The sequence below is a fragment of the Veillonella sp. 3891 genome (genome assembly GCF_003992315.1).
GTDB lineage: Bacteria > Bacillota > Negativicutes > Veillonellales > Veillonellaceae > F0422.
In genome coordinates this window covers 1-55,336 of record NZ_RQVE01000012.1, presented here as the reverse complement: position 1 = coordinate 55,336, position 55,336 = coordinate 1, and the positions used below count along the sequence as shown (strand labels likewise).

Sequence of the window (55,336 nt, the reverse complement as noted above, 5' to 3'; positions counted from 1 at the left end):
TTTAGATGTCTTTGCAAACACTATTTTATCAGAAAGCTATGAATCTTTTTTAGTTGCACTTAGATCATAAATTCAAGCTATAAAAATCTAGCTTAGAAGATTTTGCTGTCCGTCAATATAGTACCGATCTAATGATGGGAGTGAGTTTATAATCGTTCGCTACTATTAGGCTCTTTACCATATCGAACTACTAAGACTAAACTGATGACTAATGCTAGAATAGCGGATGACCATAAAAATAGATCTATAGAAGACTCATGAGATACAATTATCAATCGGATAATAGCAGTTATACCAATATAGATAAAATAGCGAAGAGGGAAGTGGAAATTATTTTTAAAATATTTCACTACTAAAGATAAGAACTCGAAAAATAAGAAAAAATTAATGATTTCTTCTAAAAATGTAGTGTATACTACATCAGTTGTAAATAAACCTGGTATGAGCGCCACAATATAAAATGCAGTATTTAAAACAGCCACGGTTAAAACGATACCGATAGAAAATAAAGTGAAGTTTAACACCCACTGAAAAAATGTAGACACTTGTTGTAAAAAATAATTCATATGGACCTTTCCAATAAAAAAGGGTGGAGTGATGAATCACTGCACCCTTATATACTTTGTAAGTAAAGATTATACTAACGCTTTAGTAGCTGCTTCAGCTGCCTCAAAGTTAACAGCAGAAGTTACTTCTGGTACGTATTCTACATAACGAACTACGTCGTCTTTGTCGATGACAACAATACCACGAGATAATAAGCGTAAACCTTCAAGAATAAAACCATAATTTTCACCGAAAGAAAGGTCACGGTGGTCAGATAAAGTTTCCACTTGGTCGATACCAGCAGCACCACACCAACGTTTTTGAGCAAATGGTAAGTCTACGGATACAGTCAATACAACAACATTTTCACCTAATTTAGAAACGTTTTGATTAAACCAACGAGTTTGCGCATCACATACGCCAGTATCCAAAGATGGTACTACGGAGATCACTTTTACTTTACCCGCATAATCAGCTAATGTTTTTTCGCCTAAACCATTGTCTAATAGTGTGAACGCAGGAGCTTTATCTCCCACTTTTACTTCTTTACCCAATAAAGCGATTGGGTTACCTGCAAATGTTACTACACCTGTACGTTTTTCCATTGTATGTTCCTCCTTAAAATACGGAATAATATCTTTTGTATAATGACATTATAACATGGTACAATAAAATTAGTAAATAAACTTTATCGAAAAAAATCGAAATCATAATAGAATGGGGGTACCTATGAAAGGTTTTCACTTATTCCGATACTTTTTTAAAGAACATTCCTATAAATATATCATAGGAATCCTTCTACTTCTTACAATTAATGGATTATTCTTATTGGTTCCTACTTGGATGGGGGACGCCATCAATACATTGTATGTGGGAAAAGATGGAATCTGGTATTATGTGGGTCTGTTCATACTGCTAGGTATTGTGATTACCGTATTAAAATTTATTTCTCGTCATATGCTCTTGGGATCTATTCGTAATTTTGAATTCTATTTACGTCGAGAGCTATTCCGTCATGCTTTGCGTATTCCTACGTCTTATTACGATGAACATGGTCCAGGGAAGGTTATGGCGCTGATGACAAATGATGTCACTTCTTTACGCGTGTCTCTAGGTTTAGGCGTTATGTTATTTGTAGATGCCTTATTCTTTGGGGTTATTGCATTTTGTATCCTCGTTCAAAAAATGTCTCTATGGTTAGCGGTGGTGACTATTTTACCAATGCCTTTTATTGTGTATGGTATGTTGAAACTTTCAAAACATCTACGAGGACGTCAAAAGAAAGCACAAAGTTCTTATAGTGATGTAACAGAATATGCCCAAGAATTATTCTTAGGGATGGCAGTGATTCGGGCATTCAATAAAGAATATACAAGCTGGAAGCGTTTTACGAAAGTAAATGAAACAAACTATGAAAATAATTTAGATGTGGTGCGCATCGATTCCTTATTAACTCCATTGACATATATGGCCCCCTTTGTTTGTTATGCTCTCAATATGTATGTGTGCGGTCAAGCTATTATCAATGGTGAACTAACAGTAGGGGAATTTGTGGCACTTAATGGATATGTCATGCTTGTAATAGGCCCTATTATGGCAATTGGATCCTTAACATCTGTGTTGCAAAAAGGTTTTGCTTCCTTAGAACGAATGGAAGAGTTCTTTGAACTTCCTCAAGAACAAATCCAAGAACAGGTAGGATATTTACCGCTAGAAGACATACACATTCAAAGGTTAAGTTTTGCCTATGCTACTAGTAAGGAACCAATTTTAAAAGATATATCTATGCATATTCCAAAAGGATCTTTTATTGGTATCGTTGGTGGGCCAGGATCGGGAAAATCAACTTTATTTAAATTATTATTGGATATTCAGCATACTCCTAAAAACAGTATTTATTTTGGTTCTACTGATATTCAAGATATTCCACTTAGTACATTGCGTAATAGTATTGCTTATGCACCGTCTACTCCTTCATTACTAAGTGTATCCATCCGAGATAATATTCAATTTGGTTATGCAAAGGACGAAGGCTCAAGGGTAACCATTGAAAAAGCGGCGGAACGAGCAGGATTATTTAGAGATTTAGAGGAACGCATTGAAGGTGCACGCAAACATGACAACTTAGAAGAGGGTGGTTCCAATGTATCTGGAGGACAACGACAGCGGATTTCTTTGGCCCGTGCATTCTACAAAGATGCTCCCTACCTGTTGCTAGATGACGCTTTCTCTGCGTTAGATGCTCATAGCTTAAGTCATATCTTAGAAACATTGCGATCTAATACAGAACAAACGATTCTATGCATTTCGCAGCGTTTAGAGGCACTAGAAGGTACAGATCGTATTTATGTATTTCATGAAGGTCATATCGTTGAATCTGGTACACATGGAGAATTATTACAGCAAAAAGGTATGTACTATCAGTTGGTGATGTTGCAAAAACGAGGGAATAGCGATGAGAACTAAACAAAAAACAGATTATCATGTACTATTGCATTTATGCACATTTATCAAACCTTATATGGCTTATATGTGTCTTGGCGTATGTATGCTAGCGTTAGTACTAGGTGTGCAACTAATACGTCCTGTCATTATGAAAGAGTTCATAGATGTAGGTGTAGCAACTAAAGATATGGGACTCATCACGAAGTATGCAGTAGGTTATATTGGAGTAATCTTGTTTGGAATGGTCGCTTTAGGTATAGAAAACTATGCATTACAAAGTTTTGGACAACGTATTATCTTTGATATCAGAAATAAAATTTTTGAAAATATATTAACTATGACCCCTAGAGAATTTACTGCATATCCTGTAGGAAATCTAGTGACACGAGTTACGAACGATACAGAATCGGTTCGCACCTTATACACAGAGGTCCTCGTAAAAATAAGTAGTAGTATCTTTCAGATTATTGGTATACTAGTGTTTATGTTTCTGATAGATACAACATTAGCTACCATAGTATTACTATTAGTACCTGTATTCACAGGAGTTATCTTTATTTATCGTAAGTATGCTAGAAAAGCTTTCAGAGGCGTTCGTAGTAAGGTTGCGGCATCCAATGCATCTGTACAGGAAATGTTAAATGCTATTTTGATGATTAAAACCTATGTAGGTGAAATAATCATGGAAAAAAGCTACGATAAGGTAAGTCGAGAGTTTTTAGAAGCAGGTTTATTTGAAGTAAAAACTTTTGCTATTTTTAGACCTATTGTGGATGGATTATTTTTTGTAGCCTTGATTGCTATTTTTACTGTGACCGGGTATTTTGATTCTATAACTGAAGCGGGTACAGTATTTGCATTCTTACAATATATTAATCGCATTTTTGAACCTATCAAAGAAATTGCTGAAAAATATGGTAATCTACAGTCTGCCTTAGCAGGAGCAGAACGTATTTTACCAATGTTGGAAAGTGAAACGAAGCAGGTTCAAGAGAATATTGTGATGCCAGAGGAATTTTCTGCAATTCATTCTATCGAGTTTGATCATGTCTATTTTTCCTATGATGGAACAGAAAATTATGTATTGAAAGATATTAATTGGTCTTTACAAGAGGGGGAATTCTTAGGGATAGTAGGCCCATCTGGTGGCGGTAAGTCCACGATGATGCAGTTACTACTTGGTTTTGAACAGCCTACTAAAGGTTGTATTCGCATCAATGGACATGAGTTAAGTACTTTGGACCCAAGAATTATACGCCAATCTATGGGTTATGTATTCCAAGACTCTCATTTATTTAAAGGTTCTATTGAAGAGAATATTTCTTTATTTGATAGTGCTATTACGTCAGAAATGGTAAAAGAAGCAGCTAAGCGAGCTCATTTAGATACCTCAATACAACGCTTAGAAGAGGGATATCAAACGCCAGTGGGATACTTAGGATCTCTACTTTCACAGGGGCAGCGTCAATTATTGTCCTTGGCTAGAACCTTAGTACAGAATAAATCATTATTAGTATTCGATGAGGCTACTTCAAATATAGATAGTCACACAGAAGAATTACTGCAACAATCGATTGCAGATATGAAAGGTGAAAAAACGATGATAGCCATAGCACACCGTTTATCAACCTTACGTGATGCTACACAAATTATTGTCATATCCGATGGTGAAATTGTAGAACAAGGTCCGTTGGAAGAATTGCTGACTCAAAAAGGTTTGTTCTATCAATTATGGAATGCATAAAGAAAGGGTATTATGGAAGAGATTACTTCACGAGATAATAAAAAAATCAAGCACATTGTGCAATTGTATAAACGAAAATATCGCACTACACATCAAGAATTTGTGGCCGAAGGATATCGTACAGTCATAGATATGCTGCCTACTGGTACAGTACGGTATGTAATTGTCAATACAGAATCTATAAAACAGGAGCAGTTACATCCATTGCTATCTTTATGTGAGACCTATGATGTGCAGGTATGTTCCATTTCAGAGAGCCTATGGAAAGGGATTGAAACAACCGTGCATGGACAAGGTGTCATTGCTGTAGTATGTCAAAAAGTACGACGATTAGAAGATTTTAAAGTAAAAGAAAATGCTCTATATGTGCTCATTGATGGAGTACAAGATCCAGGTAATTTAGGTACTTTAATTCGAACTGCTGTAGGTGCTGGTGTTGAGGCAATGTTTTTAACTCCTAATACTGTTGATATATACAATGAAAAAACAGTGCGCAGTACTATGAGTGGGTTATGTAAATTGCCTATTTATGTAAACGTTACAACTGATGATGTGGTAAAACTCAAAGAGTCAGGAATCAAACTGTATGGAACCGTGCTGGAAGATAGTGTTGACTATGGACAACCTACTTATGACGGGGCAACTATGCTTGCTTTAGGAAATGAGGCCAATGGTATCTCAGAAGATATATTAGGACTTGTTACACAGCGAATTTCCATTCCTATGTATGGTCCTATGGAATCTCTAAATGTTGCCATAGCAGGAGCTTTGTGCATGTATAAAGTACAAGAAAGAAAACTTTGTCTATCCAAATAACAATAATTTTGGTAGAATAAGAATACAATTATCCATTTAGTGCGTACAGGAAGGTAACTATGAAACGTCTAATTGTGAATGCAGATGACTTTGGTTTGCATCCTCTTATTAATGAAGGAATCTTAGAAAGTCATCAACAAGGAATAGTAACAAGTACGTCTTTATTGGCATCTGGAGATTATTTTGAGGATGCCGTCTCGTTAGCTAAGACAACACCTACATTGGGTGTAGGTATACATATATGTTTGGTTGGTGGTCTTTTACCAGTTTGTGATTCTAAAGAAGTTCCAAGTCTGCTCATAGATGGCAAATTTCCTATGACACATACAGAATTTATAAAACGGCTGTTTACAGGACAAATAAAGGGAAATGAATTACGAAAAGAAATTGAAGCACAATTTCAAAAAGTAATGTCTACAGGATTACCGATTACTCATGTGGATGGACATCAACATATGCATGTGCTACCACAAGTGTTACCTATCGTGGCAGAACAAATGAAGCGCTATGGTTTAACTAAGATTCGTATGCCTGATGAAACTCCATTTTTATTGAATGGTGTGTCTTCATTAGGACGTTGGATTGGTAAAGTTGGGCTTACGGTCGTTACACAACAAGCTTATGCTACATCTAGAGACTTAGGATTTTCATCGCCCCTATATTTTTGGGGCATGATGAATGGTGGACAGTTGAAAGAAGATGCCTTATTAGCAATTTTAGGAAAGGTTGCTAAGAAACAAGGAGTCCATGAAATTATGACACATCCTGGCAAAGATAATAAGACACTTCGATCCTTATATGATTGGGGATATCATTGGGATGAAGAACGATCTGCTATGACTTCCACTAGAGTGAAAGAATATATTGGTACTCAAGATATTAGTCTGATTCATTATGGACAATGGAATGAAGGAGACCGTTCATGAGTACCATGGTAAAGCGAGGAATCTTAATTGGATTGTTGCTTCTGATTGTGTCAGGAATAACAATTTATTTTACAATTGATTTAGATTCATTAGCTACGCTAGGTACATTCAACTTTACATCTTTATTGTTGGCAATACTAGCACTTGCATTAGGCATGTATTTTGATGGATTGCGCCTACAACGATTGGTACGTATGGGGGGATATAGTTTATCCTTAAATGCCATTTTACGGGTTATATTTGGTAATTATTTTATGGCTATGCTAACACCAGGTGCTAGTGGTGGTGCGGTGGCACAGGCTTTAATTTTACGGTCCTATCATGTACCTATTGGTAAAGCAGCTCCTATCGTATTAGTACGGACTGTATTTTCTATTTTATTTTTAATTGTCATGTTACCGAGTATATTAGTAACAGAACCAATTGAAGTACCCTATATAACTAATACACAATTGTTAGGTATATCAATTTTTGTTGTGATTTCAACATTTATGGGAATGTATCTATTACAAACGCGACTCATGAAACGCTTGGTAACTTGGATATGTAAAATGATGAAAAAAGGAAATCCAAAAGGCTGGCTTATTAAGTTAGATGAATTTAATGGAGGACTTAGTTTATTATATGCAAATCCGATGCAATCTTTCATTGTGTTCATTGAGTCTGCATTGAGCTTATTATTCTTATATGCTATTGCTCCAGCTTTGATGTATGCGTTTACGTCAGATATCAGTATTGTTGAAATTTTAAATCGCATGATTTTATTAAATTTAATTTTATATTTTGCTCCCACGCCTGGGGGAACAGGAGTTGCTGAAGGATTATTTGTATACTTGTTTGCTTCCTTTGTTCCCATTGGAACGGTGGGGCTAGTTGCAGTGGCATGGCGGATTGTAGCTGAATATATTCCGTTTTTTATCGGTATGTACTCCGTATTTACTTTATATGGACAACACATCGCAAGTTCCGTTTCCACTAGTAGTGAAGAGGTGTAGTTATGGCTGTGAAAGGCAAAAAAGACAAATTTTATTTAGTGAATGAAGTAATTTTACCAGAGGCGATTAAAAAAACAATCAAAGTAAAATCTATTTTACAATTGGGAGAAGCGAAAACGATTAATGAAGCTGTGGAAAAAATGGATTTAAGTCGTTCTGCCTATTATAAATATAAAGATTATGTCTTTCCATTTTATGAACTTTCACAAGGTAAAATTGTGTCTATTAATGCACTGATTTCTAATGAATCTGGTATGCTATCTAATATTTTACGGATTATTGCAGATTATAATGGCAGTGTATTGACAATTAATCAAAATTTGCCGCTACAAGGTGTAGCACATGTAAATATTTCCTTTGAAACGAAGGAATTAACATTACCAGTAGAAGATGTTTTGCACGAAGTACGACAATTAGAGGGAGTTATTAAGGTAGAACTAATTGGTCAAGCCTAGTGCTTAAGGAGATAGAGAATGAAGCAAGGCGTAAAGATTGCCCTCTTGGGGTTTGGTACTGTTGGTCAGGGTACAGTTGAACTATTAACAAAAAATTTAGATGTCATACAAAATCGTATTGATGTACCAGTGATCGTGGATAAAATTTATGTTAGAAATCCAGACAAATATAGTCATGTTACACTACCTGCAACGGCTACATTTGTAACAGATTATAAAGATATTTTACAAGATCCATCTGTAGATATTGTGGTAGAAGTGATGGGTGGTACCACCTTTGCACGTACCTGTATTGAAGAGTCTATCATTGCAGGTAAACATGTGGTGACGGCTAATAAGGATTTATTAGCAGAAGCTGGTCCCTATCTTATGGAATTAGCTACGAAACATCATGTGGATTTACGTTTTGAAGCCAGTGTAGCTGGAGCGATTCCAATCATTCGTGCCTTATATGATTCCTTTGGTAGTAATCAAATTACGGAAATCATGGGAATTCTAAATGGAACCACAAATTTTATTTTGTCTAAAATGAGTGAAGATGGATTAGGCTACGAAGAAGTACTGAAAGAAGCACAAGAATTGGGCTATGCGGAAGCTGACCCTACATCCGATGTGGAAGGCTATGACGCAGCACGTAAATTAGCTATCTTAGGTTCTATTGCCTTTAATAAACGTATCTTCTTTGAAGATGTAAGTTGTGAAGGAATTACACAAATTGATGCTAGTGACATCCAATTTGGTAAAGAGTTTGGCTATACGATTAAATTATTAGGTATTGCGAGAGAAACGAAAAAAGGGTTGTCTTTAAATGTACATCCTGCTTTTATTGCGAACACACATCCATTAGCCTCTGTTCGAGGTTCCTTTAATGCTGTATTCTTACGTGGCAATGGCTTTGATGATGCTATGTTCTATGGTCGTGGAGCTGGTAGCTTACCAACCGGTAGTTCTATCGTGAGTGACGTAATGGAAGTAGCCCGCAATGTGGTGCAAGGCAAAACAGGGGAAATGAAACAATTCTATTATCCGCAAAAAACAATGTATAGTTCCAGTAAAATTGAATCTGCTTACTATATTCGTATGACTGTGGATAACTCTACAGGTGTATTGGCAAAAGTAGCTACCAAACTAGCAGAACAACGTATTTCTGCTCATTCAGTGATTCAACGTAAAGCAGATAATGATACGGCTACATTAGCGATCATTACTTCTAAATGTCCTCATGCGTATATTCAAAATTTAATTGATTCTTTCAACCATTTACGTGTCGTTAGAGAAGTGGGTAGTGTTATCCGCATTATGGTTGAATAAAGGAGTGTTCATGAAATCTATTACGGTACAAGTACCGGCTACGAGTGCTAACTGTGGTCCTGGATTTGATTGTCTAGGAGTCGCATTAAACTTATATAATTTATTTACCTTTGAACCTGATACAGAGGCTACATCTAATACGTATACTTTTGAAGGTTTTGGGGCAGACTTATTGGAACAGGAAGACCACAGCCAAAATCTAGTAGGTATTGCCATGGAACGGGTATTTAAAGAGGTGAATGCTACACCAGTATACGGTCGTATTCATTCTAATACACAAATTCCTCCATCAAGAGGACTTGGCAGTAGTTCTACCGCTATTGTAGGTGGTTTACTATTGGCCAATGCCTATTTACAGGAGCCTTTAAACAAGGACCAGTTATTACTTATTGCCAATGATATGGAAGGGCATCCAGATAATGTAGCGCCAGCTATTATGGGGAATTTGGTTTGTGCTGTTGGTGGAAATGATACGGTATTCCATTCCCATATTGATGTACCAAGTAATTTAACTTTTGCTGTGGTAGTACCAGAAGTGATTGTAGAAACATCTTATGCACGTAGCGTACTACCAACAGAATTAAGTTATAAGGAAGCAGTTGCCAATGTAGGGTTTGCTACTTTATTCGTAGGTTCGATGATACAAAATCGTATGGACAATTTGTCTGTAGCATTACAGGACTATCTACATGTACCATACCGTAAAACTTTGATTCCCTATTGTGACGAAGTATTTATGGCTGCTAAGGAACATGGGGCTTATGGATCTACTATTAGTGGTTCAGGTTCTACTTTAATAGCCTATTGTTCTCCAGAACATGGGGTGACAGTAGCAGATGCTATGAGTTCTGTCTTTATGAATCACGACATTGATTGTCGTCGCTTTGTGCTTCATGCAGACCGTGAAGGTGCTAAAGTTGTGAAAATTAAATATGAGTAGAACTCTTCATGATTCTTTTAAACTGTATATGATATAATTAAGTATATATATTCTAAAATATATCTAAGTAGGAGGAATACATGAACAATATAAAAACAGCAGCCTTGTTGGCATTATTATCAGGATTATTGATGGTGATCGGTCAAATGGTTGGAGGTCACTCTGGAATGATACTGATGTTTATTATTTCCTTAGGTATCAACTTCTATACTTATTGGAATAGTGCGTCTATGGTACTACGTGCGTATGATGCAAAAGAAATTACAGAGCAAAATAATCCTAATATCTTTCAAATTGTAAAAAAATTAGTTCATAATGCTGGGTTACCGATGCCAAAGGTGTATATAATTGAATCAGAAGTACCTAATGCATTTGCTACAGGTCGTGACCCTGAGCATGCAGCAGTGGCTGTGACAACGGGTATTATGAATCTCTTAACCGATGATGAAATTGAAGGCGTTCTGGCTCATGAACTCTCTCACGTGAAACATAGAGATACACTAATTAGCACTATTGCAGCAAGTATGGCAGGATTTATTGCGATGGTGGCGAATATGTTACAATGGGCAGCTATTTTTGGTGGCCGTGATGAGGAGGAAAATTCTAATCCTTTAGCCTTAATCGGTACTATCATTTTAGCTCCCTTGGCAGCTAGCTTAATTCAAATGGCTATTTCACGATCTCGTGAGTATTTAGCAGATGAAGAAGGGGCGATGATGAGTCGCAAGCCATTATCCTTAGCATCTGCACTAGCCAAAATTGAGCATTATGCTAAATTTGGTGTGCTTCCAGGGCAAAGCGAAAGCCGCGTATCATCTACAGCACACATGTTTATCATTAATCCTTTAAGTGGAATTTCTTCCACTATGACTCAATTATTTAGCACGCATCCATCTACAGAAAGCCGTATTCAACGTTTGCGTGACATAGCGAGTCGTATATAAAGGGAGCAATGCACATCTTATGTTACAGAGATTGTAAGATTTCTAATTGGTAAGGAGGTATACTATGGCAAAAGTGTACACGAAAACAGGCGATGCAGGTTCTACTGGTTTATACACTGGTGAACGTGTAAGTAAAGCATCTCAACGTGTTTGTACGTACGGAACCATTGACGAGGCGCAAGCCTTTCTTGGAGTAGCTCGTGCGTACTCTGATAAAAAGGTAGTGCAAGACACATTATTGCAACTTGAAAAAGAACTATGGATGATTATGGCTGATATCTCTAGTTTAGGGCAAGAAGCTACTATTACAGATGAGCATGTGACTAACTTAGAGCAGATCATCGACAAATTTGATGAACAATTAGAGCCACTATCTAAATTTATTTTACCTGGCGATAGTAAAACATCTAGTTTCTTACATTTAGGTCGGACCATCGTTCGCCGTGCAGAACGTGATCTATGGAAATTAGGAGAAACAGAAGAGATTCATATGTCGAATCTTCGCTATTTGAATCGATTATCCGACTTGCTATTTATCTTAGCTCGCGTAGAAGATGAAGTGAAATAGTTTACCATATAAAAGGAGGTACTCCATGCGGGGTACCTCCTTTTAGTATCTCTTAGATTATTTCTATCAAATCTTCTTGGATGTGCTATAATACTATGTATGTAGTTACTGTAATTAATGTTGTACTTCTTGTACATCTACAGTTTTGTTTAACACATCTTCTGGGCTTGGATAGAAGAAATAGATCTGGTCGATCTCATTTTTAAATTTCTCACGGATGTGTACAGATAATAATGTTTCAAACTGAATGATGTCTTCTGATTCCATCACAGCATCTTCTACCAATACAAATAATTGTGGATCTGCTTTTGGGGCATTCGGTGGTAAACGATCTGGTGAAAGTGGAACATTCACGATGATGCGTACAGAAGCTACATAATTTCCATTTTGATCTTTGATGGCTGCACGGTATGTATTTTCCCATAGAGTGGCCATTAATTGGATGTCTAAGTTTAATAATTCCATAGTTGTCTCCTTTATTAATGAACGTATAGTACATATGATAACTGATAAAGGGCAACTTTGTATAGGTATACTATGAAAAATCGTATCATATTTTGTACAGGTGGTGCCCGTAGTGGAAAAAGTGAATTTGCGGAAACACTGGCATTATCAAAAAAAGGACAAAAAGGATATATTGCTACAGGTCAAGCCTATGATGAAGAAATGAAACATCGAATTCATTTGCATCAGGAACGGCGTAAACAGATTTGGAACAATTATGAAATTCCCTATGCTATGAGTGCTGAGATTCAAAAAGTTTTAGATGAATGCTCTGTGGTATTAGTAGATTGCTTAACGATGTGGACTACTAATCTAATATTACAAGATGGAGAATTTACATCTCAGGAAGATATAAATAATCGTGAAAGACTAATACTTTTAGAAGTACAGGCTGTACTCAATGCCATTCGATATTATAGGGGAGACGATGAAAAAACAGTTATTTTTGTTACCAATGAAATTGGCTTAGGTATCGTACCAGAGAATAAATTAGCTCGTATTTTTAGAGATATTATGGGGCGTGTCAATCGAATGGTAGCAGAAGCGGCTGATGAAGCGTATATGACAATCAGTGGTATGACAATTAATATAAAAGCATTGGAGGTAAATCACCATGGCCAAAAAGATTATGTTTCAAGGTACCAGTTCTAATGTAGGTAAAAGTATTTTAGCTACAGCAATGTGCCGCATTTTACACAATAAGGGATATAAAACAGTACCTTTTAAAGCACAGAATATGGCATTAAATTCCTATGTTACAAAAGCAGGGGATGAAATTGGTCGTGCCCAAGTAGCGCAAGCGGAAGCAGCAGGTTTAGAACCTATTGTACAAATGAATCCTGTCCTATTAAAACCTACAGGAAATCAGTCCTCTCAAGTCGTATTAATGGGTAAACCAGTTGGTGTGTATAGTGCTAGAGAATACCATACAAAATATTCCTTAACAGCCTTAGATAAAGTAAAAGAAAGTTTACAATATCTTGATGATCATTTCGATATGATTGTCATTGAAGGTGCTGGTAGCCCAGCAGAAGTCAATTTAAAAGCTAATGATATTGTTAACATGCGCGTTGCTAAATTGGCAAAGGCTCCTGTTATGCTTATTGCAGATATTGATCGTGGTGGCGCTATTGCATCTGTGGTGGGAACCTTAGAATTATTAGAACCAGATGAAAGAGATCTAGTAAAAGGTATTATCATCAATAAATTCAGAGGTGATGTCACATTATTACAACCTGCTTTGGATTTTATTGAAGAAAAAACAGGTAAAAAAGTGGTAGGTGTAGTGCCGGCTATTGAAAATCTTGATATTGACGAAGAAGACTCTGTGGCTTTAGAAAGTAAATATAGAGGTGTATCAAAAGAGATTACCATTGCTGTTATGCAAACTCCTAAAATCTCTAATTTTACAGACTTTGATGCTCTTGCCTATGAACCAGATGTGTCCGTACGTTTTGTAAAACAAGGGGAACCTATCGGGCAACCTGATATGGTTATCTTGCCGGGATCAAAAAATACTTTAGCTGACTTAGCGTACTTACAAGAACATGGTTATGACAAGGATATTCATGCCTTAGCAGAAGCTGGTGTGCCAGTGCTAGGCATTTGTGGTGGCAATCAAATGTTAGGGGAAATGCTTTATGATCCGGAAGGGATTGAAGGGGATATTCCTGAATTAAAAGGTTTAGGTTTACTTCCAACAGCAACTACTATGAAAACGGAAAAATTAACACATCAAGTTTGTTTTGATGTAAAGAATTTATCTTTTTTAGGTACTAACTATAGTGGTGAAAATCTTGTAGGCTATGAAATCCATATGGGAGATACTCAGCCAGTAGGACCAGGAGAGCGGTGTTTCCATATTCAAAAACGTAGTGATGCTAAGGTAGATGTAATTGATGGTTTTGTCACTAGTAATGGTCAAGTGATGGGCACATATATTCACGGTATTTTAGATAATGATGGATTACGTCGCTCTATTCTGAATGCATTGCGTACAAAAAAAGGATTAGAGCCATTGGATATTGTATTCCGCTACTTTGAACATAAAGAAGCTGCCTATAATCGATTAGCTAAGATTGTAGAAGAACATTTAGATATGGATTATATTCAATCATTATGGGAGCAAGAATAATGGAATGGTTTTTGCACCATCTTCAGTATTTTATTCCTTTAGGGGCACTTTTGTTAGATACTTTAGTGGGTGACCCTAGAAGTAAATACCATCCTGTTGTTTTAATTGGTAATTGTATTTCTTTCTATGAACATCTATTGTATAAAAAGAATACAATTCCAAGGAATCAAATACTATTAGGGATATCTACTGTACTACTAGTCATAATGACTGTGATGGTCATTGTTACAGGGCTCCTATTTATAGGAGGGACCATACATCCAATCGGCTATTTCATAGTATCCTTATTGTGCCTATACATTGCTATTAGCCCTCGTTGTTTAGCAGAGGCAGGCATAGAAATTGCTAATTTGTTGAGAAAACAAGATATATCTGAAGCACGCCGTAAAGTAGGTTGGATTGTAGGTCGTAAAACCAGCGATCTAGATGAAAGTGAAATTACTCGCGCCACCATTGAAACAGTAGCAGAAAATACAGTAGATGGTATTATTTCTCCCCTATTTTGGTTTGTCTTATTAGGCCCTTGGGGCGCTATTGGATACCGAGCGATTAATACGATGGACTCTATGTTAGGCTATAAAAATGAGCGCTATCTATACTTTGGTCGCTTTGCCGCTAAATTAGATGATGTTGTTAATTATATTCCAGCTCGTCTTACCTTTGTGTTATTTGTAATAGCCGCATTTCTATGTGGCAAGGACTGGAAACAAGCCTTGCGTATAGCAGCTCGTGATGCAGCTAAACATCCTAGTCCTAATGGAGGGTATGCAGAGGCTCCTGTAGCTGGGGCATTACATATTCGGTTAGGCGGACAAAATGTGTATCACGATAAAGTTACCTTCCGGGCTTATATGGGAGATCCTATAACATCTATGGTAGGGAAACATATTTATCAAACTATATATTTGATGTATACTGTTTCTATTCTAGGTGTTGTATTGACGATGGTCAGTACATATGTAATTAATCAATGGTAGGTGGAATATGAAAGGATTTTTTGTAGGTCTTCAGTTTTTAACACGCTTGAAAATTGTAAACCAAACAGAGTGGAAAGTAGAAGACTTTGGCGCATCGGTTACATATTTTCCTTTAGTAGGTCTTGTCATCGGTGCCTTTATGTGGGCCCTGTATAGCATAGCAAATCCTTATATTCCGGTATCTTTACTGATGCTTATATTGGTTATCTTTGAATTTCTATTTACTGGTGGACTTCATGCAGATGGATTTATGGATACCTGTGACGGCTTATTTTCAGGACGTGATCGAGAACGTAAATTAGAGATTATGAAAGATAGCCGAGTAGGGAGTAATGGGGTAGTAGGCTTTGTATTTTTAACCCTCTTAAAATGGCAATTATTAGTAAATCTACCAACTATAGTGGTTCCTATAGTTTTGGTGAGTATGCCCATATTGAGTCGCTATACTATGGTCATTAGTATTCAGAAGTTTCCCTATGCAAGACCAGAAGGTATAGGTAAATTTTTTGCGGCTAATGCTCCTAAGTATGCCACATCAATAGCAACGGTCTTGGCATTATTACCAGTGTTCTTCTATGAATGGTTTTATGCGTATCTATTTGTTATTGCTTTAGCTGTAAATCTTATCATTAATTCCTATGTAACAAAGCATTTAGGGGGAACTACAGGGGATACGTACGGATTTGTATGTGAATTATCAGAAGTTTTTATTATTTTAGGTGCAATTATTGTCAGTGTTATATAAATGAAAGGAGGAAGTAGAGTTGGCATTTTATGTAAGAACGCCAGGCACTTGTGGAGAGTTTATTCAAGGATCCATAAAGGGACAACGATTTTTAGTAACTTGTCCTATTAATCGTTATTCCTATGCCATTGGCGATGTACAATTTCCACTTCCCCTTTCATCGATTTCGTTACAATCAAAGGCCTATCAAGCGTACATCACAGTATTGGATACATTGGGTATTGATAGATCAATAGCGAAGCCCGTGTATTTACATTCTGATATTTTACAAGGAAAAGGATTGGCCTCTAGTAGCGCCGATATTAGTGTAGTGGCTATGGCTACAGCAAAAAGCCATGGCCATAATTTATCTATGGAGCAATTGGCCTCTATCTGTTTATCAATTGAGCCTACTGATGCACCATTTTACCCTGGTATTGTTCAATTTGATTATCTTAATGGTACATGTTGTGAATTATTAGGCACATGTCCACCGATCCGCATCGTTATGTTCGACGAAGGTGGTACTATTGATACAGTACAATTTAATCATCAACAAAATTTAGATGCTTTAATTGATGAAAAAGAAGAGTTGATGGTAGAAGCTTTAGCAAAATTTAAAGAAGGTATACATAAGCATAATGTTAAACTTATCGGTGAAGCCTCTACCATTAGTTCTTTCGGTAATCAACGTATATTGCAGAAGCCAAATTTATATGCTTTACATCAAATAGGTGTAGAGTGCAATGCTATCGGAACGATTATTGCCCATAGTGGAACCGTACTGGGCTTGCTATTCCCTCCGGACTCACCAAGTATTGTACACTGTTTACAACGAGTAAAGCAGGAATTGCCAACTCTTACCTTCATGGATATAGTAGAAACCACGAATGAAGGAATTACTTTCATGGAACGATAAAGGAGGTTATCATGGTGAAAATAAGAAATGTACATGGTGGCAATGTGCATAAAGCGAGCCGACTATTACATACTTCCTTAGATCAAATTTTAGATTTTAGTGCCAATATTAACCCCTTAGGGATGAGTAGTAAGGGCTTGGATGCCGTGAAGGACGCATTGCAGGATGTCATTCATTATCCGGATCCAGATATGACGCATCTTTATTCCATCACTTCTGAACTGTGGAATATGCCTAAGGAATGCATCGTTTTTGGCAATGGAGCGGCAGAGTTAATTTATGCCATCTGTCGATTGCCTCAAATCGAAGGTGTTTATGTGCCTGCCCCAGGATTTTCCGAATACAGTCATGGCGCTAAGTCTTGTGGTTTGCCTATTGTAGAATACCCCTTAGAATTTGATGAGCATATATTTAGCTTTTCCTACGATTTCAATACTATGTTACAAGACCTACAGCAGAGCAAATACCAGCTAGTATTTATTGGGAATCCCAATAATCCTTGTGGTACTTTATGGAAACAGGAAAGTCGTGAATTGTTTGAATTGTGCAAAAAAAAAGGTCATTATCTAGTGTTCGATGAGTCATTTATTGATTTTTTAGGGGATACATATTCTATGCGAAACTATGTAAAAGAGTATGACAATGTGATTGTTGTACATTCTTTAACTAAGTTTTACGCAGTCCCTGGCTTACGGATTGGGGCGTTGATGGCAAATCCTATGATTATTAACTTTATCAAATCTCATATTCCATCTTGGACTGTCAATCATTTAGCGCAAATATATAGTGAAAAAGCTTTACAAGACAACAACTATATAGAAGAGAGCCGTACAGCACTAAAAATAGAAAAAGAATGGCTATATAAGGAGCTTATGCAGATGGACTCCTTACAGTGTATTGAACCATCTGTGAATTATATTCTTTGTCACCTACATGAGCAATATTCTTTAGAAGATATGATTCAGAACTTATATCATCAATCTATCTTACTTAGAGACTGCTCCCAATATACAGGCTTAGGGCCTAATTGGTTTCGGGTCGCTGTCAAAACAAGAAAGCAAAATCAACAACTAATACAGGCTTTACGAGCATATTTTAGATTATAATAGGAGATATTATGATACAAATTTATTTTGTCCGCCATGGTGAAACGGATTGGAATCATCTTGGAAAGCATCAAGGATTCAGCGATGTACCATTAAATGAAAAAGGTATGGCTCAAGCTGTGGATGTGGGGAATGCTTTAAGAGATGTTCATTTTCATAGAGCTATTGTTTCAGACCTAGTACGAGCTAGAGTTACGGCTGAAGAAATTTTAAAAGGCCGATATATTCCTACTACTTTCACAGAAGGATTACGTGAAATTAACTTTGGAGACTGGGAAAGCTTAACCTATTCTGAAATTAATGAACGGTGGCCAGGCCAAATTGAAGCTATTTATGAGGATCCATCACAAAAACCAATCCCTAATGGGGAGACTGTAGAAATGGTGCAAGAGCGTGCCTATGCTAGACTGATAGAAGAATTATCGCTTATGGAAGATGGAGAGCGATTATTGGTAGTTTGTCACGGCGGAACTATACGCACATTATTATGTGCATTAACAGGTATTCCATTAAATTGTTTATGGCGTTTAGCACAAGGTAATACAGCTGTTAGTGTAGTGGATTTCTGGGGTGATAAATCCCCTTATAATCGTATTTGTATCTTAAATGATACATCTCATACTCATGTGAGAGAAGGTGGTTACGGTGAGGATTGATAAATTTTTAGCCCATAAAGCTTTTGGTACAAGAAAAGAAGTACATGATTTAATTAAACAAGGTCTGGTAAAAGTAAATGACACTATTATCAAGAAGAAAGATATACATATCAATCCTGATGTAGATGTTGTTACGGTTCAAGATCAAGTCGTACAAGCACAATTAGAATATTATATTAAATTTCACAAACCAGCTGGATATGTAACAGCAGTTGAAGATTCTGTAGACCCTACTATTATGGAATTGCTTCCTGAAGAGTTTCAAACTTTGAAAGTATTTCCTGTAGGACGACTCGATAAAGATACAGAAGGGTTGCTATTATTAACTAACGACGGTCCATGGGCTCATAAAATTATTCATGGTAAAAAGAATATTGGTAAAACCTACTATGTTGAATATAGTGGTACTTTGTCCGAGGAAGGTATTCGTCGCATTCAAGAAGGTATGGTGTTAGGGGATGGTACAGAGTGTAAACCAGCAGAATTAACTCTTCACAATGATGAGGATGTGATAAATGAGTCGGGTGAACTTATTCACTCCTGTGAGTTGACGATTTACGAAGGAAAGTATCATCAAGTAAAGCGTATGATTGGTGCTTGCGGTGGAACAGTAACATACTTACAACGTATTGCTATCGATAGCATTACACTTGACTCTATTGGAGAAGTAGGCACATTCATAGATTTAACAGAAGAAGAAAAAGAAATTGTCTAATCGAATCTATTCAATTTGTCATAACTATGCATTATATGGTATCATTAGTTGATGCTTTTTAAGGAGGCGAGACGATGAATGGATTAGTCGCTTTGCAAGCATTTCTAAGAGAAGAAACATATGGAGGAGCCATCCTCATTAGCCCTATTAACTTACATTATTTTGCAGGATTTACAGGGACCACTGGAGTGGCCTTTGTAACACCTGACAAAGCCTATATGATAACGGATAGTCGTTATACAGAGCAGGCTAAAGAACAATGTGAAGGGTATGAGGTCATCCAATATACGGGCTATGTATATGATACAATTAAGAATATACTAAGTTCATCCAACATTGCATTAACCACATGTTGCTTTGAAGGAAATTATATGAGTGTCGATGTATTTCAAGAAGTTTGTGATACATTAAATGAAACAGAATTTTTATCCTTTGATTTTGCCAGTCTACGTATAGTAAAACGGGACGACGAGCTACAGTGTTTACGACAAGCCTTTCGCATCGCTGATGAATCATTTGCAGCCATGTTGCCACAATTAAAGGTGGGGATGACTGAAAATGAAGCTCGTATTATTTTAGAAACAGAAATGTTAAAACGTGGTTCTAGAGAGCCGTCTTTTACCACTATTGTGGCTTCTGGCTATCGTTCTAGTATGCCTCATGGTGTAGCTAGTGATAAAGTGATGGAACGAGGCGATTTTGTTACCTTTGACTTTGGTGCTATGTATAATGGATATCACTCTGATATGACACGAACCATTGTATTAGGTAAAGCTAGTGATGAACAAAAGAAGCTCTATTCTATCGTACTAGAAGCACAAACTCGAGGTGTTGCTTTCATTAGAGAGGGCGTTACTGGTGCTGAGGTAGATGCAGTTTGCAGAGACTATATTAAGGAACAAGGTTATGGTTCTAATTTTGGTCATGGTACAGGTCATGGTGTAGGTTTAGATATTCATGAATTACCAGTAGCATCACCTAGATCCAAAGATGTATTAACAGAAAATATGGTCGTCACCGTGGAACCAGGTATTTATTTACCAGGTCATATGGGGCTTCGTATTGAAGATACAGTTATAGTTACTAAGGAGGGCTGTGAAATACTCACACAAACTCCTAAAGATTTAATAGAACTAGATGTGTAATGGAGGGATTTACAATGATTTCCAGTAATGATTTTCGTCCAGGCGTAACTGTCGAATTAGACGGTAATGTATGGCAAGTAGTTGACTTTCAACATGTTAAACCAGGTAAAGGTGCCGCTTTCGTACGTGCTAAATTGAAAAACCTACAAACAGGTGCTGTAGTAGAGCGTACTTTCAATGCTGGTGAAAAAGTGCCAAAAGCTCATGTTGACCGTCGTCGTATGGCTTTCTTATATGAGTCCGATGGAGCATATACATTCATGGACAATGAAACATATGACCAAATTGAGTTAACAATTGACCAATTAGGAGATGCTAAAAACTTCTTATTAGAAAACATGGAAGTATCTATTATGTTCTTCCAAGGCATTGTTATCGGTATTGACTTACCTGTAGCTGTAGAGTTGCGTGTAGTTGAAACTGACCCTGGTATCCGTGGCGATACTGCAACTGGTGGTAATAAACCTGCTACATTAGAAACAGGTTATGTTGTAAAAGTACCTTTATTCATCGAAGTAGACGATGTATTGCGTGTAGATACACGTACTGGACAATATATTGAACGTGCTTAAACCACAGATTTGATCTTTTAACAACTAATATAGTATTGTAATTAAAAGCATTTGTTGGCCTGTGGTGGGACGACAAATGCTTTTTTTGGTAAACATATGGAAGATAATCGCTTTTTTGAAGGACTGATACAGTTCGATCATTCTGTTTATGAAATGATTGCTACCATGACAGCACTAGAAACGAAAGGTGTTGCGGGTATGAGCACAACATTTGGAGATACGGTAAGTAGCTTATTTGGTAGAAAAAATGCCATGGAAGGTGTAAAAGTACAAGTCATGGAAGATGGCTCATTACAAGTATCTCTACATATTGCCGTGTATTATGGATATCGTGTTCCAGATATTGCATTACGTTTACAAGAACGAGTGAAGAGTGCTCTTGTATCTATGGCAGATGCTACTGTAAACAGTGTTGATATTTATGTGCAAGATATTATTTTTGAAAGTACCATATCATAGGGGATTTGTATGTCAGATCATTTAGAAATTGAAATTACAGATGCCGTTATTTTAGATGTCACTGCAAGAGTATTGTCATCATTCGATGAAATTCACTCTATGAGTAAACGATTTTTTGATGGTGTTGTAGATGGTATCTCACAAAAATTAGGACAAAAAAGTTGGCCTGGAATGAATGTAAAGCATAAACGAGATACCTTTGGAGATGCTTTCATAGAAATTAATTTATATCTTCGTTTATACTGTGGATCACATCCATTAGAAGTGGCACGACAAATACAACAACAAGTGCGGCAAGATTTACGAAATATGTTAGACTTATACCGTGTCCGTGTAGATGTGCACATCGACGGTTTAGAAAGAAGGGAACCTAATCATGAATCATCGTAGATTAGCAAGAGTATTTGCATTCGAAACGATTTATGCAGATACATTTTCAGGCGACGTAGTTGAGGAGGCAGTGTTAAATACAACTAACATGCAAGGAAAAGCCAATCAATTTGCAGAGCAATTAATTGCAGGTGTACGTAATGAAAAAGAACAATTAGATGCAGCGTTACAAGAATTCTCTCCAAAACGTAAAATGGAGCGTTTTCCTAAAGTAGAACTTACTATTTTACGTATGGCAGCTTGGGAGCTATTACATCCTCAAGAGGATACACCAGCTAAGGTTGTCATCAATGAAGCTGTTCTATTGGCGAAAGAATTTGGTGGAGAGACTTCCTATAAGTACATTAATGCTATCCTTCATAATTTAGCAGCATCGAGACAATAAAATGGCCTATTATTTAGGAATAGATACAAGCTGTTATACCACATCTTGTGCACTTGTTGATGAGGAAGGTAGATTAGTACAGGAAGTTAGAAAACTGTTAGAAGTACCGCAAGGTAAGCGAGGATTACAACAGTCACAAATGGTCTTTCAACATACTCGTGCCTTAGGTGAACTGATTCAGTCCTTAACATTGGATCAGCCCATTGCAGCCATCGGTGTTAGTGGGTTTCCAAGGCGAGAAGAAGATTCTTATATGCCAGCATTCCTAGTAGGACTTAATACAGCAAAATCACTAGGACATTGCTTACAAGTCCCTGTCCACATTTTTTCACATCAAGAGAACCATATATGGGCAGCCTTGCGTGAAATCGGTGAAATTCCAGAAGGACCTTTTTTAAGTTTACACCTTTCAGGGGGAACTACGGAATTTGTTCTTTGTGAACGCATTCATAAAAGTGGTTTTAAAGTGCAAATAGTGGGAGGCTCTGATGATATAGCTGGAGGCCAGTTAGTGGACCGACTAGGTGTATTAATGGGATTACAATTTCCAGCAGGTCCAAGTATGGAAACATTGGGACGACGTATTAAATACAACGTAGATTCTGTGCTTCCTGTATCAGTAAAAGAATCTACCATTAGTTTTGGAGGTCCATATAGCGCTGGTCAACGTTGGTGGCAATCATTGCAACATGAGCCTATCGATTGGACTGATAGAGAATCATTTAGCAGAGAAAAAAACGCACAAATTTTGGCAGCCTCTGTGTTCCATTGTATTGGAAGTTCCCTAGAAAAAGCTTTATCTCATATTCTAACAGAACATAACATTACAACATTAATTACTGCTGGGGGTGTTATGGCGAATACCTATTTACAGGATCGTTTAGTTCATTGGGGACATCATCATGATTTAGATGTATTATGTGTATCTTCTAAATATAGTGCAGATAATGCCTCAGGTAATGCGTATGGGGCAAAGGTTGTTGAAGGAGAGTAGAATGGATGCTTACTCCGTTGGAGAATTAAATAGAATTATAAAGCAAACCGTAGAGGGAGAATTTCTATTAAAAAATTGTATTGTTGAAGGCGTTATCTCTAATGTGAAACGTCACAGCACAGGACATTATTATTTTTCCCTCATCGATGATACTGGGTCCATTGATATGGCTATGTGGCGTTCCAAAGTACAACAACGTGGCTTAGAAGGTGCCCTTGAAAATGGCTTGCTAGTGCAAGTACGAGGAAATATTAGCTTTTACGAAAAAACTGGTCGTTTAAGTTTTATATGTGAAGATATTCGTATTGGTGCCAAAAGTGACTATCAAATTGCCTATGAAAAGTTAAAACAAGAGTTATATGCATTAGGATATTTTGACGAACGACATAAACAACCTTTACCACCTGTACCGAGTTGTATTGGTGTTGTCACGTCTGCATCAGGAGCCGTCATTCACGATATCTTACATGTAGCATCCCATCGCAATCCATTGGTAACATTTAAAGTGTTTAATGTGCCTGTACAAGGACCTATAGCAGGCCCTGTTATTGCTCGTGGTGTAGCTATGGCAGATGCGGACCCAGATGTAGATTTGATCATTGTAGGTCGTGGTGGCGGTTCTATGGAAGATTTGTGGTGCTTTAATGATAGAGCCTTAATAGAATCCATATTCAAATGTACAACACCAGTTGTATCTGCTGTAGGTCATGAAGTAGATTATACATTATGTGATTTTGTAGCTGATGTAAGAGGAGCGACTCCAAGTCATGCCGCTGAACTATCTATTTATCCATTGATTGATTTACAAGAAGAAGTACAGCAAAAATTAGAATTTATTCACAATACAGTACAGTATCGTATTCAAAAAGAAAAACAACAGTTATTTTCTATTACCAATCGTAAGATTACAGTACCTGCTATGAATTTGGTGCATCAACAGAAAAATATATTACAACGCTTTGAACACCAATTACATAGCGCCATACAAAAGAAATCCCAAGATGAATCGCGTAAATTAGCTATATTAGCAACTCAATTGGATAATAAAAATCCTTTAGCTAAAGTCATTAAGGGCTTTGCTAAAGTAGATCTTAATGGGGCTCCATTACAAACGATTAAAAATGTGAAAATCGGGGATACATTGGATATACATATTCAAGATGGCTCTGTGAAAGCAACTGTACAGGAGGTTACACAACGTGGCTAAATCTATAAAAAATTACGAAAAGAAATATACTGCCTTAGAAGAAGTGGTAAAAAAACTAGATGATGAAAGCTTATCTATGCATGAATTATTAAAAACTTACAAAGAAGGTTTAACTCTAGTTAAAGAATGTTCTGATTTATTGCAGCTTGTAGAAGAAGAAGTTGAACAAATTATTGAAACTGTACAAGTAGATACGAATTAGGAGACAAAGTACGTTTTTTTAGGTATAATAGAGTTAGAATATTTATACAAAAATTATTATCTTTCAAAGAATTGAGGATATTATGTTAAAAGAGTACTTGCAACAAAGTAAAGCAGACATTGAAAGTTATCTTTCCTCTGTCTTAGAATCACCGAATACAGAGTATGCTAAGTTATATGAAAGTATGAAATACAGTTTATTGATGGGCGGTAAAAGAATTCGGCCTATTATTACAAAAGCTGTCATTGAATCCTTAGGTGGATCTTGGGATGCTTATAAAGATGTAGTATGTGCCATAGAATTAATTCATACCTATTCGTTAATTCATGATGATTTACCAGCTATGGATAATGATGATTATCGTCGGGGAAAGCTAACCAATCATCGTGTATATGGTGATGGTATGGCTATTTTAGCCGGAGATGGATTATTAACCTATGCCTTTGAATTAGTGAGCAAGCACAGAGAGTTATCTGCAGAACAAGTGGTGCAGATTATTCACGTCTTAGCAAAAGGCGCAGGACCTAGTGGAATGGTGGGTGGTCAAGCCTTTGACCTACAATCAGAAGGAAAGCTCCTGCCATTAGAAGAATTAGTGGTTCTTCACAAAGGTAAAACAGGCGCTTTATTTAGTGCAGCTGTTGAAATTGGTCTGATCATTATGGATGCTACTACATCCGTAAGAGAGGCATACCTCCGATATGCAGATCATTTAGGTTTATTATTCCAAATTACTGATGATATTTTAGATGTAGTAGGCACACAAGAGGAATTAGGTAAAACTCCTGGTAGTGATGAACGTCAGCATAAAGCAACCTATGTATCCATTTTAGGCCTAGATATAGCTAAAGAACGAGCTCAAGAAGTGGCTAATCTAGCATTAACAGCATTGCATGATTCCAACCACACATCACCTGTACTTGAAGGGCTAGTCCAATATTTAATGGACCGTACACAGTAGGAGACATGTATGAGTCAAAAAGAACGTCTTGATATACTACTTGTACAACGTGGTGTATTTGAAAGCAGAGAAAAAGCTAAGGCCGCTATTATGGCGGGACTTATCTTTTCTGGTACACAGCGATTGGATAAAGCTGGCACTAAAGTATCAGTAGATACACATTTGGAAGTAAAAGGCAATACCTTACCCTATGTAAGCCGTGGAGGCTTAAAGTTGGAGAAAGCCATCGAGTTATATCCCATCGATCTAACGAATGCGGTTATGGTAGATATTGGTGCTTCCACAGGCGGGTTTACAGACTGTGCCTTACAACATGGGGCAGCCAAAGTATTTGCCATTGATGTAGGCTATAATCAATTAGCCTGGAAGTTACGACAAGATCCTAGAGTCATTAATATGGAAAAACAAAATATCCGCACAGTTACACCAGTACAATTAGGGGAACTTAGCGATTTTATTTCTATTGATGTGGCGTTTATCTCTTTAGATAAGGTGCTTCCAGTAGCGACCACCCTATTGAAGGATACTGGCTCTTTAGTAGCTTTAATCAAACCTCAGTTTGAGGCTGGTAAAGAATTAGTCGGTAAAGGTGGCATTGTACGAGAAAAATCAACCCATAGATTGGTGTTAGATCGTATCTTGCATATCGCTAAAGATTGTGGGTTATATTTACATGGACTAACTTATTCTCCCATTAAAGGAATGGAAGGAAATATTGAATTTTTAGGATATTTTACAAAACAAGTAGAGGGTTCCTTAGATATTACTGAAGGGCTTATTACAGCCACAGTAGAGGAGGCTCATCGATTATAGGAGGATCTATGAGAATCGGTTTCTTTCCTAATATGAAAAAAGAGAATATTCGAGATATTTTATCACAAGCAATTACTTATTGCCATGCATATGGTATAGAAGTCTATATGCCTAAAGAATTAGAACATCATGATGTATGTGCGTTAGGGATAGAGAAATCTCACTTATTACCACGCCCCGAAGTATTTGAACATTTGGATATGGCATTTAGCTTTGGTGGTGATGGTACGATTATTCAATTAGCACGTCAAATTTATCCATATAATGTACCAATTTGTGGTATTAATTTAGGGGAATTGGGTTTCTTAAATCAAATAGAACTTGAAAACTTAGAGATGGCTATTGAAAGAATTAGTAAAGGCGATTATTATGTGGAAGATCGCATTCATTTAGTGGGAACATTGCATACTCCAGAAGGAGAACGTGTGCTACGTCCTGCAATTAATGATATTGTGGTATCCCGATCTGAACCGGGTAAAATGGCGCGTATTAATTTGTCGATTAATGGTGGACATACGCAAATGTATCCTGCTGACGGTTTAATTGTAGCCTGTTCTACTGGATCTACAGGGTATAACTTATCTGCGGGAGGCCCTATTATGGCACCAGATAATCGCTCTCTTATCGTAACACCGATAGCCCCTCACTTATTACAAGGCGTATCTTTGGTGCTAAAAGAAAGTGCAAAGATTGATATTACTATGCCAGAGCGTCAGAAAAGCCTACATATCTCTGTGGATGGTACTTTTGATTACGAATTTAGTAATACGGACTCTTTACATATTGAAGCTCATCCACAATATTGTAAATATGTGCGATTTAAAGATCAAAAATTCTTCGCTACTTTGTTTAAAAAGTTGACCGCACGATCTAAGGAGGTTCTATGATTCCTCTACACCATAGTGTAGAATTTCAGCATCATCTATGGCTAGATGCCTTAGTATCAGCTAGAACTATTGTGGATATTACTTGCGGCAATGGACATGACACGACATATCTATTGTCACATTGTCATGAAACTAGTCATGTATATTCTATTGATATACAAGAAGTAGCGCTAACAAGGACGAAAGAAAAGCTTTTGAAAGAACTTCCACAGGCTATAGAGCAAGTGGATTTCATATTGGGATCACATGATAGTGTACTGGAAACACTTCCTGTATCTACTATCGATTTAATGGTAGGTAATTTAGGCTATTTGCCGAATGCAGATCATCAAATTATGACCCAATCTACATCAACAATTAGAGCTTTATCAAAGGGATTAGAAAAACTTTCAGTACATGGATTATGTACAATTGTAGCCTACCCTGGAACAGAAGCTGGTCGTAAAGAAGCAGAAGATGTAGAAGAATATATATCTTCTTTTAATCAAAAAGAGTTTCACTGCAGTACATGGCGACCATTAAATCAAGCAAATCAACCGCCTATTTTATATATTATTCGTCGGAGGAAATAATGAAACGTTTTCGTTATAATAAAATAAAAGAAATTATTCAAACTAAGGCTATTGAAACACAAGAAGAGTTAGCGCAAGCCTTGGTAGAAGAAGGGATCACAGTTACACAAGCAACAGTATCACGTGATATTAAGGAATTGATGTTAATTAAAGTTCCTACAGGGGATGGACGCTATCGGTATGCCTTATCTCCAGAAGAAAATATTATGCTATCTAGAACACGTATTAACCGCTTGTTCCAAGATTCTATTTTGCGTATTGACCACGTGTTAAATCAAGTTGTATTACATACATTACCGGGGTCTGCCCAATCAGTAGCCTTTGCTATTGACCATGCAAAATGGCACGAAGTTATAGGTACAATTGCTGGAGATGATACCATTTTGTTGATATGTAATTCTGTAGAAAGTGTAGAATTGGTATTGGACCGTATTCAAGACTTAATGAGGGATTAATATGCTAGTACGCATGGGGATTAAAAATTTTGCCCTCATCGAACATATGCAGTTAGAGTTTGCCAAGGGCATCACAATTTTTACTGGTGAAACAGGATCTGGTAAATCCATATTGATGGATGCATTTTCCATTTTATTAGGAGAAAGAGCTAGTAGTGAATTTATACGTCATGAGAAGGACTCTTTTTTGATTGAAGGTGTTTTTGATATTGCAGGAGATACAGCATTACAAGAACTATTAGGAAATAAAAATATTTTAGTAGAAGAAGATACTTTAATTTTATCTAGAACTTTTAATCGAAATGGTAAATCACAAATTTTAGCTAATGATCAAGTAATTCCATTGAAAGCATTACGTGAAATCGGTACCTATTTGGCAGATATTCATGGTCAATATAGTAACCAACAGCTTTTATTACCGGATACACATCATATCTATTTAGATACATATAATGAGGATGCCACAAAGGCCTATGAAAGTTATGTGACAGCCTATACTGACTATGCTAGTGCAAAGCGACAATTAGAAATATTGCGTGAAGAGTCCTCACAAAGAATTCGTGAATTAGATATGTTACGGTTTCAGATTGATGAAATTGAAGAGGCTCAATTGCAATCTAATGAAGATACAACCGTATCTGAGGAACTAGAGAAATTAGATAACTATGAACATCTTCAATCTACAATTTCTAGTTGTTATGATGCTATCTATGGGGGTAGAACTCCTCTTATTGATGGTTTGAATAGTGTTACTAATGAAGTGACTGATCTTGTAAAATATGATAAAGATATGGAAGAAATAGCTGAGTTATTGCGATCTGCGTATTATCAATTAGAAGAAGCTGCACAAGCTTTAGATCGATACGGCGATTCTATTAGTTATGACGAAGAACGCTATTTTTACTTACAAGAGAGAGATACGCTTATATACAATTTAAAACGTAAATACGGAGACACTATTGAAAATATTCTAGCCTTTGAACAAACGGCGCAAACTCGATTAGAACTATTAGAATCTAATGAAAGTGAAGAATCACAGCTAGTAGAGCGTGTGGAAATACTAAAAACACAAGCATTACAAGCCTTACAGACTCTTACACAGATTCGTCATACTCATCATAAAGAGATAACCAATGCCTTACAGAAAAATTTAATTCAATTAGGTATGCCCAAAGCAAAGCTAGAATTTGTAATAGAAGGTACTGAAAGCTTATCTCCATTAGGTGCTAGCCGCATAGAACTATTATTTTCTGCCAATGCAGGGGAGGCTTTATTACCACTACATAAAGTTGCCTCTGGCGGTGAGTTAGCACGTATTGCGTTAGCTTTTAAAACGGTATTTAACAGAGCAACGCATAAAACCTTAGTGTTTGATGAAATTGATGTAGGCATTAGTGGTGATATAGCTTTACAAGTAGCGAAACAAATTCTTCAATTAAGTTCTGATAATCAGGTGTTCTGTATTACACATCTACCTCAAACAGCTAGTGTGGCAAAACAACACTATCATTTGCATAAGGTAGAAGAAGAAGGCCGAACAATTTCTAAAGTAACCATTCTTTCAGAAGACGAACATATAACACAGATTGCCCGTATGATGTCAGGACAATCTTTTTCAGATACAGCTATAGAAACAGCAAAAGAAATGATTCAATATTTTCAACAGGAATCATTCTAGGAGGAACAATGAAAGTTTTAGTAAATGGAGCAACTGGTAAAATGGGCCGTGAGGTTCTTAAAGCAGTTCATAATGATACAGAGTTAACCTTAGTTGGCGGGGTGGATCCTAGTCATGGAGGAAAAGATGTTAGTGAATTCATCGGTACTAGCCCTTTAGATTGTAAAATCTACAGTCAATTGGAGGAAGGTATTGAGGCCGTACATCCAGATGTGATTGTGGACTTTACAACACCAGCCATTATTTTTGATAATGCAAAACTTATGCTATCAAAAGGGATTCATGTTGTGATTGGTACAACAGGTCTTACAGAAGTACAACGTAATGAATTAGATACTATTGGTAGAGCACATGGTGCTAATTGTTTAGTAGCACCTAATTTCTCATTAGGTGCAGTGATGATGATGAAAACTGCCGCAGAACTAGCTCCGTACTTCCCAGATGTGGAGATTATTGAGTTACATCACAATCATAAATACGATGCACCTTCTGGTACGGCTGTATTAACGGCTAAATTAATTAATGATGCAAAACAAGCAGCCAATGTAAAAGCTGCTGAAGATTTAACTCGTGAAAGTCTTCCAGGTGCTCGTGGTGCTAAAGTAGATGATGTAACAATTCACAGCGTTCGTTTACCAGGTTATGTGGCACATCAAGAAGTTATTTTTGGTGGTTATGATGAAACATTGGTGATTCGTCATGATTCATTAAGTCGTTTGTCTTTTATGCCGGGTGTAGTATTAGCGTGTAAAAAAATCAAAGATTTTGCAGGATTAACGTATGGATTAGAACATTATTTATAATTCTATATTCTATATAATTCTTGCTAAAGAAAAACTTAAATAGTATAATACATATAACTATACATTAAGTTATTAACATTAAGGAGACACTATGAGAAAACCTCATTTAGCCATATTAGGTGCTACTGGTGCAGTAGGACAAGAGTTTATTACATTAATTGAAGAACGTAAATTTCCTTATGAAAGCATTAAACTGTTAGCTTCTGCTCGTTCTGCAGGTAAAGTATTGACAGTAGATGGTAAAGATTATGTGGTAGAAGAAGCAACACCAGAATCTTTTGACGGTGTAGATATTGCTTTATTTGCAGGTGGTTCTATTTCTAAAACATTGGCTCCAGAAGCTGCTAAACGTGGTGCTATTGTTATCGACAATTCTAGTGCTTTCCGGATGGATCCAGAAGTTCCATTAGTAGTGCCTGAAGTTAATCCGGAAGATATTGATACACATAAAGGAATCATTGCTAATCCTAACTGTTCTACTATTATCATGGCATTAGGCTTAAAACCACTACATGATTTATCTCCTATTAAACGCGTTGTTGTCAGCACATACCAAGCTGTATCTGGGGCTGGTAAAGAAGGCATTGAAGAATTAGATTCTCAAGTAGCTCAGCATGTAGCAGGGGAAGAAATGGTAGCTAACTTATTGCCTACTGGATCTATGGATAAGCATTATCCAATCGCTTTTAATTTGATTCCACAAATTGATGTATTCATGGAAAATGGATACTCTAAAGAAGAAATGAAAATGGTATTGGAAACACAAAAAATATTCCATGATGATTCCATTGCAGTTGTACCAACGACAGTACGTGTACCAGTATATCGTTCTCATTCTGAATCTGTATTAGTAAAAACCAAGTCTCCAGTATCTGTAGAAGATTTTAAAGCTGCTTGCGCAAAATTCCCTGGTCTACGTGTAAATGATAACCCAGCAGCACAGGAATATCCAATGCCTTTATACACATCGAATCAAAATGACTGCGAAATCGGTCGTATTCGTAAAGACTTGTTTAATGACCATGCGATGAATTTCTGGATTGTTGGAGACCAAATTCGTAAGGGTGCTGCATTAAATGCATTACAAATTGCAGAATACTTAGTAGAACATCAATCATTCTAATTATATATTACAGGGGGTGCTAAGATGACAACATTTGGAAATATCATAACAGCAATGATCACTCCTTTTACTGACGATGGTCATGTAAATTTTCAAGAAGCATTACGTCTAGCTGGACACCTATTAGACAATGGTTCTGATGGCTTAATTGTATGTGGTACTACTGGTGAAGGTCCAAATATTGAAGATCGCGATAAACTTGAGCTATTTACATTAATCGCTAAAGAGTATGGTCATCGTGCTACCATTATTGCAAATACAGGTAGTAATTCTACTAAAAAGTCGATTGCTTTAACGAAGGCTGCTAGCCATACTGGTGTTCATGCTGTGATGACTGTGGTGCCATATTATAACAAACCGAATCAAGAAGGTTGTTATTTGCACTTTAAGGCTATTGCAGACAGTACTGATTTGCCTGTTATGCTATATAATGTACCTGGACGTACTGGAGGCCGTATAGAGCCGAAAACTGTGGCCAGATTGGCAAAAGAATGTGCTAATATTACATCTATTAAAGAAGCTACGGGGGATATCAAAATCATCCAACAGCTTCATGAACTACTACCAAATAATGATTTTATGATTTATTCTGGTGATGATGCATTAACATTAGATGTATTACAAAATGGTGGAGTAGGTGTTATTTCTGTTTCCTCTCATATTGTAGGTAAAGAAATGCAAAAAATGATAACTTTATTTAAAGAAGGCAAAGTTAAAGAAGCAAGAGCTATTGAACTTTCAATAGTACCTATTCTAAAAGCTATGTTTATTACCACAAATCCGATTCCTGTTAAATATGCGATGAAACAATTAGGTTTCAGTACAGGGCCTTTATTGTTGCCATTGTGTGATCCATCTGTAGAAGAAGCACAAATTATTGATGCAGCTATAGAATCATATAAATAATAAAATTTAAAATAAAAAAGATAGTAGTCCTAGTAAAGACTACTATCTTTTTTATTATAATAGATTAAATATGGTCACGAATAAGTCCAATTACACGGCCTTCAATTACACAATTTCGTGTAATGATAGGTTCAAACTCTTCGTTTTCTGGCATTAAACGAATATGATCAGATTCTTTATAGAAGCGCTTTACTGTGGCTTCATCATCAATTCGAGCTACTACAATATCTCCATTATTAGCGGTGGATTGATTACGTACAATTAGCAAGTCCCCTTCGTACATCCCAATATCACGCATAGACTCACCACGAACACGTAATAAGAAACATTCAGAGCTACCTAATAAAGCAGTAGGTAAAACGAACTCATCTTCGCGATTTTCAATAGCTGTTACAGGAAGACCTGCTTGTACAGTGCCAATTAATGGGACACGACGAAGACCTGCCTCTAGGAAGTTAAATTCGGGACTTGAAGTAACCTCGTGGGTTTCTTCATCCATTTCTAAGGCAGGTACATCAGGCATATTTACAACGGTGATAGAGCGATTTTTATTAGCATCACGAGTAATATAGCCAAATTTTTCTAATGTATTTAAATGGCTCTGAACAGTAGAAGTGGAGCTTAAGCCCATATGATCACCGATTTCACGAACACTTGGGCAGCGATAGCGCTGTTGTAAACTTTCAATAATGAAATCTAAAATTCTTTGTTGTTTGCTATTTATATCAGTTGCTGGACGTCTCAAGGGAATAACCTCTCATTCTACAGTATTATTGAACTATGTTTATATAAATCTATTATAATTATAATATCGAAAATTGTCAAATATGCGTTCTAAAAAATTATACTTGACCGAACATTTGTATGTGTGTTAAAATATGAACATAAACAAACAGATGTACTATTTATTTTGTTCGATATTATTAGAGAGAGGTATATATTATGAATAAAATATTTTCTATTTTAGTAATGGTAGCTATGGTATTTGTAGTAAATGCTATGATTAATACAACAACATTAGAGATGGATACTCAAAATATTAAATCTGTACAAGTAGATGCTGGAGATACCTTATGGAGTATCTCAGAAAAAGCATTGGCTCAGACAGAAGACATTGATATTCGTGAGTATATCGTAGCTATTGAAGAAATTAATCACTTACAACATGGTAAAGCTTTACGTGCTGGTGAAACTTTGATGATTCCAACATTAAAAGAAAAAACTATGTTCGGTTTTATTACAGCTTGGGCAAATAATTAAATTATAGAATTCGTATATTCGAGAAATTATGTAAGCATACATATTGAAATATAGAATAAAAAGACTGCATATCCTATGTATTATTCATGGAAATATGCAGTCTTCTTTTATTTTGTCTTGTTTTGGTGTAAGAAATAAACCTTTTTAGTTTCTGTATTATATAGTGTATATATTATTATGTAGTTCCCCATATAGGCTCAGTATACATAACGCATTCAAATTGTAGATAGATAATTAATATGGTACTATTTACGATTAAATATAGAAGAAATAGGGTTATCTACAAATTTATTGGCTTCATTAATATAGCGACGAACCATATTGACACTGTGATGTCGAGTCTGTTTCATAATATTACGTTCTTCAACGCCATAATGGGCAGCTGTAGTAGCAAAGCCATGACGTAAACTATGAGCCCCATATAAGGATGGATCTTCACCGATGGCTGCCATGTAGTATTTAACAATATCTGCAATACTTTTATCGCTGATAGCAGTTTTACGTATACTCATACTTTTTGTAAATCCTCTAAAAATTGGTCCAGTTGTAATGGGAACAAAACGTAACCATGCTTTTACAGCTCTTACAGCACATAAATTTTCATTATCTATATAAGGTATAGCTACTATAGCACCTTGACCTTCTTGGTCGGCTTTTGAGCTTGAAACAAATATTTCTAAGCCTTGCGGTAGAAACTTCAAAGATTCTACCGTTAAAGCCGATAATTCACTGCGCCGAAAAGCGCCCATAAAACCTAATAATAAAATAGCTTTATCACGAAGCTTTTGTATAGGCGCCATATCTGCGGTTTCCATATACTCCATAATATCCATAAGATCATCGAGCAGTACAGGCGTTTTACCTTGCTGATAGGTCCCTAAAGATCGACGTATACCTCGCATTGCTTGTTTGACGATAGGAGCGCTACAAGGGTTACTTTCAATACCAGAAGCATTAAAATTTTCCGATAAGGCGCTAATACGACGTGATATGGTATTAGCCTTAGCATAGTCAGCTAAATCATTGATATAATTGACGATAATTTCTGGTGAGCTAGGAAAAAAGGATTCCTGTTTATGTTGACACCAATCGACGAAATCCATCCAGTCAGATTCGTAGGCATCTACAGTATTTTCTGCTTTAGATAATAAAATACTAGACTTAGCCTTGTCACTAAGCTTAGAGTTATTCATAATCTCTTTATAATTACGTAAATAGAAGTGTGTATTAGATTGAGTCATAAGCGCCTCGAATGTGCTATATAGAGTATTAGGACCTATATAGCTATTTTTAACCAAAAAATTACTTCCGATAATATATCGTTATCGGAAGTAATTATATCATAAGCCAAAATAAATGGCAAATATGTTGTTTTATAAGCTTTTTAAGAACTCTTTCAATACATTCCAAGTAGTAACAAAACTTTCTAACTCCATACGTTCTGTAGGTGCATGTAAGTCATGAATGTTTGGCCCAATGTTAATAGCATCTACAGGGCCTTGTAAATTATCTAACATGTAGCCAACTTCAAGACCTGCATGGATCACATTGAACTGTAAGTCTTTAGCGCCTGTCACAGATTCATATGCCTTTTGATAGGCTTGTTGTAATGGACTATCAACTGTTGGTAGCCAGCCTGGATACGGGCTTTCAAGGGATGTCGTAGCACCATGAGTTTCTGCCAATTGCACTAAGCCTTTATAATGAGTCTCTAGGTTCTTCGTATCTGTACTGCGTACTTGCATTTTAAGGTAAACAGCATCATCTGCCATACCCAAAACACCAATATTATTAGAGTACCATACTTCATCCGGATTGCCAGGAGCATGTTGTAATACGCCTTGTTCAATTCCTTGAATAAGAGCACATAGTTTTTGTACAGTGTCACCGCTGAAAGCTCGTTCCATAGTGATGGCTTCTAAATCTAATTCCACTAAATCTTCACGATTTACTTTAGGTACAACAGATAAAGATATTGTCATACTTTCACCAGCCGATGCATAGTGAGCATTCCACTTATCTTGTTCTTCTTGTAAAAGAACTTGTACATACGGCACATCCTGTAAATGTAGATACACATCCGCATAAGCACGTAATGGAATTGCATTCGGTGCACTGCCACCGCTTACTTCAGTGATGCGAATGTTATGTTCCCCTGTGATGCGTTCTAATACCTTAGATAGGATGTAAATGGCATTACCCCGTCCTAAATGGATATCACAACCAGAATGACCACCTTTCAAGCCTTCAATGGTAATTCTGCGCTTGGTCATTTCATTATTCACAGATACGGGAACAATCGGTAATGTCACCGTAGATCCATGGCCGCCAGCACTGCCAATGGTCACCTCATTGATACTTTCCCCATCCATATTGATGAGACGTTTACCTTGTAAATGGCTGTAATCTAATGTTTTCACACCTTTGAAAGTAGTTTCTTCCTCAACTGTGAATACTACCTCTAACGGAGGGTGTGGAATCGTTGTAGACCCTAAGACAGCCATACCATAAGCCACTGCAAAACCATCATCTGCGCCTAAGGTAGTTCCATTGGCATGTAAGATACCATCCTCTACATGCAAAGCGATAGGACTGTTAATAAAGTCATGCTCTACAGACTCTAATTTAGTGCACACCATGTCCATATGACCTTGTAAAATCACTGGTTCATGTGATTCATATCCCTCTGTACCAGCTTTTTTAATGATTAGATTATATTGTTCATCTTGGAACACATCTAAGCCCAAGTTTAGAGCCCAGTTTTTAATATAATTAGAAATAGCTTGTTCATTACCAGATTTTCTAGGAATATTAGCAATTTCTTGAAAGTAATGCAGAATATTATCTACATTATATTGATTCATGATAGTTTGTTCTATTGACACTTGTTCCTCCTAGATTAGTCAATATTTGGCCAACCTAATTCTTTACCGCCCAACAAATGTGCATGTAAATGGAATACAGTTTGACCTGCTTTCGCGCCTGTATTTAATGTTAAGCGATATCCATCAGCGGCAAGACCTAATTCTTTTGCAACCAATTTAGCAAAGGGTAAGATACCTTCCACATAGGCTTCATTATTTTCATTTAAATGAGCAATATTAGATACATGATTCTTAGGAATGATCAACACATGAACTGGCGCCACTGGAGCAATATCATGGAATGCTAAGAATTTGTCATTTTCTAATACAACCTTAGCTGGAATTTCTTTATTAATAATTTTACAAAATAAGCAATCTTCTTTCATGGGAATCCCCTTTCTCATATGATGTATTGTACTTAAATTTATATATTTACTATATCAAATATTTTCTATGTAGTCTATTATTTCTTTCTAAATATATCAAGAGTCTCACCCTCTTCATTTTTCCAAGCAGTCCAACCATTTGTAGACAATCCCCTTACTAAAGTTGCAGCAGCGTATGGAGATTTACACACTATATCCTCTATTAATATACCATTTTTTATCACAGCTGATTTTCTTAGCTCATTAGCATAGGAATAATTAGAAGGAGGACACGAACTACCTTTTAATACAGTAAATGTACCATTATCCACCAACATTTTACCATATATAGATCCAATATCTTTTCTTTTTTGATCGATATGATATAATCCATCAGGAATATTTTGATAACTTTGATTTTCTAAATTATCAGCTCTAGCCTTTGTTGCATTATCAAATACAACATCTTTACCTTGATCTGTAGGATAGACCTGCTTTCCATCAAAGGAAGATAATAATTGGATAACTAACTCTATATCAAGAGCAAATAGTTCTGTATTATGAAGTCGACTTTTACTAAATATATCATCTAATAAAAGTTCTTTTTCATCATAATCATCTACTTCAATTGCAAATTTCCGTTTTAAACCTACTACATTTCGATATCCATTATTCTCTAATGTATTCATTCTAGATTCAAAGTTATCAATACCAGTCTTACCTATTTTTACTAGTCCATCTACGACTGTTGTCATTACATATAAAATTCCTCTTGCCATATATCCTCCTAATATAATAAGTAAGTACTGATATTTTATAAGAAAAATTAGATACTAATTTCCACTAGCACCACATCACTATGTACTTCTGTGACGGTTCCATCTACAATATCCCCTACGTTGAAAGTATGCTCTTGTTTAGGTATTTTACTATGTACATATTCATTAGTTAAGCCATAATAGTAAAAGTCATCGCTTTGTTCGATGAGAACCTTAACTGGTTGGTTGAGGAACCGATTGGCATAGGCTTTAAAACCTTCTTTACCAAGTTGGTTTAATAAGGCAACACGAGTTTTTTTGATGGCTTCTGGTACTTGGTCTTCCATCTTGGCAGCTGGTGTACCTTCTCGAATGGAATATGGGAACGCATGGATATGAGTAAATCCAACTTCTTTTACTGTGCGCATGGTTTCCTCAAACAATTCGTCTGTTTCCCCAGGGAATCCGGCAATAATATCTGTCGTAATTGATAAGTTCGGAATGCGACTGCGTAAATACTTCACCAAGTCTTTGTATTGTTGCAAATTATAGTGACGGTTCATAGATTTCAATACCGGATCAGACCCTGCTTGTAACGGTAAATGTAAGTTAGGGCATACACGAGGGTTGGTTGCCATTAACTCAATTAATTCTTCCGATACTTCTACAGACTCAATAGAACCAAATCGAATGCGTTCTAAGCCATCAATGGTCAATAATTCACACACAACACGGCCTAAGGTTGGTCGTTCAGGTAATTCAATACCGTAGTTACCGAGATGTATCCCTGTGAGCACCACTTCTTTATACCCGTAGGCAACAAGACGCTTTGCTTCTTCCACAATATCTTCTATTTTTCTAGACTTTAACTTTCCTCGCGTATAAGGAATGATACAGAAAGAACAGAAATTGTTACATCCTTCTTGTATCTTCATGAAAGCCCGACATTTTTCGATTTCATTGCCGAATAAAGGCATTTCTTCAAATGTGGACTCTTCCATGACATTACGAACAATAGAAATTTGTTCTTCTGTAGATGGAATATTTTCCACTAATTCCACAATCTTATTGCGGTTCGCCGTTCCGATGACAAGGTTTACCCCATCAATAGCAGAAATTACTTCTGGTGCTAATTGGGCATAACAACCTGTTACCACAATAAATGCTTCTGGATTACGGCGTTTCGCTTGTCGAATTAATTGGCGTGATTTTTTTTCTCCCATGTTCGTTACGGAACAGGTGTTAATCACGTAAATAGCGGCTTCTTCGTCAAAGCCTACAGGTGTATACCCTGCTTTTATAAATAAACCTTTCATGGCGTCCGTATCATATTGATTCACACGACACCCTAAGGTAGTAAATGCTACTGTCTTCATGAGACTCCTAATCTAGTAATTCATATTGAATCATACTTACAGCACCTAAAGCTGCAGTTTCAGCTCGTAATATAGTCGGTCCTAGGCTAACCTTGTATCCACCACAGGATTCTAATAGTTCCATTTCATTTGCACTATAGCCACCTTCTGGACCAATACAAATTGCGATAGTATGGTATGAATTCGTATGTAACTGTGTTTGTAAAATATCTTTAATCGTTTTGTCATCTTCTCGCTCATAGGCACCTAACAAGAGCACTCCCTCATCAGATTGTAATGTTTGCAGTACCTCGGAAAGTGTCTGTTCCACCGTCAACGTAGGTACATCAGGGCGTCCACATTGTTGGCTCGCTTCTACGATAATTTTTTCCCACCGGCTTTTCTTGGTACTTAATTTTTTAGCATCATATTTTGCTACACAATGAACCGAAGATACACCGTAGATGTGATGAACGTTTAATTCTGTAGCCTTTTGCAATAGAAACTCAAACTTATCACCTTTTAAAAAGGATTGAATCAATACTACCTTCGTAGCAACTGTAGATACATCAATGATTCGTAGTCGTTTCGCCATATATATATCGGACTCCTCAGAGTCCAATACATATTCACCCGTATGCCCTTCATGATTGCTGACAATAAAAGGTTCCTCTTTCGAATGGCGTAACACATGAAAGAGATGATGCGCTGTATCTGCTGGTAACTGAATACTTTCATCTATAATGCCATCAATAAATAGTTTTTTCATATACATCCTAACTTATACTAAGGCAAAGGTATGCCAAGGCCCCTCTACCATTTCTTCTAGAATTGACCAGTGTTTCGTAATGTATGGCATAATTTCATCATACCGATCATCCACGATACCACTTATTATTAGTATACCATTATCGTGCAATTTTTCCCTAATCATAGGCAACAAAATTTTTAATGGATCCACCGTAAGGTTTGCTAAAATGATATGGGCTTTTCCGTGAAAGTCATCGCTTAAATTACCATGAATGATAGTAGCATCTATGCCATTATGCTCACAGTTTTTCTTCGCTTGTATAGCTGCCTCTTCTTCTAGGTCAATACCTACCAACTTAGGAATTCCTAGATGATGAGCCGCCATCAATAAGATACCCGTTCCTGTACCAATATCTAAACATACTTGATCTGTTAGATCTACAGGAATATGACCTATACATTTACCAAGTAAGGTTGCACAATTTCTCGTTGTTTCGTGGTCTCCTGTACCAAAGGATAGCTTTGTATCCATAGTCATCACTACATCTTGTTCCGTAGCAAGTGGATCGGTAGAGGCATCATAGCTTTGCCAAGCAGGACAAATCACAAGGTCTGGTAACAATCGGGTAGGCATAATATATTGTTGCCAACTATGATACCATTGCTCATCGTCTAGAGTTTTACAATCCATATTTTCATAAGAAATATTAGCACTTTGCAATGCTGTTTTTAGTATCTGTGCCCATTCTATCTCACTATGATCTGTCCCTAAATAGATGGTCACACGACTTAAGTTAGGGCTATTTTCAATTGTTTCTTCTATGTATCCATTACTTTCTATATCATTAAAAATGGCAGCCATTTCATCAATGACTGCCACTTCTACAGTAATGGATATTTCTATCCATTTCATAGATGACTCCTTACTGGTCAAGTATTATTCTTGTCCAAATAACTGTTTCACCTTATCACTTAAATTTTCTAATATGCTTTTGTTCACTTTCAATGTGTTTACATCTTCTTTGTTTTCTGCAGCAAACTCAACTAACAATTGACGTTGCTTATCTGTCAACTTCTTAGGCGTTTCTACAGTGACAACTACATGTTGATCACCACGTTGGCTTGGTTGACGTAAATAAGGAACACCTTGTCCTTTAATTCTGAAAGCAGTACCAGTTTGTGTACCTTCAGGGATCTTAAGCTCTACTTTTCCTTCTAATGTAGGAACTTGTATAGTAGCGCCTAGTGCAGCTTGTGAGAAAGAGATAGTTTGACGAAGTACAACATCGTTACCACTACGTTCAAACTCCTTATCTCTGGCTACAGAAATATACACATACAAATCGCCTTTAGGGCCACCTAATGTGCCTGGCTCACCTTCACCGGACACACGTAAGCGTGCACCATCATCAACACCAGCAGGTATTTTAATTTCAATATCACGACGTTTGAGAGACTGTCCTTGACCACGGCATACTTTACAAGGTTTTTCAACAATTTTACCTTGTCCACCACATCGAGAGCATGTGCGAACTGTTTGCATACGACCAAATGGCGTGTTTTGAATAACAGCCTCTTGTCCGGAACCATGACAGTTTGGACATGTTTCTACTTTAGAACCAGGCTCACCACCTGTGCCATGACAATGATCACACTCTTCATGGCGCTGTACATTGACTTTCATCGTTGTTCCAAATACAGCATCACGGAAGGAAATACGTACGTCTTGGCGTAAGTCGGCACCGCGTTCTGGACCACGTTGACCACGGCCACCACTGCCACCAAACATATCAAAGATATTACCAAAAATATCATCAAAGCCACCAGCACCGCCGAAGCCACCAAAACCACCGCCGCCAAAGCCACCACCAAAACCACCAGCGGAGTTTCCTCCGCCAGCAGTAAAGGCATCATGACCATATTGATCATATTGTGCTTTTTTCGTGTCATCAGACAAGACTTCGTAGGCTTCATTCACTTCTTTAAAGTTCTTTTCTGCCTCTTCTGGATTGTCTCGATTTACGTCTGGATGGTATTGACGTGCTTTCTTACGAAAGGCTTTCTTAATTTCATCTTGGGATGCATTTTTGTTGACGCCAAGGACGTCATAATAATCACGAGCCATTACCTATGTCCCTTCTTATTATTTTTTGTCTTCGTCAACTACAGTGTAGTCAGCGTCTACTACATTATCATCTTGCTTAGGAGCTTCTTGTCCGCCTTGTTCGCCTTGAGCTTGCGCCTGTTCGTACATTTTAGAGGACAATTCGTATAAAGGAGCTGTCAATGCTTCGCTATCCGCTTTGATTTTTTCAATATCCCCAGACTCAATAGATGCTTTTAATGTTTCTGTCGCTTTTTTCACAGCTTCTAATTGCGCTGCATCAGCTTTACCTTCGAAGTCTTTCACTGCTTTTTCAGCTTGGTATACCAAGTTGTCAGCATTGTTTTTTACTTCAACTTCTTCTTTTTTTGCTTTATCTTCAGCTGCATGTGTTTCAGCTTCTTTTACCATGCGATCGATTTCTTCGTCGCTCAAGCCAGAAGAAGATGTAATTGTGATTGCTTGTTCTTTACCAGTGCCAAGATCTTTAGCTTTTACATTTACGATACCATTCGCATCGATGTTGAAAGTAACTTCGATTTTAGGTACTCCACGAGGAGCTGCTGGGATACCGGACAATTCAAAACGGCCCAATGTTTTATTCGCTGCCGCCATGTCGCGTTCCCCTTGCAATACATGGATATCAACGGAAGGTTGGTTATCTGCTGCTGTGGAGAATACTTGAGATTTAGAAGTAGGAATTGTTGTGTTGCGATCGATAATACGAGTGAAAATACCACCCATAGTTTCGATACCTAAAGACAATGGAGTTACGTCAAGTAACAATACGTCTTTCACTTCACCTACTAATACACCACCTTGAATAGCAGCACCGATAGCTACACATTCATCAGGATTGATGTTTTTAGTTGGCTCTTTACCTAATTCTCGTTTAATAGCTTCTTGTACTGCTGGAATACGAGTGGAACCACCAACCAATAATACTTTATCGATGTCGGATGCAGACAAACCAGCATCTTTCATTGCTTTACGAGTAGGCTCGATAGTTGCTTCTACAAGGTCACGAGTCAATTCATCAAATTTAGCACGAGTTAATGTTACGTCTAAATGTTTAGGACCTGTTGCATCAGCTGTGATGAATGGCAAGTTAATTTGTGTACTTGCAACGCCAGACAATTCAATTTTAGCTTTTTCAGCAGCTTCTTTTAAACGTTGGTCAGCTAATTTGTCATTGGATAGATCGATACCAGTTTCTTTTTTGAATTCGCTGATTAAGTAATCCATAATGCGTTGGTCAAAGTCGTCACCACCTAAATGGTTGTTACCAGATGTTGCCAATACTTCGAACACACCTTCCCCTAATTCAAGGATGGATACGTCGAATGTACCACCGCCAAGGTCGAATACAAGGATTTTACCATCTTCACCTTTATCTACGCCGTATGCTAAGGCAGCTGCTGTAGGTTCGTTGATAATACGTAATACTTCTAAGCCTGCTACTGTACCAGCGTCTTTTGTCGCTTGACGTTGAGAGTCAGTAAAGTAAGCAGGAACAGTGATAACTGCTTGTTTTACAGGTTCGCCCAAATGAGCTTCTGCATCAGCTGTAATTTTTTGTAGAATCATAGCGGAGATTTCTTGTGGTGTATAGGATTTACCTTCTACATTCACTTTGTAATCTGTACCCATATGACGTTTAATAGAAATGATTGTGTTTTCAGGGTTGGAAACCGCTTGACGTTTAGCCAATTGACCTACTAAACGTTCGCCATTTTTCGCGAAACCTACTACGGAAGGAGTTGTTCTAGCTCCCTCTTGGTTTGTAATAACAGTTGGTTCGCCGCCTTCCATCACTGCGAAACAAGAATTTGTAGTACCTAAGTCAATACCAATTACTTTTGCCATTTAACATGACCTCCTAATACTTCTTCTAATATGTTAATTATAATTATTTATTACTTATCCATTGTGAACTACTTTCACCATCGCTGGACGTACCACACGGCCTTCTACAGTATAACCAGTTTGTAGTACTTCACACACTGTGTCATCTTCCATATCTTCTGCTGGCACACGCATGATAGCTTGGTGGTAATTTGGATCAAATGGTTGTCCCACAGCTTCGATGACTGCTAATCCTTGTTTGGAAAGGCTTGCCATCAAGCTTTGGTGAATCATTACAAATCCATCCATGAAAGGCTTTGTTTCCGGCGTTTCCGGTGCTGAAAGTGCTCTTTCAAAATTATCTAACACAGGGAGTAAATCTTCAATAACATGAGATTTAACAAAGACCCCTAGTTGTTCTTTTTCTTGGTTCGTACGACGTCTGAAGTTTTCAAAATCTGCTTGCAAACGCATGTATCGTTGCTCCCATTCTTTCGTAGGATCTACTGCTTCAGGAGCTTCTTCTTCCAAAACTTCCACTTCAGGAGTGACCGTTTCTTCTTGTTTATTTTCTTCCATACTTCACCTCTTTACAATATTTATCGTTTTCCTTGTAACTCTTCCATACACTTATTAATATAAGCGAGAATACCCATAATACGTCCATATTCCATTCGTGTAGGACCTACAATGGCGAGGGTACCTACTTGATGAGGAACATTGAAACTTGCTTGGATGACGCTAATATCTTTTACCAGTTCATTAGAATGACCTATTTTTACATCGATAGGACTACTAGAGTTTGGTGTTAATAATTGGGTTAACTCATCTTGTTGTTCTAGTAAAGCTAACAGCGGTTGGGCCCGTTTAATATCGTTAAACTCTGGCTGTTCTAATAGGGATGTAGTTCCTATTGTATAGAATAATTTACGTTTAGCAATGGCTCGATATAATGTGTCGCAAAAAATGACATACGTTGTATCTTGTAAATCTAAGGTTAACCGCATTTTGTCTAAGTTTTCTTGCGTAATATCCTGGATGGATACATCGTGAAGCACACTATTAAAACGATGTGCATGCATAGCTAATTCTTCTGTATTAATAGGCTCTGTAAAATAGATTGGTTCATTATCCAAAGCACCTGTATTCGTTACCACCACCATGACCGCTCGATGTTCATCAATAGGAAGAACATGGATATAGGTTATAGTAGATGAATCATGGGCGGGAGCTAAAAACATACTCACATTATGACTTATCCGAGAAATGAGCTTTGCTATCTCTACGAAGAAATCATCTAGTTCTTGTTGATGAGCCTGCCATAACTCTCGAATTACAGGAATATCTTCAGCAGCATCGTCTTCAAATCCTTGTAAGGTATCTACATAGTATTGATAGCCTTTAGCGGAAGGTATGCGACCTGCTGATGTATGAGGTTGTTCAAGAAAGCCAAGATCTTCTAAATCAGCCATTTCATTTCGGACCGTTGCAGGACTGATACCTAAATCATAATTCTTTGCGATCGTACGAGAACCAACAGGTTCGGCTGTTTTAATGTAATCTTGAATGATAGCCCGCAGAATGCGTTCTTTCCTTTCATCCATAGTATCACCTCGTTATTATTAGCACTCACTAAGGTTGAGTGCTAACTACAAGATATATAGTATCACATTTACAACATATGTCAAGTGAAAAATTGGTGAAAGTTCAGTAAATACCGTATTAGTCAAAAAAACAAACTTTTTGATTGTTTGGTTTGGTGAGGTATGTCATAGTGTGATTTTAGCAAAGGGAAGAGCACGGCACATTCCTCCACAAACTGATCCTACGGTAGGTTTGCTCCGGAACATGCCGTGCCCTTCTGGGATTATCATCAATTAGTATAGTAACTTAACATACCTCACCAACGCATCCAATTGGGTGGAAGATTGGGAGCGAGCGTCGTATTGATCCTCTACGTCAGCTCTTATATAGTGCATTAAATTGGCATACTCAACCAACACATCCAATCTGGTGGAAGTTTGAAGACGAGCGTTGCTGTGATTCTCTACGTTAGTTCTTACATAGTACTTTAAATAGACATACCTCACTAACGCATCTACTCGGTGTGAGATTAAATCGATGTATTCCCCCTTTTAAAATTGTATCGTCATAGAATTGATAGTATAATGATATTACGATTATATATTGGCATCTATTAAGATATTAGGTTTTGTAAGATGCTAGGACTTAGCTTAATCTTGTTTTAATTAATGATTTCTGTAAAGGAAAGGTAGTATATGAAATTTATTGTATTACAACGTGATGACATTGAAAATTTTATACATATTGAGCATGCACAGGTTTATGATTTAATAAACGAAGAACATCATAACGAATTAGCACAGATATTGGACTACACCAATCACATGGAGCAATTACAGTTTATAAAAAAAAGCAGTACACTCCTACCTAGAGGACTACGACTGCTGTATATTCCACCCTTGGAAGAACTTGGTATCACTACAGGTGAAACTTCCATATCATTAGAATGGACTGGATTAGAAGAAGATACGTTATACATCATACAAGATGAAGAACCATTAAAACTACGTATTACGAATCCTAAAGCTGGAGTGTATTATAAAACCATTAAGTAGTAATCTATTCCCATTAGGAACGCAGTTAAGCGTAGTAGCCTGTGGCAAATTTTACTAACTAAATAACACAAGTACTAGAAGAGCACGGTGTGCTCCGAACAAACATTATGAAATACCGTTTGTGAGGAGTATACCGTGCTCTTCCTTTTGTTATATTCAGTTTAATTAGCCACAGGATACATAGCATCACAAGTGACGTTTTACTGGAATGGATTCCCCAACCGCTGTAACACATGCTCGAACTTTTCTTTTGGTTTCGCATTGGTGCTATACCATTCTAAGAGCTCCGAGATTTTTTGTTCTGCTTCTTCCGGAGATAATCCTTCTAGCAAGGTAATTGCTTTTCTAGGCAAGGCACCGCTTGTGCCACCTGCTACTAAGGTAAAGCCATTGGGTTTTCCCACTAGGCCGATATCTTTAATCATAGATTCTGCGCAGCATCGTGGGCAACCACTGATGCCGATGCGAATTTTATTCGGCATATCTTTGCCATAGTGTTTTTGGTCTACCATGGTCGCCATCGGAATAGTTTCCATAAGGGCATGGCTACATCCATCTGTACCTCGGCATGCCACGATAGAGTTCACCGATTTATGTTGTACTTGCACCACACCTTCTGGTAAGTCCTCAAGGATAGATGCTTTTTGTTCCTTTGTAATATCATAAATTTGGATGCCTGTTGGAACGATACGGAACTTTCCATTATGTTCTTTCGCTAGGCTAAAAATTGCCTCCAGTTGTTCGTATGTGAACTCACTGAATAAGGCATGTAAAATAACTGCTGTTTTCATAAAACTCTCCTAAATTAACTGTATGGGCGTACATTCCTACTTAGGACGTAAGGAACTGACTAAACACATAATTGCCGTGCTTGGCCCCTTCCTTAGTGAGACGATATGCATCATCTTCATAAACAAGCAATTGTTTACGCATTAGATCTGCAATGACAGATCCATATATATTGTGAAAGTCCAAATTAAATCGACTTTCAAACAAACTAGGTACTAAGCCCCACTTCGTGCGCAACGCAAGAAAGCTAAAATCTTCATAGTCACGTGGACTCATGATAATTTCTTCCTCTATGCAAGGACTTTCACCCATTTCAATCTTATGGATGTAAGGCACCACGTAAGGGGTATTCTGAAAGCGCCGATTCCCCACAAAGGAATGGGCACCTGCACCAAAGCCGATGTAATCAGCGCCATGCCAATATTTGATATTATGACGACTGAAAGCCCCATCTTTACCAAAACTAGCAATTTCATATCTATCGAACATCTGTTTTTCTAACCCTTCCACAAGGTAGTCGTACATCTGTTCGCATATATCTTCAGACGGTAATGTAACCGAATGGTCCATGACTTGGCGATGCAATAAAGTACTAGGTTCCACTTGCAGGCCATAGATAGAGATGTGATTTATGGGCAAAGACTGAATAATATCTAGATTATAAGAAATGTCTTCCAATGTTTGCTGCGGTAATCCATAGATCTGATCAATGCTAATATTGCGGAATCCTACGTCATAGGCATCTAATACAGCTTGCTGTGCCATCTTTGCCGTATGAGTTCGGTGCAATACACGCAAATGATCATCGCAAAATGTTTGCACACCGAAACTAATACGGTTGATACCAAGCTCATATAAGTGTCGCAAGTATTGTCTATCTACTTCACCGGGGTTAGCCTCTATGGTAATTTCCACATCGCTACTAATCGTATATGTTTTGTACACTGTCTCTAATATACGATTCAATTCCTTAATAGACAACACAGTCGGTGTTCCACCGCCGAAGTAAATCGTATCGAAGGGCGCTGTCCCCAAGAAGGCCTGATTAGATTCAATCTCTTGGCGCAACGCATAGGAGTACACATCAAAGTAGTCTTCTAATCCTTGGTACGAAGGGAAATCACAGTAGGTACACTTTTGACGGCAAAAGGGAATGTGGATATACATTCCCCTATGACCTACTGGAATACGAGTTGTATTCATTAGTTTTCTACTTTCAAAATCGCCATGAACGCCTCTTGCGGAATCTCTACAGACCCTACGGCTTTCATGCGTTTTTTACCTTCTTTTTGTTTTTCTAGCAATTTGCGTTTACGGGAAATATCGCCACCGTAACATTTTGCCAATACGTCTTTGCGCCAGGCTTTTACCGTTTCACGAGCTACAATTTTTGTGCCTACTGCCGCTTGGATTGGAATTTCAAAGTTTTGACGTGGAATCAATTCTTTCAATTTCTCAGCGAGAGCACGGCCACGTAATTGAGCGCGATCTTTGTGAACGATAATACTCAAGGCATCGACAGGATCTCCATTTAATAAGATATCCATTTTCACCATTGGAGATTGTTGGTAGCCAATCAATTCATAGTCCAAGGATGCGTAGCCTTTCGTAGCAGATTTCAATTTATCGAAATAATCGTAAATGATTTCCCCTAGTGGCAAATGATACACGATGGATACACGGCTTTCATCAATGTATTCCATGCTGATGTATTCCCCACGTTTGTCCTGTGAAAGTTCCATAATGGCCCCTACATAGTCTTTTGGTACGATAGTTGTAGCCTTTACATATGGCTCTTCTATATAGTCAATTTCAGTTGGTGGCGGTAATTTAGCAGGGTTATCCACCTCGATAACTTCTCCATTTGTTTTGTATACCTTATAGTTTACGCTTGGAGCCGTCGTAATCAAGGATAGGTTATACTCCCGTTCCAATCGTTCTTGGATGACATCCATGTGTAACAATCCAAGGAAACCGCAACGGAATCCAAATCCTAGTGCCAAGGATGTTTCTGCTTCGTATTCTAAAGCAGCATCATTTAGGTTTAATTTTTCTAAGGCATCCCGCAAGTTTTCGTAATCTTTGGAATCTGTTGGGTAAAGACCACAATACACCATAGATACGGCTTTGCGGTATCCTGGTAATGGTTCTTCAGCTGGATTATCTGCTTTCGTGATGGTATCCCCTACACGACAGTCTCGAACATTTTTAATACTTGCCGCTACACAGCCTACAGAGCCACATGGTAGCTCTTGCACTGGTAATAAATGCGGTGTAAATACACCTAATTCAGTAACCTCAAAATCCTTAGAACTGTGCATCATACGAATGGTATCTTTTACTTTCAAAGACCCTTCTTGCACACGTACGTATGCAATGGCACCTTTATAAGAGTCAAAACGAGAGTCAAAAATTAAGGCACGTGCTGGTTTATCAGAATGATCTGGTGGTGCAGGAATTTTCTCTACAATAGCTTCTAAGATATCCTGAATACCAATGCCAGACTTAGCACTTGCCAAAATAGCATCAGATGCATCTAAGCCGATAACGTCTTCGATTTCACGTTTCACACGCTCAGGATCTGCACTTGGCAAATCAATTTTATTAATGACAGGAATGATTTCCAAATCATGTTCCAATGCCAAATAGACATTGGCCAAAGTTTGCGCCTCTACACCTTGTGCAGCATCAACCACCAACAAGGCTCCTTCACAAGCTGCCAAGGAACGGGATACTTCATAACTGAAGTCAACATGACCCGGTGTGTCGATTAAATTTAATGTATATTCTTGTCCATCTTTTGCAGTGTGCAATAAACGAACAGATTGAGCTTTAATCGTAATGCCCCGTTCCCGTTCTAGGTCCATAGAGTCCAATACTTGGGCTTGCATTTCCCGTTTTGTCAAAGAACCAGTTTCTTCGATGAGACGATCCGCTAAGGTAGACTTACCATGGTCAATATGAGCAATGATACAAAAATTACGAATATGTGATGTACTCATGACTTCCCTTTCTAACAAACAATATCTATTACACCACCACCGAGAACTCGACTTCCCTCATAGAATACGACGGATTGCCCCGGTGTAATGGCGCGTTGTGGTTCTGTAAATGTAACTTTCATCGTACCGTCCTCTGTGAAAGTAACAGTACATGGTGATGGTTTAGCGGCATACCGAATCTTACCTTCCGCTTGCAATGTTGTGGGTACAACTCCGTCTAAGAAGTTATAGTTTTTACACAACATCGTGCGAGAGAATAAACTTTCATTAGGACCTACGATAACCTCATTCGTTTCGCCATCTAATTTCACAACATAGAGAGGGTATGCATAGGCAATGCCCAAGCCCTTACGTTGTCCGATTGTATAATTGTATAAGCCATTATGCGTGCCTAACACTTCACCATTTTCATGGACAATGCGCCCTGATTTAGGTTTCGTTTTCGATGTTTTTTCAATGAATCCTTGGTAATTGTGATTTGGCAAGAAACAGATATCTAAACTATCTGGTTTATCCCATACAGGTAATTCTTTTTCATGTGCCATCTCACGAGTTTTCGTTTTTGGTTGATTACCCAAAGGGAACACTAAATGTTTCAAGATATCTTGGGTTAACGTGTATAGCACATAGCTTTGATCCTTCGTTGGATCATCACCTTTATGCAATTCATAACGCTGTGCAGCCTCATTGTACATGACCTGTGCATAGTGACCTGTCACCATGTGGGTAGCCCCTAAGGATAAGGCCCGTTGTAACAGCAAATCGAATTTAATATTGCGATTACAGAACACGCATGGATTCGGTGTACGTCCATTGGAATATTCCGTGATAAAGTAATCCACTACATTATCTTTGAAAATATCTTTCGCATCTACCACATGATGTTCAATACCAAGAAAATCGCACATCTTCTTCGCATCCACCACAGCTTGCGGAATTTCGTCTTCCTCCGTGTCGCTGACCCATAAACGCAAGGTAATACCAAATACTTTATACCCTTGATCTAATAACATTGAAGCGGTTAAAGAACTATCCACGCCACCGCTCATAGCAACTGCATATACTTTGTCCATATTATCTCCTACCATCAAATTGATACATCAAAACAGATTGAAAGTCTGAAGATGTATAATTGAACAAAAAATTATACTTATACATATCACTACATTATACCGTACTTTCTAGGTATTTTACAAGAATCTGGGGCATGGAACAGCCTATTTTCTCTATGGTTATTTCCGCTACTAGTTACCAATAAAAAGTATTTCATATGGTTCAAATATTGCTCGCGGTAAATATATCTTTTTAAAGAACAAATTATTGTTAGCATAGATCATTGAATCTGATTGTTTATATACATTAGTATGTTTTAAGTCAAAATATTCATCATATACTTTGAACAGTACAAATTGATTACTATACACTCCTTGAAATCGATACACTGTATTAAATCCCCAAAAGTCTCGCTCATGTTTTTGTATCTGCCAACTATTTAATACATATTCACCTTTTTTCAAAGTGCCTACCACATCATCTGAATATACTCTAGTGCCATACTCCTCATATTCTATAGTTAAATCGTCATTCTGAAATAACACTTCTTTTTTTCCTTGGGAATTTGTTTCTTTATATACAGTATCACTAAAAGGCACTTGAGGGGCCCCTTTAAATTCTGTTCTAGGTGGATGTTTTTCAATACCATCATAATCTATTGGTTTTATATCATCTATTGTTTCATACATTATATTGTCTAGGGGAATATGATATTGTAGATCATATTGACCTTTCCCAAACTCATAATCCTTCATATAAATACATCTATAATTAATTTGTAAGTTATTTCCCATTAAATATAGTTGCTCTGTACTAACACCCTTGACACCCACAAGAGGTATCTTACGGATAATCGTATTGCTATCCAAATCAAATACGACTAGCTGCGCTGCATCTACATAATTGACGATAAATAATAATTTTCCATCAATCTCGACCGAATTAGAAACATCTATCATCGTCGGATTTTTCCAAAGTACTTCTGATGCCCCATCCTTATGCATACGTTCAATCTGCTTGTCATATGTATTATAAACAATATATGTACTGGGTCCGAATACATTAAATTTTAACTGTGTCCAGTAATAGGTATTAAAGAATATTATTCCTATCATTGATAATAATAAGAATAAAATAGCTAGGATTCTTAGATTACGTGCTTTCAATATTCCATTTAATTTAGTGTTTATAGCCAACTTGCGTTTCCCCCTTCTTAAGCTAATTAGTCATTATCGCATCGATATAACTATATTCGTTAGGTTGAAGTCCAAATAGCAATTCCCCTATCTCTATCTCTTTTTTCATTTCATCTCCAACTACATCTATACACACCTTATAATTTATTTCTTGTTGTCTTTCATATCCTTGGCTTTCCAATATCTCTATAGTTTCATAATACATCTTTGCAGTAAAATCTAATAACACCTCTGCATCTTCAGAAAATGTATTTCTTTTGATACTAAATGTATTAAACTCATTATCCTGTACCGTTACTGTTTGGCGTACTTGTATATAAAATGTTTTTATATACAAGGATATATATAGATATGTTGATGATACAACCTGAATATCTCCCTCATTAGTGCAACAAGTACCTATATGCCATACATGACTTTGCGCTTTATCTGGTAGCTGACATCCACCATATTCTTTACATAAATCCCCTACTTCTTCAAATGTTTGAAAATGTATATATTTAGGAATTCTTTCATCCACAACATAATTCCCGTTTATGAATTTACTGTGATTTGCTAAATGTATGATTTCTTCTGCAATATTGCTTAGAGATTGATCAATATCCATTGCAATGTTACCATTAGCATCACTATATTCCTCACCATAACACAATATATGTCCCAAATAGTGTTGACCTCCTAAAAACTCCTTAGCTGATTTTGATGCATTAATAGGTACCAAAGGAATCCTTTTATATATGTCAACAGTAGACATGTAAATATAGCCATATAATTCCAATAATTCTACAATATATTGTCTTTCATTTGAATAATCATTAAAAACATCATTTGTGGTTATTGCATATAAACTAAGGCTATCAAATAATATGCCACTCTTTTCACGATTACGTAGGATCATTTCATATTCATAATATATTTCATAATATGGGGACTTTGGATAAACTTTAACCTTCATAGTAGTCATTAATGTATCACAATCATTAAGAGTTGATTTTACCCCCTTATATTGCATAAGCAATTCTGGACCAATGCTACTTACTATATAATCTTTAAGTCTACAGTCTACATATAAAAAATCAAATAACTGTTGATTTTCTGTTTTGCTCATAATTTCATTTCTATCTCTAACACATGGGGTCAGTAAAACTTTCATTATATTACCTTTACTATTGGTCTTATATATACTTTTAAAAGTTTAAACTTACAACAACTTACACAGGATGTATATACCTCAATACCAATAGAATCATAAAAGAAATATTTCAAAAAATGGGGTAATCTTTAAAATTTTGCATATTCATTTTCTGGTACAATATTCGCTATCTTCTCTTCAGACAAGTTAGGACTCTTAATTCCTAATTTTTCGTAAGACCAAAGGTCAAAGAGTTCATTGTCATAGGCTTGTAATGCTAATACATCGTAACCAAAGTTATTGGAAATATGCATTTCTTCATCTAACATATAGGAGAACACCGTCCACGGTTCAAGGTGACATGCAATAAATGCATTTCGCATATAATTCGACCACAATGCCATTTGTCCCATCGTAGCATCATAAGTAGCCTTAGAAACTACCTTACGGTCTATCATTTCCTCAAAAGTGAGGTATTCACCATCGACAATGATATACCCTAGTTGACGACATACCGTTCCATCATTCTCTACATATAGGTATACTCGATGAAATGTACCTGGCAAGATAGAATACAAAATATCATAACTATTTTGAAGATATTGTGGAATTAAATCGTGGATATCTTCTCCTGTAAATTCTATAGCTGGATCTACATCAACCATTTCCTCTACCTCCTCTTCAATAAACTGAGACATATCTATGTGCATAGTCCCTGTGATACATCCCTCATGGGGGGCTACTGCATGCGTGTGCAGTGGTTCCCCATCTGGGGAGAAATATCTCTCTTCCCAAGCATTTACCAAAGCTAGTTCATCAGTAAAATTATCTTCTGTGATATTGTCATATACATAAGAGAGTTCGCCGGTAGAAATATTAAATATACAATCTAAGGATGTATATTTTTTTCCTAAAATTGTATGCATACTATTAAACTCATCAGACCAGTCCCAATAAAGAGCTGCCACTCTGAAATCATTAATACCAGCAAATTTTGATTGTATATTTCGTTCTTTAATCCATGTATTATCCGCATACTCAATATAGATATTTAATTTTTTCTTATTACAAATTGTATCCAAATGAAAATACATGTTTTTGCAGTCCTTAGAAATAAAATCTCTCAAATAAATTTCTTTTTTCTTAATTATATTATTCAAAATGTTAACTAAATTAATAGTATCAAGCCTATTCTTGAGTATTTTTTCTGGAATGATATTTAGTTGTTTTACTAAACTAGATACTTC

At 37.0% G+C, this 55,336-nt stretch carries 59 protein-coding genes; 37 read left to right on the top strand and 22 right to left on the bottom strand.

Annotated elements, in window-relative coordinates; translation table 11 throughout:
• Window positions 1-146: 146 nt before the first annotated feature.
• Window positions 147-566: a phosphate-starvation-inducible PsiE family protein gene (locus EO118_RS07010; RefSeq protein WP_240626922.1), complete on the bottom strand. Its 420-nt coding sequence runs from the start codon at window positions 564-566 to the stop codon at window positions 147-149.
• 69 nt (window positions 567-635) lie between these two features.
• Complete coding sequence (tpx, locus tag EO118_RS07005) at window positions 636-1,151, bottom strand: thiol peroxidase (protein WP_127069266.1); 516 nt, start codon at window positions 1,149-1,151, stop codon at window positions 636-638.
• Window positions 1,152-1,275: 124 nt separating this feature from the next.
• Here tpx and EO118_RS07000 point away from each other — a divergent pair, with 124 nt between their 5' ends.
• The 10 genes from EO118_RS07000 (at window position 1,276) to EO118_RS06955 (ending at window position 11,690) form a co-directional block, all read left to right on the top strand.
• The gene (locus EO118_RS07000) at window positions 1,276-3,012 is read left to right on the top strand and encodes an ABC transporter ATP-binding protein (protein ID WP_127069265.1); all 1,737 of its coding nucleotides are present in this window, start codon (window positions 1,276-1,278) and stop codon (window positions 3,010-3,012) included.
• Window positions 3,002-4,735, top strand: coding sequence for an ABC transporter ATP-binding protein (locus tag EO118_RS06995; protein ID WP_127069264.1), 1,734 nt, complete (start codon window positions 3,002-3,004; stop codon window positions 4,733-4,735). The genes EO118_RS07000 and EO118_RS06995 overlap by 11 nt, the downstream gene beginning before the upstream one ends.
• Window positions 4,736-4,747: 12 nt before the next feature.
• Window positions 4,748-5,551 carry an RNA methyltransferase gene (locus EO118_RS06990; protein WP_127069263.1) on the top strand — a complete coding sequence of 268 codons (804 nt, stop codon included), beginning with the start codon at window positions 4,748-4,750 and terminating at the stop codon, window positions 5,549-5,551.
• 59 nt (window positions 5,552-5,610) lie between these two features.
• A complete protein-coding gene (locus EO118_RS06985) occupies window positions 5,611-6,477 on the top strand; it encodes a ChbG/HpnK family deacetylase (RefSeq protein ID WP_127069262.1) in 867 nt (288 codons plus the stop codon).
• On the top strand, window positions 6,474-7,472 hold the full coding sequence (locus tag EO118_RS06980) for a flippase-like domain-containing protein (protein WP_127069261.1): 999 nt from the start codon (window positions 6,474-6,476) through the stop codon (window positions 7,470-7,472). Before EO118_RS06985 ends, EO118_RS06980 begins: the two co-directional genes overlap by 4 nt.
• Before the next feature lie 2 nt (window positions 7,473-7,474).
• A complete protein-coding gene (locus EO118_RS06975; protein ID WP_062402832.1) occupies window positions 7,475-7,927 on the top strand; it encodes an ACT domain-containing protein in 453 nt (150 codons plus the stop codon).
• Window positions 7,928-7,945: 18 nt separating this feature from the next.
• Window positions 7,946-9,238 (top strand): homoserine dehydrogenase, encoded by a 1,293-nt coding sequence (locus EO118_RS06970; protein ID WP_127069260.1) that lies wholly within the window; start codon window positions 7,946-7,948, stop codon window positions 9,236-9,238.
• A gap of 10 nt (window positions 9,239-9,248) precedes the next feature.
• Window positions 9,249-10,178, top strand: a complete 930-nt coding sequence (thrB, locus tag EO118_RS06965; protein ID WP_127069259.1) for a homoserine kinase — start codon at window positions 9,249-9,251, stop codon at window positions 10,176-10,178.
• Between the two features lie 80 nt (window positions 10,179-10,258).
• A complete protein-coding gene (htpX, locus tag EO118_RS06960; RefSeq protein ID WP_127069258.1) occupies window positions 10,259-11,122 on the top strand; it encodes a zinc metalloprotease HtpX in 864 nt (287 codons plus the stop codon).
• 64 nt (window positions 11,123-11,186) lie between these two features.
• Window positions 11,187-11,690 (top strand): cob(I)yrinic acid a,c-diamide adenosyltransferase, encoded by a 504-nt coding sequence (locus tag EO118_RS06955; RefSeq protein WP_009353784.1) that lies wholly within the window; start codon window positions 11,187-11,189, stop codon window positions 11,688-11,690.
• 114 nt (window positions 11,691-11,804) lie between these two features.
• On the opposite strand, the gene EO118_RS06950 is transcribed toward EO118_RS06955, so the two are convergent.
• Window positions 11,805-12,155, bottom strand: coding sequence for a hypothetical protein (locus EO118_RS06950; RefSeq protein ID WP_009353780.1), 351 nt, complete (start codon window positions 12,153-12,155; stop codon window positions 11,805-11,807).
• A 72-nt stretch (window positions 12,156-12,227) separates the two neighbouring features.
• On the opposite strand from EO118_RS06950, the gene cobU reads away from it, so the two are divergent.
• From cobU to dapA, 25 genes are all read left to right on the top strand, one after another.
• Complete coding sequence (gene cobU / locus EO118_RS06945) at window positions 12,228-12,845, top strand: bifunctional adenosylcobinamide kinase/adenosylcobinamide-phosphate guanylyltransferase (RefSeq protein WP_127069257.1); 618 nt, start codon at window positions 12,228-12,230, stop codon at window positions 12,843-12,845.
• On the top strand, window positions 12,808-14,328 hold the full coding sequence (locus EO118_RS06940) for a cobyric acid synthase (protein WP_127069256.1): 1,521 nt from the start codon (window positions 12,808-12,810) through the stop codon (window positions 14,326-14,328). Before cobU ends, EO118_RS06940 begins: the two co-directional genes overlap by 38 nt.
• Complete coding sequence (gene cbiB, locus EO118_RS06935; protein ID WP_240626921.1) at window positions 14,328-15,305, top strand: adenosylcobinamide-phosphate synthase CbiB; 978 nt, start codon at window positions 14,328-14,330, stop codon at window positions 15,303-15,305. Before EO118_RS06940 ends, cbiB begins: the two co-directional genes overlap by 1 nt.
• 7 nt (window positions 15,306-15,312) lie before the next feature.
• Entirely contained in the window at window positions 15,313-16,050 is a 738-nt protein-coding gene (cobS, locus tag EO118_RS06930) for an adenosylcobinamide-GDP ribazoletransferase (protein WP_127069254.1), read from the top strand.
• A 19-nt stretch (window positions 16,051-16,069) separates the two neighbouring features.
• Window positions 16,070-16,948 carry a GHMP kinase gene (locus EO118_RS06925; protein ID WP_127069253.1) on the top strand — a complete coding sequence of 293 codons (879 nt, stop codon included), beginning with the start codon at window positions 16,070-16,072 and terminating at the stop codon, window positions 16,946-16,948.
• 11 nt (window positions 16,949-16,959) lie between these two features.
• Window positions 16,960-18,054: a threonine-phosphate decarboxylase CobD gene (cobD, locus tag EO118_RS06920; protein ID WP_127069252.1), complete on the top strand. Its 1,095-nt coding sequence runs from the start codon at window positions 16,960-16,962 to the stop codon at window positions 18,052-18,054.
• An 11-nt stretch (window positions 18,055-18,065) separates the two neighbouring features.
• A complete protein-coding gene (locus EO118_RS06915) occupies window positions 18,066-18,710 on the top strand; it encodes a histidine phosphatase family protein (RefSeq protein WP_127069251.1) in 645 nt (214 codons plus the stop codon).
• Complete coding sequence (locus EO118_RS06910) at window positions 18,700-19,425, top strand: pseudouridine synthase (protein WP_127069250.1); 726 nt, start codon at window positions 18,700-18,702, stop codon at window positions 19,423-19,425. The genes EO118_RS06915 and EO118_RS06910 overlap by 11 nt, the downstream gene beginning before the upstream one ends.
• A 74-nt stretch (window positions 19,426-19,499) precedes the next feature.
• Window positions 19,500-20,570, top strand: coding sequence for a Xaa-Pro peptidase family protein (locus EO118_RS06905; RefSeq protein WP_127069249.1), 1,071 nt, complete (start codon window positions 19,500-19,502; stop codon window positions 20,568-20,570).
• A gap of 14 nt (window positions 20,571-20,584) precedes the next feature.
• Window positions 20,585-21,142: an elongation factor P gene (gene efp / locus EO118_RS06900; protein WP_126939116.1), complete on the top strand. Its 558-nt coding sequence runs from the start codon at window positions 20,585-20,587 to the stop codon at window positions 21,140-21,142.
• Between the two features lie 96 nt (window positions 21,143-21,238).
• Window positions 21,239-21,601, top strand: a complete 363-nt coding sequence (locus EO118_RS06895; protein ID WP_127069248.1) for an Asp23/Gls24 family envelope stress response protein — start codon at window positions 21,239-21,241, stop codon at window positions 21,599-21,601.
• A gap of 9 nt (window positions 21,602-21,610) precedes the next feature.
• A complete protein-coding gene (locus EO118_RS06890) occupies window positions 21,611-21,991 on the top strand; it encodes an Asp23/Gls24 family envelope stress response protein (protein ID WP_127069247.1) in 381 nt (126 codons plus the stop codon).
• Entirely contained in the window at window positions 21,978-22,376 is a 399-nt protein-coding gene (nusB, locus tag EO118_RS06885; protein ID WP_127069246.1) for a transcription antitermination factor NusB, read from the top strand. The genes EO118_RS06890 and nusB overlap by 14 nt, the downstream gene beginning before the upstream one ends.
• A gap of 1 nt (window position 22,377) precedes the next feature.
• Entirely contained in the window at window positions 22,378-23,370 is a 993-nt protein-coding gene (locus tag EO118_RS06880) for a metallohydrolase (protein ID WP_127069245.1), read from the top strand.
• Window position 23,371: 1 nt separating this feature from the next.
• Window positions 23,372-24,577, top strand: a complete 1,206-nt coding sequence (gene xseA, locus EO118_RS06875; protein ID WP_127069244.1) for an exodeoxyribonuclease VII large subunit — start codon at window positions 23,372-23,374, stop codon at window positions 24,575-24,577.
• The gene (gene xseB, locus EO118_RS06870; protein ID WP_062402788.1) at window positions 24,570-24,779 is read left to right on the top strand and encodes an exodeoxyribonuclease VII small subunit; all 210 of its coding nucleotides are present in this window, start codon (window positions 24,570-24,572) and stop codon (window positions 24,777-24,779) included. The genes xseA and xseB overlap by 8 nt, the downstream gene beginning before the upstream one ends.
• A gap of 82 nt (window positions 24,780-24,861) precedes the next feature.
• On the top strand, window positions 24,862-25,740 hold the full coding sequence (locus EO118_RS06865; RefSeq protein ID WP_127069243.1) for a polyprenyl synthetase family protein: 879 nt from the start codon (window positions 24,862-24,864) through the stop codon (window positions 25,738-25,740).
• Between the two features lie 9 nt (window positions 25,741-25,749).
• Window positions 25,750-26,553 (top strand): TlyA family RNA methyltransferase, encoded by an 804-nt coding sequence (locus tag EO118_RS06860; protein WP_127069242.1) that lies wholly within the window; start codon window positions 25,750-25,752, stop codon window positions 26,551-26,553.
• Window positions 26,554-26,561: 8 nt separating this feature from the next.
• Window positions 26,562-27,440 carry an NAD(+)/NADH kinase gene (locus tag EO118_RS06855; protein ID WP_127069241.1) on the top strand — a complete coding sequence of 293 codons (879 nt, stop codon included), beginning with the start codon at window positions 26,562-26,564 and terminating at the stop codon, window positions 27,438-27,440.
• Window positions 27,437-28,012, top strand: coding sequence for a class I SAM-dependent methyltransferase (locus EO118_RS06850; protein WP_127069240.1), 576 nt, complete (start codon window positions 27,437-27,439; stop codon window positions 28,010-28,012). The genes EO118_RS06855 and EO118_RS06850 overlap by 4 nt, the downstream gene beginning before the upstream one ends.
• Entirely contained in the window at window positions 28,012-28,467 is a 456-nt protein-coding gene (gene argR / locus EO118_RS06845; RefSeq protein WP_127069239.1) for an arginine repressor, read from the top strand. Before EO118_RS06850 ends, argR begins: the two co-directional genes overlap by 1 nt.
• 1 nt (window position 28,468) lies before the next feature.
• Window positions 28,469-30,145, top strand: a complete 1,677-nt coding sequence (recN, locus tag EO118_RS06840; RefSeq protein ID WP_127069238.1) for a DNA repair protein RecN — start codon at window positions 28,469-28,471, stop codon at window positions 30,143-30,145.
• 8 nt (window positions 30,146-30,153) lie between these two features.
• Window positions 30,154-30,948, top strand: a complete 795-nt coding sequence (gene dapB, locus EO118_RS06835; protein WP_127069237.1) for a 4-hydroxy-tetrahydrodipicolinate reductase — start codon at window positions 30,154-30,156, stop codon at window positions 30,946-30,948.
• 91 nt (window positions 30,949-31,039) lie between these two features.
• Window positions 31,040-32,071 carry an aspartate-semialdehyde dehydrogenase gene (locus EO118_RS06830; RefSeq protein WP_127069236.1) on the top strand — a complete coding sequence of 344 codons (1,032 nt, stop codon included), beginning with the start codon at window positions 31,040-31,042 and terminating at the stop codon, window positions 32,069-32,071.
• A 24-nt stretch (window positions 32,072-32,095) separates the two neighbouring features.
• Window positions 32,096-32,977: a 4-hydroxy-tetrahydrodipicolinate synthase gene (gene dapA, locus EO118_RS06825; protein WP_127069235.1), complete on the top strand. Its 882-nt coding sequence runs from the start codon at window positions 32,096-32,098 to the stop codon at window positions 32,975-32,977.
• A 64-nt stretch (window positions 32,978-33,041) separates the two neighbouring features.
• Here dapA and lexA read toward each other — a convergent pair whose 3' ends face one another.
• Window positions 33,042-33,722, bottom strand: a complete 681-nt coding sequence (gene lexA, locus EO118_RS06820; RefSeq protein ID WP_126940308.1) for a transcriptional repressor LexA — start codon at window positions 33,720-33,722, stop codon at window positions 33,042-33,044.
• A 197-nt stretch (window positions 33,723-33,919) separates the two neighbouring features.
• Between lexA and EO118_RS06815 the strand changes: the two genes are divergently transcribed.
• The gene (locus tag EO118_RS06815; RefSeq protein ID WP_127069234.1) at window positions 33,920-34,237 is read left to right on the top strand and encodes a LysM peptidoglycan-binding domain-containing protein; all 318 of its coding nucleotides are present in this window, start codon (window positions 33,920-33,922) and stop codon (window positions 34,235-34,237) included.
• 245 nt (window positions 34,238-34,482) lie between these two features.
• Here the strand turns inward: EO118_RS06815 and EO118_RS06810 are convergent, their stop codons facing one another.
• The 11 genes from EO118_RS06810 to hrcA form a co-directional block, all read right to left on the bottom strand.
• Complete coding sequence (locus EO118_RS06810) at window positions 34,483-35,478, bottom strand: site-specific integrase (protein WP_127069233.1); 996 nt, start codon at window positions 35,476-35,478, stop codon at window positions 34,483-34,485.
• Window positions 35,479-35,610: 132 nt separating this feature from the next.
• Entirely contained in the window at window positions 35,611-37,122 is a 1,512-nt protein-coding gene (gene pepD / locus EO118_RS06805; RefSeq protein WP_127069232.1) for a beta-Ala-His dipeptidase, read from the bottom strand.
• A gap of 14 nt (window positions 37,123-37,136) precedes the next feature.
• The gene (locus EO118_RS06800) at window positions 37,137-37,487 is read right to left on the bottom strand and encodes a histidine triad nucleotide-binding protein (RefSeq protein WP_009352788.1); all 351 of its coding nucleotides are present in this window, start codon (window positions 37,485-37,487) and stop codon (window positions 37,137-37,139) included.
• A 77-nt stretch (window positions 37,488-37,564) separates the two neighbouring features.
• Window positions 37,565-38,245 carry a DUF4357 domain-containing protein gene (locus tag EO118_RS06795; protein ID WP_127069231.1) on the bottom strand — a complete coding sequence of 227 codons (681 nt, stop codon included), beginning with the start codon at window positions 38,243-38,245 and terminating at the stop codon, window positions 37,565-37,567.
• A gap of 47 nt (window positions 38,246-38,292) precedes the next feature.
• Entirely contained in the window at window positions 38,293-39,600 is a 1,308-nt protein-coding gene (mtaB, locus tag EO118_RS06790) for a tRNA (N(6)-L-threonylcarbamoyladenosine(37)-C(2))-methylthiotransferase MtaB (RefSeq protein WP_127069230.1), read from the bottom strand.
• Between the two features lie 7 nt (window positions 39,601-39,607).
• Entirely contained in the window at window positions 39,608-40,348 is a 741-nt protein-coding gene (locus EO118_RS06785; RefSeq protein WP_127069229.1) for a 16S rRNA (uracil(1498)-N(3))-methyltransferase, read from the bottom strand.
• Between the two features lie 12 nt (window positions 40,349-40,360).
• Window positions 40,361-41,242, bottom strand: a complete 882-nt coding sequence (locus EO118_RS06780; RefSeq protein ID WP_127069228.1) for a 50S ribosomal protein L11 methyltransferase — start codon at window positions 41,240-41,242, stop codon at window positions 40,361-40,363.
• 24 nt (window positions 41,243-41,266) lie between these two features.
• Complete coding sequence (gene dnaJ / locus EO118_RS06775) at window positions 41,267-42,454, bottom strand: molecular chaperone DnaJ (RefSeq protein ID WP_127069227.1); 1,188 nt, start codon at window positions 42,452-42,454, stop codon at window positions 41,267-41,269.
• Between the two features lie 18 nt (window positions 42,455-42,472).
• On the bottom strand, window positions 42,473-44,299 hold the full coding sequence (gene dnaK, locus EO118_RS06770; RefSeq protein WP_127069226.1) for a molecular chaperone DnaK: 1,827 nt from the start codon (window positions 44,297-44,299) through the stop codon (window positions 42,473-42,475).
• Window positions 44,300-44,353: 54 nt separating this feature from the next.
• Window positions 44,354-44,857, bottom strand: coding sequence for a nucleotide exchange factor GrpE (gene grpE, locus EO118_RS06765; protein WP_127069225.1), 504 nt, complete (start codon window positions 44,855-44,857; stop codon window positions 44,354-44,356).
• Between the two features lie 20 nt (window positions 44,858-44,877).
• Entirely contained in the window at window positions 44,878-45,882 is a 1,005-nt protein-coding gene (gene hrcA, locus EO118_RS06760) for a heat-inducible transcriptional repressor HrcA (protein ID WP_127069224.1), read from the bottom strand.
• 675 nt (window positions 45,883-46,557) lie between these two features.
• On the opposite strand from hrcA, the gene EO118_RS06755 reads away from it, so the two are divergent.
• Window positions 46,558-46,917 carry a hypothetical protein gene (locus EO118_RS06755; RefSeq protein ID WP_127069223.1) on the top strand — a complete coding sequence of 120 codons (360 nt, stop codon included), beginning with the start codon at window positions 46,558-46,560 and terminating at the stop codon, window positions 46,915-46,917.
• Window positions 46,918-47,117: 200 nt separating this feature from the next.
• On the opposite strand, the gene EO118_RS06750 is transcribed toward EO118_RS06755, so the two are convergent.
• The 7 genes from EO118_RS06750 to EO118_RS06720 all read right to left on the bottom strand — a co-directional run.
• The gene (locus tag EO118_RS06750; protein ID WP_127069222.1) at window positions 47,118-47,708 is read right to left on the bottom strand and encodes a nitrite reductase; all 591 of its coding nucleotides are present in this window, start codon (window positions 47,706-47,708) and stop codon (window positions 47,118-47,120) included.
• A 40-nt stretch (window positions 47,709-47,748) separates the two neighbouring features.
• Window positions 47,749-48,909 (bottom strand): radical SAM family heme chaperone HemW, encoded by a 1,161-nt coding sequence (gene hemW, locus EO118_RS06745; RefSeq protein WP_164723912.1) that lies wholly within the window; start codon window positions 48,907-48,909, stop codon window positions 47,749-47,751.
• On the bottom strand, window positions 48,909-50,708 hold the full coding sequence (lepA, locus tag EO118_RS06740; RefSeq protein ID WP_127069221.1) for a translation elongation factor 4: 1,800 nt from the start codon (window positions 50,706-50,708) through the stop codon (window positions 48,909-48,911). Before lepA ends, hemW begins: the two co-directional genes overlap by 1 nt.
• Before the next feature lie 11 nt (window positions 50,709-50,719).
• Window positions 50,720-51,781 (bottom strand): tRNA 2-thiouridine(34) synthase MnmA, encoded by a 1,062-nt coding sequence (gene mnmA, locus EO118_RS06735; RefSeq protein ID WP_127069220.1) that lies wholly within the window; start codon window positions 51,779-51,781, stop codon window positions 50,720-50,722.
• A gap of 171 nt (window positions 51,782-51,952) precedes the next feature.
• On the bottom strand, window positions 51,953-52,957 hold the full coding sequence (locus EO118_RS06730) for a hypothetical protein (RefSeq protein WP_127069219.1): 1,005 nt from the start codon (window positions 52,955-52,957) through the stop codon (window positions 51,953-51,955).
• Window positions 52,958-52,979: 22 nt separating this feature from the next.
• Entirely contained in the window at window positions 52,980-54,110 is a 1,131-nt protein-coding gene (locus tag EO118_RS06725; protein ID WP_164726253.1) for a hypothetical protein, read from the bottom strand.
• A gap of 128 nt (window positions 54,111-54,238) precedes the next feature.
• Window positions 54,239-55,336 (bottom strand): immunity protein YezG family protein (locus tag EO118_RS06720; RefSeq protein WP_206168410.1); only part of this gene is annotated, 1,098 nt, incomplete at its 5' end.

Coding starts and splice junctions, on each gene's coding strand:
- EO118_RS07010 (WP_240626922.1), bottom strand. CDS start 566: ATGAATTATTTTTTACAACAAGTGTCTACATTTTTTCAGTGGGTGTTA.
- tpx (WP_127069266.1), bottom strand. CDS start 1,151: ATGGAAAAACGTACAGGTGTAGTAACATTTGCAGGTAACCCAATCGCT.
- EO118_RS07000 (WP_127069265.1), top strand. CDS start 1,276: ATGAAAGGTTTTCACTTATTCCGATACTTTTTTAAAGAACATTCCTAT.
- EO118_RS06995 (WP_127069264.1), top strand. CDS start 3,002: ATGAGAACTAAACAAAAAACAGATTATCATGTACTATTGCATTTATGC.
- EO118_RS06990 (WP_127069263.1), top strand. CDS start 4,748: ATGGAAGAGATTACTTCACGAGATAATAAAAAAATCAAGCACATTGTG.
- EO118_RS06985 (WP_127069262.1), top strand. CDS start 5,611: ATGAAACGTCTAATTGTGAATGCAGATGACTTTGGTTTGCATCCTCTT.
- EO118_RS06980 (WP_127069261.1), top strand. CDS start 6,474: ATGAGTACCATGGTAAAGCGAGGAATCTTAATTGGATTGTTGCTTCTG.
- EO118_RS06975 (WP_062402832.1), top strand. CDS start 7,475: ATGGCTGTGAAAGGCAAAAAAGACAAATTTTATTTAGTGAATGAAGTA.
- EO118_RS06970 (WP_127069260.1), top strand. CDS start 7,946: ATGAAGCAAGGCGTAAAGATTGCCCTCTTGGGGTTTGGTACTGTTGGT.
- thrB (WP_127069259.1), top strand. CDS start 9,249: ATGAAATCTATTACGGTACAAGTACCGGCTACGAGTGCTAACTGTGGT.
- htpX (WP_127069258.1), top strand. CDS start 10,259: ATGAACAATATAAAAACAGCAGCCTTGTTGGCATTATTATCAGGATTA.
- EO118_RS06955 (WP_009353784.1), top strand. CDS start 11,187: ATGGCAAAAGTGTACACGAAAACAGGCGATGCAGGTTCTACTGGTTTA.
- EO118_RS06950 (WP_009353780.1), bottom strand. CDS start 12,155: ATGGAATTATTAAACTTAGACATCCAATTAATGGCCACTCTATGGGAA.
- cobU (WP_127069257.1), top strand. CDS start 12,228: ATGAAAAATCGTATCATATTTTGTACAGGTGGTGCCCGTAGTGGAAAA.
- EO118_RS06940 (WP_127069256.1), top strand. CDS start 12,808: ATGGCCAAAAAGATTATGTTTCAAGGTACCAGTTCTAATGTAGGTAAA.
- cbiB (WP_240626921.1), top strand. CDS start 14,328: ATGGAATGGTTTTTGCACCATCTTCAGTATTTTATTCCTTTAGGGGCA.
- cobS (WP_127069254.1), top strand. CDS start 15,313: ATGAAAGGATTTTTTGTAGGTCTTCAGTTTTTAACACGCTTGAAAATT.
- cobD (WP_127069252.1), top strand. CDS start 16,960: ATGGTGAAAATAAGAAATGTACATGGTGGCAATGTGCATAAAGCGAGC.
- EO118_RS06915 (WP_127069251.1), top strand. CDS start 18,066: ATGATACAAATTTATTTTGTCCGCCATGGTGAAACGGATTGGAATCAT.
- EO118_RS06905 (WP_127069249.1), top strand. CDS start 19,500: ATGAATGGATTAGTCGCTTTGCAAGCATTTCTAAGAGAAGAAACATAT.
- efp (WP_126939116.1), top strand. CDS start 20,585: ATGATTTCCAGTAATGATTTTCGTCCAGGCGTAACTGTCGAATTAGAC.
- EO118_RS06895 (WP_127069248.1), top strand. CDS start 21,239: ATGGAAGATAATCGCTTTTTTGAAGGACTGATACAGTTCGATCATTCT.
- EO118_RS06890 (WP_127069247.1), top strand. CDS start 21,611: ATGTCAGATCATTTAGAAATTGAAATTACAGATGCCGTTATTTTAGAT.
- nusB (WP_127069246.1), top strand. CDS start 21,978: ATGAATCATCGTAGATTAGCAAGAGTATTTGCATTCGAAACGATTTAT.
- EO118_RS06880 (WP_127069245.1), top strand. CDS start 22,378: ATGGCCTATTATTTAGGAATAGATACAAGCTGTTATACCACATCTTGT.
- xseA (WP_127069244.1), top strand. CDS start 23,372: ATGGATGCTTACTCCGTTGGAGAATTAAATAGAATTATAAAGCAAACC.
- EO118_RS06865 (WP_127069243.1), top strand. CDS start 24,862: ATGTTAAAAGAGTACTTGCAACAAAGTAAAGCAGACATTGAAAGTTAT.
- EO118_RS06860 (WP_127069242.1), top strand. CDS start 25,750: ATGAGTCAAAAAGAACGTCTTGATATACTACTTGTACAACGTGGTGTA.
- EO118_RS06855 (WP_127069241.1), top strand. CDS start 26,562: ATGAGAATCGGTTTCTTTCCTAATATGAAAAAAGAGAATATTCGAGAT.
- EO118_RS06850 (WP_127069240.1), top strand. CDS start 27,437: ATGATTCCTCTACACCATAGTGTAGAATTTCAGCATCATCTATGGCTA.
- argR (WP_127069239.1), top strand. CDS start 28,012: ATGAAACGTTTTCGTTATAATAAAATAAAAGAAATTATTCAAACTAAG.
- recN (WP_127069238.1), top strand. CDS start 28,469: ATGCTAGTACGCATGGGGATTAAAAATTTTGCCCTCATCGAACATATG.
- dapB (WP_127069237.1), top strand. CDS start 30,154: ATGAAAGTTTTAGTAAATGGAGCAACTGGTAAAATGGGCCGTGAGGTT.
- EO118_RS06830 (WP_127069236.1), top strand. CDS start 31,040: ATGAGAAAACCTCATTTAGCCATATTAGGTGCTACTGGTGCAGTAGGA.
- dapA (WP_127069235.1), top strand. CDS start 32,096: ATGACAACATTTGGAAATATCATAACAGCAATGATCACTCCTTTTACT.
- EO118_RS06815 (WP_127069234.1), top strand. CDS start 33,920: ATGAATAAAATATTTTCTATTTTAGTAATGGTAGCTATGGTATTTGTA.
- EO118_RS06810 (WP_127069233.1), bottom strand. CDS start 35,478: ATGACTCAATCTAATACACACTTCTATTTACGTAATTATAAAGAGATT.
- EO118_RS06800 (WP_009352788.1), bottom strand. CDS start 37,487: ATGAAAGAAGATTGCTTATTTTGTAAAATTATTAATAAAGAAATTCCA.
- EO118_RS06795 (WP_127069231.1), bottom strand. CDS start 38,245: ATGGCAAGAGGAATTTTATATGTAATGACAACAGTCGTAGATGGACTA.
- mtaB (WP_127069230.1), bottom strand. CDS start 39,600: ATGAAGACAGTAGCATTTACTACCTTAGGGTGTCGTGTGAATCAATAT.
- EO118_RS06785 (WP_127069229.1), bottom strand. CDS start 40,348: ATGAAAAAACTATTTATTGATGGCATTATAGATGAAAGTATTCAGTTA.
- EO118_RS06780 (WP_127069228.1), bottom strand. CDS start 41,242: ATGAAATGGATAGAAATATCCATTACTGTAGAAGTGGCAGTCATTGAT.
- dnaJ (WP_127069227.1), bottom strand. CDS start 42,454: ATGGCTCGTGATTATTATGACGTCCTTGGCGTCAACAAAAATGCATCC.
- dnaK (WP_127069226.1), bottom strand. CDS start 44,299: ATGGCAAAAGTAATTGGTATTGACTTAGGTACTACAAATTCTTGTTTC.
- grpE (WP_127069225.1), bottom strand. CDS start 44,857: ATGGAAGAAAATAAACAAGAAGAAACGGTCACTCCTGAAGTGGAAGTT.
- hrcA (WP_127069224.1), bottom strand. CDS start 45,882: ATGGATGAAAGGAAAGAACGCATTCTGCGGGCTATCATTCAAGATTAC.
- EO118_RS06755 (WP_127069223.1), top strand. CDS start 46,558: ATGAAATTTATTGTATTACAACGTGATGACATTGAAAATTTTATACAT.
- EO118_RS06750 (WP_127069222.1), bottom strand. CDS start 47,708: ATGAAAACAGCAGTTATTTTACATGCCTTATTCAGTGAGTTCACATAC.
- hemW (WP_164723912.1), bottom strand. CDS start 48,909: ATGAATACAACTCGTATTCCAGTAGGTCATAGGGGAATGTATATCCAC.
- lepA (WP_127069221.1), bottom strand. CDS start 50,708: ATGAGTACATCACATATTCGTAATTTTTGTATCATTGCTCATATTGAC.
- mnmA (WP_127069220.1), bottom strand. CDS start 51,781: ATGGACAAAGTATATGCAGTTGCTATGAGCGGTGGCGTGGATAGTTCT.
- EO118_RS06725 (WP_164726253.1), bottom strand. CDS start 54,110: ATGAAAGTTTTACTGACCCCATGTGTTAGAGATAGAAATGAAATTATG.